General features: G+C 63.2%; 56 protein-coding genes and 3 pseudogenes (2 of these 59 running past the window's edge). 34 read left to right on the top strand and 25 right to left on the bottom strand.

The window, feature by feature from the left end; genetic code table 11:
- On the top strand, window positions 1–360 hold the 3' portion of the coding sequence (locus P6U29_RS25770) for a putative 2OG-Fe(II) oxygenase (RefSeq protein WP_407112896.1). The gene continues 264 nt to the left of window position 1, outside the view; 360 of the gene's 624 nt are visible here — the last part of the coding sequence; the start codon falls outside the window, past its left edge; the stop codon is at window positions 358–360.
- A 36-nt stretch (window positions 361–396) separates the two neighbouring features.
- Here P6U29_RS25770 and P6U29_RS25765 read toward each other — a convergent pair whose 3' ends face one another.
- The 3 genes from P6U29_RS25765 to gspD form a co-directional block, all read right to left on the bottom strand.
- Window positions 397–3060: a spermidine synthase gene (locus tag P6U29_RS25765; RefSeq protein WP_407112895.1), complete on the bottom strand. Its 2664-nt coding sequence runs from the start codon at window positions 3058–3060 to the stop codon at window positions 397–399.
- A gap of 122 nt (window positions 3061–3182) precedes the next feature.
- The gene (locus P6U29_RS25760; protein WP_407112894.1) at window positions 3183–3722 is read right to left on the bottom strand and encodes a tetratricopeptide repeat protein; all 540 of its coding nucleotides are present in this window, start codon (window positions 3720–3722) and stop codon (window positions 3183–3185) included.
- A complete protein-coding gene (gene gspD / locus P6U29_RS25755) occupies window positions 3694–6009 on the bottom strand; it encodes a type II secretion system secretin GspD (RefSeq protein ID WP_407119424.1) in 2316 nt (771 codons plus the stop codon). Before gspD ends, P6U29_RS25760 begins: the two co-directional genes overlap by 29 nt.
- Window positions 6010–6268: 259 nt before the next feature.
- Here gspD and P6U29_RS25750 point away from each other — a divergent pair, with 259 nt between their 5' ends.
- The 9 genes from P6U29_RS25750 to gspM are packed head-to-tail and all read left to right on the top strand — an operon-like array spanning window position 6269 to window position 13803.
- The gene (locus tag P6U29_RS25750) at window positions 6269–7987 is read left to right on the top strand and encodes a GspE/PulE family protein (protein WP_407112893.1); all 1719 of its coding nucleotides are present in this window, start codon (window positions 6269–6271) and stop codon (window positions 7985–7987) included.
- Window positions 7988–7990: 3 nt separating this feature from the next.
- On the top strand, window positions 7991–9199 hold the full coding sequence (locus P6U29_RS25745) for a type II secretion system F family protein (RefSeq protein ID WP_407112892.1): 1209 nt from the start codon (window positions 7991–7993) through the stop codon (window positions 9197–9199).
- A gap of 18 nt (window positions 9200–9217) precedes the next feature.
- Entirely contained in the window at window positions 9218–9706 is a 489-nt protein-coding gene (gene gspG / locus P6U29_RS25740; RefSeq protein WP_407112891.1) for a type II secretion system major pseudopilin GspG, read from the top strand.
- Window positions 9699–10163: a Tfp pilus assembly protein FimT/FimU gene (locus P6U29_RS25735; protein ID WP_407112890.1), complete on the top strand. Its 465-nt coding sequence runs from the start codon at window positions 9699–9701 to the stop codon at window positions 10161–10163. The genes gspG and P6U29_RS25735 overlap by 8 nt, the downstream gene beginning before the upstream one ends.
- Before the next feature lie 31 nt (window positions 10164–10194).
- On the top strand, window positions 10195–10554 hold the full coding sequence (locus tag P6U29_RS25730; RefSeq protein ID WP_407112889.1) for a hypothetical protein: 360 nt from the start codon (window positions 10195–10197) through the stop codon (window positions 10552–10554).
- Window positions 10555–10604: 50 nt separating this feature from the next.
- Window positions 10605–11270 carry a hypothetical protein gene (locus P6U29_RS25725; RefSeq protein ID WP_407112888.1) on the top strand — a complete coding sequence of 222 codons (666 nt, stop codon included), beginning with the start codon at window positions 10605–10607 and terminating at the stop codon, window positions 11268–11270.
- Complete coding sequence (locus P6U29_RS25720; protein WP_407112887.1) at window positions 11267–12184, top strand: general secretion pathway protein GspK; 918 nt, start codon at window positions 11267–11269, stop codon at window positions 12182–12184. The genes P6U29_RS25725 and P6U29_RS25720 overlap by 4 nt, the downstream gene beginning before the upstream one ends.
- 3 nt (window positions 12185–12187) lie before the next feature.
- Window positions 12188–13249 carry a PilN domain-containing protein gene (locus P6U29_RS25715; protein ID WP_407112886.1) on the top strand — a complete coding sequence of 354 codons (1062 nt, stop codon included), beginning with the start codon at window positions 12188–12190 and terminating at the stop codon, window positions 13247–13249.
- Window positions 13246–13803, top strand: a complete 558-nt coding sequence (gspM, locus tag P6U29_RS25710; RefSeq protein WP_407112885.1) for a type II secretion system protein GspM — start codon at window positions 13246–13248, stop codon at window positions 13801–13803. The genes P6U29_RS25715 and gspM overlap by 4 nt, the downstream gene beginning before the upstream one ends.
- A 166-nt stretch (window positions 13804–13969) precedes the next feature.
- Here gspM and P6U29_RS25705 read toward each other — a convergent pair whose 3' ends face one another.
- Both P6U29_RS25705 and P6U29_RS25700 read right to left on the bottom strand, forming a co-directional pair.
- Window positions 13970–14224 (bottom strand): hypothetical protein, encoded by a 255-nt coding sequence (locus tag P6U29_RS25705; RefSeq protein ID WP_407112884.1) that lies wholly within the window; start codon window positions 14222–14224, stop codon window positions 13970–13972.
- 261 nt (window positions 14225–14485) lie between these two features.
- Entirely contained in the window at window positions 14486–14956 is a 471-nt protein-coding gene (locus tag P6U29_RS25700; protein WP_407112883.1) for a prepilin peptidase, read from the bottom strand.
- A 270-nt stretch (window positions 14957–15226) separates the two neighbouring features.
- On the opposite strand from P6U29_RS25700, the gene P6U29_RS25695 reads away from it, so the two are divergent.
- A complete protein-coding gene (locus P6U29_RS25695; RefSeq protein ID WP_407112882.1) occupies window positions 15227–17398 on the top strand; it encodes an alkaline phosphatase family protein in 2172 nt (723 codons plus the stop codon).
- On the opposite strand, the gene P6U29_RS25690 is transcribed toward P6U29_RS25695, so the two are convergent.
- Window positions 17390–18145 (bottom strand): hypothetical protein, encoded by a 756-nt coding sequence (locus P6U29_RS25690; protein WP_407112881.1) that lies wholly within the window; start codon window positions 18143–18145, stop codon window positions 17390–17392. The two genes, P6U29_RS25695 and P6U29_RS25690, sit on opposite strands and share 9 nt — an antisense overlap.
- Window positions 18146–18316: 171 nt before the next feature.
- On the opposite strand from P6U29_RS25690, the gene dusA reads away from it, so the two are divergent.
- Window positions 18317–19276: a tRNA dihydrouridine(20/20a) synthase DusA gene (gene dusA / locus P6U29_RS25685; protein WP_407112880.1), complete on the top strand. Its 960-nt coding sequence runs from the start codon at window positions 18317–18319 to the stop codon at window positions 19274–19276.
- Window positions 19277–19286: 10 nt separating this feature from the next.
- Here the strand turns inward: dusA and P6U29_RS25680 are convergent, their stop codons facing one another.
- The 5 genes from P6U29_RS25680 to P6U29_RS25660 form a co-directional block, all read right to left on the bottom strand.
- On the bottom strand, window positions 19287–19841 hold the full coding sequence (locus tag P6U29_RS25680; RefSeq protein WP_407112879.1) for a TIGR02281 family clan AA aspartic protease: 555 nt from the start codon (window positions 19839–19841) through the stop codon (window positions 19287–19289).
- A 28-nt stretch (window positions 19842–19869) separates the two neighbouring features.
- On the bottom strand, window positions 19870–20073 hold the full coding sequence (locus P6U29_RS25675; RefSeq protein WP_407112878.1) for a DUF1289 domain-containing protein: 204 nt from the start codon (window positions 20071–20073) through the stop codon (window positions 19870–19872).
- Window positions 20074–20117: 44 nt separating this feature from the next.
- Window positions 20118–21713: a sensor histidine kinase gene (locus P6U29_RS25670; protein WP_407112877.1), complete on the bottom strand. Its 1596-nt coding sequence runs from the start codon at window positions 21711–21713 to the stop codon at window positions 20118–20120.
- Between the two features lie 137 nt (window positions 21714–21850).
- A complete protein-coding gene (nhaD, locus tag P6U29_RS25665; RefSeq protein ID WP_407112876.1) occupies window positions 21851–23131 on the bottom strand; it encodes a sodium:proton antiporter NhaD in 1281 nt (426 codons plus the stop codon).
- A 114-nt stretch (window positions 23132–23245) separates the two neighbouring features.
- Entirely contained in the window at window positions 23246–24118 is an 873-nt protein-coding gene (locus P6U29_RS25660; RefSeq protein ID WP_407112875.1) for an NAD(P)-dependent oxidoreductase, read from the bottom strand.
- Between the two features lie 182 nt (window positions 24119–24300).
- Between P6U29_RS25660 and P6U29_RS25655 the strand changes: the two genes are divergently transcribed.
- From P6U29_RS25655 to P6U29_RS25635, 5 genes are all read left to right on the top strand, one after another.
- Complete coding sequence (locus tag P6U29_RS25655) at window positions 24301–24738, top strand: VOC family protein (RefSeq protein WP_407112874.1); 438 nt, start codon at window positions 24301–24303, stop codon at window positions 24736–24738.
- A gap of 53 nt (window positions 24739–24791) precedes the next feature.
- Window positions 24792–25928 carry an Mrp/NBP35 family ATP-binding protein gene (locus tag P6U29_RS25650; protein WP_407112873.1) on the top strand — a complete coding sequence of 379 codons (1137 nt, stop codon included), beginning with the start codon at window positions 24792–24794 and terminating at the stop codon, window positions 25926–25928.
- A 206-nt stretch (window positions 25929–26134) separates the two neighbouring features.
- Entirely contained in the window at window positions 26135–27223 is a 1089-nt protein-coding gene (locus P6U29_RS25645) for a TRAP transporter substrate-binding protein (protein WP_407112872.1), read from the top strand.
- 521 nt (window positions 27224–27744) lie between these two features.
- Entirely contained in the window at window positions 27745–29142 is a 1398-nt protein-coding gene (ltrA, locus tag P6U29_RS25640) for a group II intron reverse transcriptase/maturase (protein WP_407119254.1), read from the top strand.
- 176 nt (window positions 29143–29318) lie between these two features.
- Complete coding sequence (locus P6U29_RS25635) at window positions 29319–30407, top strand: TRAP transporter substrate-binding protein (protein WP_407112871.1); 1089 nt, start codon at window positions 29319–29321, stop codon at window positions 30405–30407.
- Between the two features lie 226 nt (window positions 30408–30633).
- On the opposite strand, the gene P6U29_RS25630 is transcribed toward P6U29_RS25635, so the two are convergent.
- Window positions 30634–32298, bottom strand: a complete 1665-nt coding sequence (locus P6U29_RS25630) for an IS1182 family transposase (protein ID WP_407112870.1) — start codon at window positions 32296–32298, stop codon at window positions 30634–30636.
- Window positions 32299–32427: 129 nt separating this feature from the next.
- Between P6U29_RS25630 and P6U29_RS25625 the strand changes: the two genes are divergently transcribed.
- On the top strand, window positions 32428–32778 hold the full coding sequence (locus tag P6U29_RS25625; RefSeq protein WP_407112869.1) for a hypothetical protein: 351 nt from the start codon (window positions 32428–32430) through the stop codon (window positions 32776–32778).
- A gap of 112 nt (window positions 32779–32890) precedes the next feature.
- On the opposite strand, the gene P6U29_RS25620 is transcribed toward P6U29_RS25625, so the two are convergent.
- On the bottom strand, window positions 32891–33400 hold the full coding sequence (locus tag P6U29_RS25620) for an alpha/beta hydrolase (protein WP_407112868.1): 510 nt from the start codon (window positions 33398–33400) through the stop codon (window positions 32891–32893).
- A gap of 475 nt (window positions 33401–33875) precedes the next feature.
- A complete protein-coding gene (locus P6U29_RS25615) occupies window positions 33876–34574 on the bottom strand; it encodes a hypothetical protein (RefSeq protein ID WP_407112867.1) in 699 nt (232 codons plus the stop codon).
- Window positions 34575–34735: 161 nt separating this feature from the next.
- Here P6U29_RS25615 and P6U29_RS25610 point away from each other — a divergent pair.
- Window positions 34736–34942, top strand: a pseudogene (locus P6U29_RS25610) (transposase); the annotation flags it as partial.
- A 26-nt stretch (window positions 34943–34968) separates the two neighbouring features.
- On the opposite strand, the gene P6U29_RS25605 reads toward P6U29_RS25610, so the two are convergent.
- The 3 genes from P6U29_RS25605 to P6U29_RS25595 form a co-directional block, all read right to left on the bottom strand.
- Entirely contained in the window at window positions 34969–35178 is a 210-nt protein-coding gene (locus P6U29_RS25605; protein WP_407112866.1) for a hypothetical protein, read from the bottom strand.
- A gap of 126 nt (window positions 35179–35304) precedes the next feature.
- Window positions 35305–36909 carry a TRAP transporter large permease subunit gene (locus P6U29_RS25600; protein WP_407112865.1) on the bottom strand — a complete coding sequence of 535 codons (1605 nt, stop codon included), beginning with the start codon at window positions 36907–36909 and terminating at the stop codon, window positions 35305–35307.
- Window positions 36906–37445, bottom strand: coding sequence for a TRAP transporter small permease subunit (locus P6U29_RS25595; protein ID WP_407119423.1), 540 nt, complete (start codon window positions 37443–37445; stop codon window positions 36906–36908). The genes P6U29_RS25600 and P6U29_RS25595 overlap by 4 nt, the downstream gene beginning before the upstream one ends.
- Before the next feature lie 149 nt (window positions 37446–37594).
- Here P6U29_RS25595 and P6U29_RS25590 point away from each other — a divergent pair, with 149 nt between their 5' ends.
- From P6U29_RS25590 to P6U29_RS25580, 3 genes are all read left to right on the top strand, one after another.
- Window positions 37595–37732 (top strand): hypothetical protein, encoded by a 138-nt coding sequence (locus tag P6U29_RS25590; protein WP_407112863.1) that lies wholly within the window; start codon window positions 37595–37597, stop codon window positions 37730–37732.
- A 296-nt stretch (window positions 37733–38028) separates the two neighbouring features.
- Complete coding sequence (locus tag P6U29_RS25585; RefSeq protein ID WP_027571635.1) at window positions 38029–38703, top strand: response regulator transcription factor; 675 nt, start codon at window positions 38029–38031, stop codon at window positions 38701–38703.
- A 1-nt stretch (window position 38704) separates the two neighbouring features.
- Complete coding sequence (locus tag P6U29_RS25580; protein WP_407112862.1) at window positions 38705–40111, top strand: ATP-binding protein; 1407 nt, start codon at window positions 38705–38707, stop codon at window positions 40109–40111.
- A 381-nt stretch (window positions 40112–40492) separates the two neighbouring features.
- Here the strand turns inward: P6U29_RS25580 and P6U29_RS25575 are convergent, their stop codons facing one another.
- The 5 genes and pseudogenes from P6U29_RS25575 to P6U29_RS25555 all read right to left on the bottom strand — a co-directional run bounded on the left by P6U29_RS25575 (window position 40493) and on the right by P6U29_RS25555 (window position 44986).
- Entirely contained in the window at window positions 40493–42148 is a 1656-nt protein-coding gene (locus P6U29_RS25575; RefSeq protein ID WP_407112861.1) for a TRAP transporter large permease subunit, read from the bottom strand.
- Between the two features lie 27 nt (window positions 42149–42175).
- On the bottom strand, window positions 42176–42757 hold the full coding sequence (locus tag P6U29_RS25570; RefSeq protein ID WP_407112860.1) for a TRAP transporter small permease subunit: 582 nt from the start codon (window positions 42755–42757) through the stop codon (window positions 42176–42178).
- Window positions 42758–42926: 169 nt separating this feature from the next.
- Window positions 42927–43961 carry a GTP 3',8-cyclase MoaA gene (gene moaA, locus P6U29_RS25565; RefSeq protein ID WP_407112859.1) on the bottom strand — a complete coding sequence of 345 codons (1035 nt, stop codon included), beginning with the start codon at window positions 43959–43961 and terminating at the stop codon, window positions 42927–42929.
- Window positions 43962–44070: 109 nt separating this feature from the next.
- Window positions 44071–44264, bottom strand: a pseudogene (locus tag P6U29_RS25560) (hypothetical protein); the annotation flags it as partial.
- A gap of 14 nt (window positions 44265–44278) precedes the next feature.
- Window positions 44279–44986, bottom strand: a complete 708-nt coding sequence (locus P6U29_RS25555; protein WP_407112858.1) for an HAD family hydrolase — start codon at window positions 44984–44986, stop codon at window positions 44279–44281.
- A gap of 156 nt (window positions 44987–45142) precedes the next feature.
- Between P6U29_RS25555 and rpiA the strand changes: the two genes are divergently transcribed.
- Genes rpiA through gor form a run of 3 tightly spaced genes read left to right on the top strand, consistent with a single transcriptional unit; the run spans window position 45143 to window position 47833 of the window.
- Complete coding sequence (gene rpiA / locus P6U29_RS25550) at window positions 45143–45856, top strand: ribose-5-phosphate isomerase RpiA (protein ID WP_407112857.1); 714 nt, start codon at window positions 45143–45145, stop codon at window positions 45854–45856.
- Between the two features lie 2 nt (window positions 45857–45858).
- Complete coding sequence (locus P6U29_RS25545) at window positions 45859–46398, top strand: DUF2059 domain-containing protein (RefSeq protein ID WP_407112856.1); 540 nt, start codon at window positions 45859–45861, stop codon at window positions 46396–46398.
- A gap of 46 nt (window positions 46399–46444) precedes the next feature.
- Window positions 46445–47833 (top strand): glutathione-disulfide reductase, encoded by a 1389-nt coding sequence (gene gor, locus P6U29_RS25540; RefSeq protein ID WP_407112855.1) that lies wholly within the window; start codon window positions 46445–46447, stop codon window positions 47831–47833.
- Between the two features lie 5 nt (window positions 47834–47838).
- Here gor and P6U29_RS25535 read toward each other — a convergent pair whose 3' ends face one another.
- Together P6U29_RS25535 and P6U29_RS25530 are read right to left on the bottom strand one after the other, a co-directional pair.
- Window positions 47839–48978, bottom strand: a complete 1140-nt coding sequence (locus P6U29_RS25535; protein WP_407112854.1) for a hypothetical protein — start codon at window positions 48976–48978, stop codon at window positions 47839–47841.
- Window positions 48979–49316: 338 nt separating this feature from the next.
- Window positions 49317–49745 (bottom strand): hypothetical protein, encoded by a 429-nt coding sequence (locus P6U29_RS25530; RefSeq protein WP_407119605.1) that lies wholly within the window; start codon window positions 49743–49745, stop codon window positions 49317–49319.
- Between P6U29_RS25530 and P6U29_RS25525 the strand changes: the two are divergent.
- The 6 genes and pseudogenes from P6U29_RS25525 to P6U29_RS25500 all read left to right on the top strand — a co-directional run bounded on the left by P6U29_RS25525 (window position 49632) and on the right by P6U29_RS25500 (window position 53006).
- Window positions 49632–49992, top strand: a pseudogene (locus P6U29_RS25525) (nuclear transport factor 2 family protein). The gene P6U29_RS25530 and the pseudogene P6U29_RS25525 overlap by 114 nt on opposite strands.
- A 455-nt stretch (window positions 49993–50447) precedes the next feature.
- Window positions 50448–50921, top strand: coding sequence for a TerB family tellurite resistance protein (locus tag P6U29_RS25520; protein ID WP_407112853.1), 474 nt, complete (start codon window positions 50448–50450; stop codon window positions 50919–50921).
- Between the two features lie 2 nt (window positions 50922–50923).
- On the top strand, window positions 50924–51286 hold the full coding sequence (locus P6U29_RS25515; protein WP_407112852.1) for a hypothetical protein: 363 nt from the start codon (window positions 50924–50926) through the stop codon (window positions 51284–51286).
- A complete protein-coding gene (locus P6U29_RS25510) occupies window positions 51283–51921 on the top strand; it encodes a TerC family protein (RefSeq protein ID WP_407112851.1) in 639 nt (212 codons plus the stop codon). Before P6U29_RS25515 ends, P6U29_RS25510 begins: the two co-directional genes overlap by 4 nt.
- 32 nt (window positions 51922–51953) lie before the next feature.
- On the top strand, window positions 51954–52538 hold the full coding sequence (locus tag P6U29_RS25505) for a TIGR00645 family protein (RefSeq protein ID WP_407112850.1): 585 nt from the start codon (window positions 51954–51956) through the stop codon (window positions 52536–52538).
- Between the two features lie 204 nt (window positions 52539–52742).
- Window positions 52743–53006: a hypothetical protein gene (locus P6U29_RS25500; RefSeq protein ID WP_407112849.1), complete on the top strand. Its 264-nt coding sequence runs from the start codon at window positions 52743–52745 to the stop codon at window positions 53004–53006.
- 130 nt (window positions 53007–53136) lie between these two features.
- Here P6U29_RS25500 and P6U29_RS25495 read toward each other — a convergent pair whose 3' ends face one another.
- Window positions 53137–54033, bottom strand: a complete 897-nt coding sequence (locus tag P6U29_RS25495; protein ID WP_407112848.1) for an alpha/beta fold hydrolase — start codon at window positions 54031–54033, stop codon at window positions 53137–53139.
- A 182-nt stretch (window positions 54034–54215) separates the two neighbouring features.
- Between P6U29_RS25495 and P6U29_RS25490 the strand changes: the two genes are divergently transcribed.
- The 3 genes from P6U29_RS25490 to P6U29_RS25480 form a co-directional block, all read left to right on the top strand.
- Entirely contained in the window at window positions 54216–55604 is a 1389-nt protein-coding gene (locus P6U29_RS25490; RefSeq protein ID WP_407112847.1) for a class II 3-deoxy-7-phosphoheptulonate synthase, read from the top strand.
- 4 nt (window positions 55605–55608) lie between these two features.
- Window positions 55609–55962, top strand: a complete 354-nt coding sequence (locus P6U29_RS25485) for a diacylglycerol kinase (RefSeq protein ID WP_407112846.1) — start codon at window positions 55609–55611, stop codon at window positions 55960–55962.
- A 225-nt stretch (window positions 55963–56187) separates the two neighbouring features.
- Window positions 56188–56350, top strand: the 5' end (the start) of a protein-coding gene (locus P6U29_RS25480) for an NAD+ synthase (protein ID WP_407112845.1). It continues 1595 nt past the right edge of the window; only the first 163 of its 1758 coding nucleotides appear in the window; it begins with the start codon at window positions 56188–56190; the stop codon falls past the right edge of the window.

The following is a 56350-nucleotide window of genomic DNA, read 5'->3' as shown; positions in this document are numbered from 1 at the left end:
ATGTGGACAAACATGCTGGAAAACGGCGGCAGTCAGGCACTGCATTCGCATGCCAACAGTTTTGTTTCCGGCATATTGTACCTCACGCCGTCGCACCCGGCCTGCAAGACGGTTTTCGTGCGGCCACCCGGCGGATCTGATTTCTCATTTCGCCACCACACGCGAACCGCCGCCATTGGACCTTTCAATGCCGGAAAATACGTGTTGCCGGAGGCCGAGCTGGGCGATCTCGTCCTATTCCCCAGCTATCTCTATCATGAGGTGCCAAGAAACCAGGGCGAGCAGCGCATCACCATAGCGTTCAACGCCATTCCCGACAGTCTGGATTGCTGGGGCTATCGCATCAACTTTGCACCGTGAGCCGGAGTTCGCTCCGGCGTGACGGCATCGGCATCCTCACTGTTGATGCTGAAGCGCCAGCAGCTCTCGCGCCTCGATACGTGAGGGCGCCGCCTTCTCGATTTCATGCAGCAGGCGTGTCGCCGCCGCCGGATCGGAGGCCATCAGCGATCGCGCCATCGCAATCAGCGGACGGTAGGCGGGCTCGAACTCCGGGCTAAGACGCACCGCGTTCAACAAGCCCGGAGTTGCTGCCGTGATCAGCGCCGCGCCGCGAGGATCTCCCGGCAGCGTTGCGCCGGCCTCAAGGAAGCGGTCGCGCGCGCGCCAATACGCGAGCAGGCGCGGGCCTAGCGCGTCACGACTTGACAAAGGCAAGAGCTCGGCCGGATCGGGCTGCATCGCCTCGATCACTGCAAGCAGCAATTTCCACGGTGGCTCCGTCAAGGCCTTTACGTTGCGGTTTGCGTCGAATGTGACGAAGGGGCGATCGTCGGTGTTCCGAGGTCCTGAGCCAGCGAAGGCAGACAGCGCGCGTGGTCCTCCGAGATATTGGCCAAGCAAATCCATGTCGGTCTCAAATCCGATCTGTCGCGCCATGGGTGCGATGGAGGATTTGGCGAGCCTCTGATCAAGCATACTCAGGTCGGGGCCGATGCCGCCGCGAGGGCCGATCAGGGCGAGCATCGGCGTGCGCACACTGTAGTGGTTGAGCCATGCCGATCCAGCCGGATAGACCTCCAGGAACGAGCGCACGATGGCATGCAAGGAAGGCAAGTCGAGCTGATAGAGCGGAAGCCATTGGCAGAATACGCCCCCGGGGGCCAATCTGTTTCGTATCGCTGCGAAATGTTCAGTCGTGTAGAGCGCGCCGCTCCCGTCCAGCGCCGGATGAAACAGATCCGCCACGATGACGTCGTACTGACGGCTGTCCGCCGCGACATGGCGGCGCGCGTCGGCAACCGTGATGCGAGGCACCGGACCTTTGATCGTCGGATCGGCGAACCAGGGAAGCAGCTCGACGACCTCCTTCGACAGTTCGACGCCGTGCACCGACAGTCCCGGCACCTGCGCTCCGCCGGCCAGGGTGGCTCCCGTGCCGATGCCAAGGAACAACGCGTGATGAGGGGCAGGATGCAGGAGCAGCGGCAACACCGCCTGCCGATAGTCCGACCGTGCTGAACTGGTGCCGCCCATGCGGAAACGGCCGTTCACTTCTAGATATCGCGCGCCGGAAGCATCATCGACAACGCTCGCGGTGACCATCGGACCTTCCCTAACAGCCAGCAGCGCGCCACCCGGCGGCACCCGGGTGAGGGACGGGTGAGGGAGCAGTAGGAGGATCACCGCGAACGTCGCTGGTAGCGCCGACCACATTAGTGCTGCGCGGCGCAGGGGGATCAGCAACAAATAGCCGAGCGCGACCGCAATCAGCGCGGTCCATGCGCCAAGGGCGGGAATCATCAAGATTGCCGCCAGCATAGGCGCTAGCGCCGCTCCAACACTGTTGACGCCAACTGCCCATCCCAGCGACCCGCGCTGCTCGCGCACCCGCTCTGCCAACAGACCGAACAACGCGCCCATTGCGGCCGATGGGGCCAGGAATAGCGCGGCCGCAACCGCGAGTTCTCCGACGATACCCCACGCGAGGAGGCGGTCCGTGACGCGGGCGATCGACGGCATGAACAAGGCGGTCAGCAGGCACGTGAGCGCGGTCCCTGCAAGCAGCAACCCGAGGCTCGCGTCATCGACACGGTTGCCCGTCCGTTGCCAGGCCAGGCTGCCGGCCGCGGTGCCGAGCAGATAAACCGCGAGCAACCCCGCAAAAGTATAGATCGTATCCTGCAGTACCTGCGCCGCGAGCCTGATGACAAGTACCTCGAAGCCAATTCCGAGCACACCGGTTGCAAGCAGGGTGAGGGTTAGGCGCGCCTCCAACCGTAGTCGTTCCGATCGTTGTCCGGCTTGCGAAGGCATCTCAGTGTTCCGCACGCCGAGCATGAGCGCGCCCAAGGCGCATAGCGCATTCACGCCGGCGAGACATGCAAGTGTCGCCGAAAAGCCCAAAGCCGGCAGCAGGGCGAACGTGGAAACCAACGTTCCGGCCACGGCACCGGCGGTGTTTGCTCCATAGACGGCGGCGGTTACCCGGGAGCCGTGGCGAGCCTCTCTCACCATGCGCTCGAGCGCGGTCAACGTCCCGCCCATGGCCGCGGTTGCCGGGAGCAGGATCAGAGTCGGCAGCGCAAAGCTGGCCGCCCACAGCAGCGCTGGCGCCGGTTCTGGGCCGAGAAGCGGCGCCAGGGAGCGGCCAGCCGCAGGTAACAGCCATATGCAGAGCAATCCCCACATTCCGATGATAGCTTCCAGCGCCGCGTAGGCCATTCGCGGCGATCTGGCGCGGCGGATCGGCCGGTCCAGCACGAAGGCGCCAAGCGCCAGCCCGCCGAAGAAGCCGGCGATCGCGCCCAACACCGCCATCATCTCGGTGCCGAGCGCAAGGCTCAGCTGGCGCGTCCACACAATTTCATAGCCAAGGCCCGCGAAGCCGGAGGCGGCGACTATCAACGTCAGAAGCCAGCCTGAATTGATCGATGGATGATCCCGGGCGTCAGCCGCGGGCGGCGTGAAGTCAGGCGAGGAAAGTGTCGCGCCGTTGTCGGGATTGGATTGCATCGTCATTCCGGGCGAGGGGATGTCTGCGACCGCGTTGTTGTCCATTCATCACCTGTCGGACGGATAGGGGACCATGATGGATCAACTGAGATTGTTGGCGGTTCGAGCTTTTCGCGCTCACTAGTGTTTATCGAGCCCTGTCACGTTTCTGCAATGTGACAGCAAGTTCAGGGGCGACCAGTTGCGAAACGCAGCGCCAGATGTTGTCCCTCCGCGATCTGATCCTGCGACATTTTCGAGGCGACCGCGTTGCGTAGCCGCAGGTAGTAGTCGCGATCGCGTTTCGGCGCCCGCGCGGCGGCGAGGTTCAGCCATTGATACGCCAACACGAAATCCTGCGGCACGCCATGGCCCTTGTCATAGAGCAAGCCGAGCATGGCCTGCGCGAACGGATTTCCGCGGAGCGCGGCCTGAAAATACATATCAGCAGCGGCATCATAGGCCTGCGGCACGCCAAAGCCGTTCTCCGACATGAACCCCAGCAAGGCCTGCGCCCTCGAGTTGCCACTCAGCGCAAGCGGGATCAACAGATTGACCGCACGGACATGATCTCCCCGCGCGTAAGCTGCGTTGGCGCGGGCAAGCGCGTCGGCACGCGCCGGAATCGTCCCCGTCGAGCAACAGGCGATAAGGATGAGGCTTGCCGCGAAGCGGCGCGGGCGCGCGAGCCCGAATGGCCTAACGTACCGTCGGGACCCGCAGATCATCGGTGCTCGCTCCCACGCTGCCCCGCAATTTCGACCGCAATTCCTCCGCTACCTGGTGAGCGTCGAGGCTGTCGCGGATGATCTGGGGGCGAATGAAGATGATCAATTCGGTCCGCGTTCCCTTCTTGCCTTGATGCGAGAAGGCGTCGCCGATCCCCGGAATCTGATCCAGCAGCGGAATGCCGTTGCGGTCGCCGTTTTGCTGCTCGCTGATCAGCCCTGCGAGCAACACCGTCTGTCCCGTGGCCACCGAGATCGAACTCTTGACCCGGCGTTGGGATACGGTCGGCGTTAGACTCGCAGCGGTCGCAGGCGAGACGTTGCTGATCTCCTGCTCGACGTCGAGCCTGACATTGCCGTTGACGTTGATGCGCGGGGATACCCGGAGAATGATGCCGGTGTTTCGATAGTCGATCGTATTGACGACTGTATTGTTCGTGGTCAGCACCGTGGCGCTGCCGGTCGAGATCGGCACGACATCGCCGACCTGAAGCGTTGCGGCCTGGTTGTTGATAACGACCAGCGACGGATTGGACAGTACTTTCACGCTGGTAACGGAGTGCAGCGCGTCGAGAATAGCGCTCGGCTGCGCCTCTGAGCCGACCAGGAAGTTGAACCCGGGAAAGGCGCGGTTGATAAAAGCGTTGGTGACAGCGCCCGCGACCGAGCTCGTCGTCGTGCCGGGCGCCTGGGAGGATTGGGTGTTCAGAACGGAGCCCTTGTCCGGCCGCAAGCCGAAATCACGGCTGGTCAGGTACAACTGTACGCCATAGTTCAACTGATTGTTGAGCGTGACTTCCGCGATCGTGGCGTCGATTGCGACCTGCAGAGCGGGACGATCGATCTGCTGCAGGGTGGCTTCGATGATCCTGTAGTTGCCCTGATCGGCATAGATCAGAAGAGTGTTGTTGACGGTGTCAGGCGTGATGCGTACGCCCGGCATCAGCGGCTGCCCTGTGCTGGCGGTGCTTCGGGAATCGAGCGCGCTGCCGTTGGGTGAATTCCCGTTCGCCTGCTGCGGTTGACCGAACCCTTGCGGCGTCGTCCCGCTCATGCCGGTGGACGGGCGCGCGGCGAAGCCGCCGGTTGAAGCGGGGGAGTTCGCGTTCAGCGACAGGCGGTCGGCCGGGCTGGACGTCGTCGTTGACCCCGATCCCGGCGCGAGCTGATTGTCGGCGCTTTCGAGCGAGGCCGATGACCCGCCGACAAACATTTCCGTCAGCACCTGCGCAATCTGGCGGGCCTCGCCATATTTGACGCGGTAAACGTGCACGCTGGTGCGCGCGGTATCGGCTTGGTCGAGCCGTTTGATCCAGGTGGCAGCCGTGCGCAGAAGCGCGGGCTTCCGGCTGACGACCATAATTGCATTGAGCCGGCTGATCGGCTGCAGCTTGACGAGGCTTTGGCTGAGCCCGGCTTCGCCGGAATCCATGATCTTTTCCAATTCGGAGATGATCGGTTCCGGCGCGCTGTTGCTGACCGGGAAGATGCCGACGGATTGGCCGCGCATCCAGTCGACGTCGAAGCTCATGGCGGTTTCGACAGCGGTGCGGCGCTCGCCGCCAGTGCCCTGAATCAGAAGGAGATTTCGCGTTGCATCTGCGCGGACCATGCCAGGTTTGGTGGCAAAGCTGTCCATCAGCTTCAGTATGGTCGGTGCCGACACGTATTGTAGCGGCACGATCGAGACGCCATAGCCCGGCTCGGCGCTGGCGACCTGCGCGTCCACCTGTCCGGACCCGACGGCATCGCCAAGTGGCGTCAGCCGATATCCGGCCGTGTCGCGGACCAGCACGACACCCGAGAGCCGCAACGCATTTTCGAGTACAAAGACGATGTCTGACTTGGCGACGGGGCGAACGGATACCAGTGTCACCGTGCCCTGCACGCGCGGGTCGATCGTGTAGCCGGTATTGAGGATGTCGCCCAGGACAACCTTTGCGACGGTCGCAATCGGTGTGGTCTCGAAATTGAGGTCGTAGCCGTTGCCGGACGCCGGCCGTTGCGCTCGCGCTTCCGCGACATCGGAGATGACGGTCCCCTCATAGACGGCGGCGCGGCTGCGCTCACCGGCATTGGTCTGCACGGCGTTCACGTTCTGGGTCTGCCGGGGCAGAATGTCCAGCGAGCGCACCTTGTCGAGCACGTCGACTTCCGCCGGCGGCGGAGCTCCGACGCTCACGAAATTGCACGATGACAGTATAGCTGCGGCGCAAAGTATCAATGCAGCCACGCAGATGCTGCGCGCAATCATCCGGGATCGGCGCTGATTGCCGATACGCACCATACCTTCGCCGATCCCACTCTTGAACATGCGGGTCTCGGACCGTGCCGAGGCCGATCCGGACCAGTACGCATCCCTTAAGCGGGAAGTATGACAGTAATGTTTAGCAAGCTGATGCGACGACGCTTGGTATGGGTTGTCCACGATGTCCGCGGCTTCGTACAGGTGTCACATTGGGGGTCAATAACTCTATCTCCGGCGATCATTGGCAGCGCTGGCACCTCTTTATCCGCTCACGCCAGGAGTCTGACTGGAAACAGGCATGACCGGTCATTACTCATCGCATTTCGTCGAGCATCTTCGCCGGGCTCGACACCTGAAGATGCCTCAGGCGCAAGAGGCTGAGCAGGAGAGCGGGGGCCACCACCAGGCCGATGGTCGGCAAGCCAGCTTGCCGTCCGGCCCACAGGTCAAGCTTTGGGAGGCTACCGATCTTTCGGCCGGCGAGTTCGCCGACGAGGCGGCTCGCTTTTTTGGTCTCAAACGCGTGATGCTGCAGGACTTGCTGGCATCCACACCACTGACTGCCGCGTTCTCACAGCGGTTTCTTCGGGAAACGCTGGTCTATCCTTATCGGGCGACGGAAGACAGCACTGGGCTCGCCATGGCCGATCCGGGCGATCAGGCGGCAAGGCGCGCCGCCGAAATCGTGCTGGGTCCTAACCTTCAGATTACCGTAGCCTCGTTCGAAGATCTCGGTATCCTCTTGGACCGACAGCTTTCGGACGAGGTTCTGAGCGGCCGAGACGAGGCGGACAGTCTTCGCCAGCTGCGCGAGGATGACATCGAGAGCCTGCGCGATCTCGCGAGCGGCGCCCCCGTCGTGCGCGCGGTCAATGACCTGCTCGAAAAGGCCATCGAGCTCAGGGCGAGCGATATCCACATCGAGCCGTTTCTGGCCGGCCTTGTGGTCCGGCTGAGGATCGACGGTATGCTGCGGCCTATTGCGGCGCCCACTGGCGTGCTTCCACAAGCCGTGATCTCGCGTATCAAGATCATCGCCAGCCTCAACATTGCCGAACGCCGCCTGCCGCAGGACGGCGCCGCGCGCCTGCGCGTCGGCCGCGGTGACATCGATATCCGCGTGGCGATCATGCCTACCCAGCACGGCGAGGCCGCCGTGATCCGCATCCTGCCGAAAGATCGCGGGCTGCTGGTGATCGATAAGCTCGGTTTCACGCCGACCGACGAAGCCAAGCTCAGGCGGCTTTTGAAACTGCCCCATGGCATGGTCGTGATCACCGGACCGACCGGCAGCGGCAAGACCACAACGCTCGCCACTATCTTGTCGGTGCTGAATGAGCCGATCCGCAAAATTCTGACGATCGAGGATCCGGTCGAATATGAAATCCCGGGAGTCAATCAGTCGCAGGTAAAGCCTGCGATCGGGTTGACCTTTGCGAACGCACTGCGCTCTTTCGTGCGCCAGGACCCCGACGTCATCATGGTCGGTGAGGTGCGCGACTCCGAAACCGCGCATGTCGCTGTCCATGCGGCGCTAACGGGGCACCTCGTTCTCACGACGCTGCACACGGAAACGGCAGCTGCGGCAGTGCCGCGCCTGCTCGACCTCGGCGTCGAAGGGTATTTGTTGCGCTCGACATTGAGGGCCGTCATCGCGCAACGCCTTGTTCGCCAGCTCTGCGATCGCTGCAAATCGCCGATCGTCTTGTGCGGGGATGACCTCGCCGAAGATCCGCGGCTTGCCTCGCTTGGCTTCAAGGCAGGCGAGACGATTCATCAGCCGTGCGGGTGCGAACGCTGCGCCGGTCTCGGCTATCGCGGTCGGCTCGGCGTGTTCGAGATCCTCGAGCTCGACAACGAGCTGCGCGAACTGATCGGAGACAACGCCGACGGACTCAAGATCGACCAGGCTGCGATTCGCGCCGGTATGACCACGATGCTCGACGACGGTATCGCCAAGTGCCGCGCTGGAGTGACATCGCCTGCGGAAATCCTGCGCGTTACGACCGTGAGATAGCTCGTGCCAAATTTCCGCTACCGAGCACTGACGCAAACCGGTGAACTGGTGAACGGCACAATTTCGGCGCCGACTGCCGCTGAGGTCGCGGCCCGGATCGAGTATCTTCGTTTGCTGCCGATCGAAACCGTCGAGGAGAAGCGCATCGCCTCATCCGGAGGCTGGGGCCGGTTCAACAAGCCGAGCGCGGCGGAAGTGACGACCTTTACCCGCGATCTTGCGCTGTTGCTGAAAGCGGGGGCGCGCCTCGACGATGCGCTTGAATTGCTCGCGAGCGATGCCGATGTCGGCCGCCTCCGGCCGGTGGTGGGCAAGCTGCGGGGCGCGCTGCTGAGCGGGGAGAGCCTGGCCGATGCGGTGGCGACGCACCCCGCGCTGTTTCCGCGGATGTATGTCGCGCTGGTGCGGGTGGGTGAACTGTCGGGTACGTTGGATCAGGTACTGGAGATGCTCGGTACCGAGCGCGCGCGCGCCGAACAGATGCGCCGCAGGCTTGCCGACGCCATGCAATATCCGCTCTTCGTGCTGATTGCAGCCATCGGCGTCATGCTGTTCTTCATGTTGTTCGTGCTGCCGCAATTTTCCAACGTGCTGCAGGATTTCGGCAGCAGGTCGGACTCTGCGCTCGGCATGTTTATCTCCATTTCGGAGTTCATGCGCGCGAACGGCACGGCGCTGATGCTGGCGGGCGCAGCCCTGGTCGCTGCGGCGTGGATTCTGCTGCGTCAACCAGGGACGAGAACCGGCGTCATCGGCGGCCTGGCGCGGATGCCGGGCATTGCCAGCATTTTCGGCTACTACCGGACGAGCCTCTTCTGCCGCAATCTTGGCGTCCTGCTCGGCAGCGGCGTCAGCCTGACCGCGAGCCTGCGCATCCTGGTCGACATCATGGCGGTGACCGGAGAGGTCAACGCGTGGAGCGAAGCCGCCGACCGCGTGCGGCACGGCGGCAAACTGTCCGAAGCGCTTTCGGCTTCGATGAGCCTGCCGCCGATGGCACTTCGCATGCTGCGGCTCGGCGAGGAAACCGGCCAGCTGCCGACGCTCGCCGGTCGCGTGGCGGAATTTTATGAGGCCAAACTGCAGCGCAGCCTCGACCGCATCGTCGGCATCATCGGGCCGCTGGCAATCGTGACAATCAGCGCCGTTGTCGGCGGGCTGATTGTCTCCGTGATGACAGCCCTTCTGTCGGTCACACAACTCGTCGGATGAATGTGAGGATTGGTCGCCATGTCGAAGCAGCCTTCGGTCAGAATTGCGCAGTGTGCCACTGGGGATGCGCGCCGGCACGGCGAGCAGGGCTTCACGCTGGTCGAGATGCTTGTCGTCATCACCATCATCGGCCTGATCATGGGCCTGATCGGCCCGCGCGTGCTGAATTATCTGAGCGAGTCCAAGGTCAAGGCGGCGAAGATCCAGATGCAGAGCTTTGCCAGCGCGCTCGACCTGTTCAATCTCGACACTGGCCGCTACCCGTCAACCGCGGAAGGGCTGACCGCCCTGGTGCGCCGAACGCCCGGTGTTGCCGCCTGGAACGGTCCGTACCTGAAGGGCAGCGTAGTTCCGAACGATCCGTGGAATCACCCCTACGTCTACCGCGCGCCGGGTGAGCACAGCGCCTTCGACATCATCTCCTACGGTTCCGACGGCCAGGAAGGAGGCAGCGCTGCCGCCGCGGATATCTCGCTGAACAACATGACGAGCGCGAGCAATGAATGATGTGCCGCAACGGGGCTTTACGCTGCTCGAAATGGTGTGTGTCATTGCACTAATCGCGATGCTCGCTTCCGTGCTGCTGCCGTTTGTGCCCCGTCACACCTCGCGCTCTCGCCTGCAGGCCTATGCGCTGGAAACGGCAACCTTGCTCAAAGGCGATCGAAATGCCGCTGTGGCACGCGGCGGCAATGTTGCGACGACTATTGACGCGCCCTCCCGCGCGATCCGCTCCGGCGCATCCGGCAGGATCATCCGGATTCCCGATGACGTTCGCCTCGACGCGCTGCTGCCGCAGACCTGTCGCCAGCGGCCGGCGCTTTCGACCATCAGTTTTTTTGCCGACGGCATGTCCTGTGGTGGCACGATCGCGCTCGCGCGGCTCGATACGGCTTATGAAATTCGCGTCAACTGGCTGACCGGAAGGATCGAAATTGTCTCCCGCTCCAAAATCGCCAATTGACCGGAATGAGGCCGGCTTCACCATCATCGAGGTGCTGATCGCGCTTGCGGTCGTTGCTGCCAGCATCGTGGCGATCGGATCGGTCATGTCGACCAACGCCCGAAGCGTGCGGGCGCTGGAGGATCACTTGGCGTTGATGCAAGCCGCGCAGACCGTATTGGCGACGGCCATTCCGCCGCGCAAGGACATCAGTCCCGGCAGCTTGTCCGGCCAGCTCCGCGACTACCGTTGGCAGGTTGATGTCAGCCCGCTTCGCGGCGGCTGGGAGGCCAACGACGAGCGGGTGGCCTGGATACCCGAACGGATCAGGATTCGCGTCCGCGCAACCAGCGGGGCGACGGTCGACATCGAAACCGTGCGACTGATACCGAGGCCGCAGCATCGAACATGAGCAGGAATACGGAGAGCGGCCAATCGGGATTCTCGCTGATCGAGGCGCTGGTGGCGCTTGCGCTGACCGGGCTCGTACTCTCGGCGCTTGCCAACATCACGGCACAGTGGCTGCCGAACTGGAATCGCGGCATCGAGCGCGTCCAAGAGACCGAGCAGGTCGGCATAGGCATTCAGCGGATCGCTGGCGATCTTGCGGCCGCCGAATTCGTGCCGGCCAGCCGCGAGCTGCCGCGACCGCTGTTCGACGGCTCGGCATTCGCGCTCACCTTCGTGCGCACGGCGCTTGGTCCCAACGCCGGCATCGGGCTCGACGTCGTGCGGATCGGGGAAGCTGAGGATCAGGGCCGGATGGTGACCGTGCGCTCCCGCGCGCCCTTCGGGCCATTGCCGGCCGGCGCGTCGCCGTCTGAGCAGATACATCTGTCCGATCCGGTGGTGCTGCTGCGCTCTCCCTTGCGCCTGTCTTTCTCTTACGCCGGTCCGGATCGCGTTTTCCGGGACAGCTGGAAGGGGCAGGAAAAGTTGCCGGTCACGATCATGCTCACGATACGCGACGCCGCGACCGGGCGGGTGTTGGCAGCTTCCTCGGTGGCGCCGGTCCACATCAATGCAGCGGCGGGCGACGCGGACGATGCGGTCAAGGAAAGCGCGGATGACGCTGCGAAGAACAATGGCGGCGCCAGTAACGCCGGAAGAAAGCAGGACGGATCGTGACGGGATTGGCCGGGCGCAGCGCAGGGCTGCCCTCCCAGCTAGGGTTCGTGCTGGTGGCCGTGCTATGGCTGGTGGCGGCACTTGCCGCGCTTGCGATGATCTTCTCGGCCTACCTGTCGAGCTCGGCGCGCGCGCTTTCGCTCAATGACGCTGCCCTGCAGACGGAGGCGCTGGTATCCGCAAGCGCTGAACTGACGGCCTATCAATTGCAGCTCGGCGGCGAGGAGGCGCGTCCGGTGCAAGGCGCCTTTCGGATGCGGCTCAATGGCGCCGATCTCGCTGTATCTTTTGTTGCGGAGACCTCCCGCGTCGATCTCAACAGAGCACCCAAGGAACTGCTCGAGGGCCTGCTCTCGGCGCTTGGTGCGGCGGTCGAGGATGCCCGCGAGGGTGCTGAGCGCATCGTTGCCTGGCGGAGCCGCGCGACGGCGCAGACCGCCGCAAATGAAGAAGCGCTCTATCGCGCAGCCGGCCGCGCCTACTCGCCGCGTCAGGCGCCTTTCGCGCATATCAATGAGCTCGGCCTGGTACTCGGGCTTGCCCCAGCACTCGTGCAGCGTGCGCTGCCCTTTATCACCGTGTTTAGCGGTGCGGAGGGCATCGACGCAACGATTGCGGCGCCGGAAGTCATAGCGGCCTTGCCCGGCATGACGCCGTTGATCCTCAAACAATTTCTCAGTGAGCGTGTGCAAATCGGAAGCGACCGCAGCGCCATCGCGGCGGCGCTTGGGCCGGCCAGGGCGAGCGCGACCGCAGAAAAGAGCCGGGCCTATCGCATCCTGACCCGAATCCGCTTTCCCAACGGCCGCCACACGGCCTCTGAGGTGGTGATCAGGTTGGGTGGCGACGCGGAGCTCTACCGGGTGCTGTCGTGGCAGGACGATGTGAGCGCGCAAGCGTACAGAAGGCTGTGAACGATGATATCGGAAATCAAGGAGTTGTTTGCGACGTGGACGGCAGCTGTGGCGGCCGCAATCGATGCGGTCGGTGCGAAGCTTGCGCGACGGCGACAGATCGTCTTGATCGAAGGGGAGGGGAACGGCTTCACCGCGCGGGTCACTTCGACGGGAAGGGGCGCGAGCCTGCCTGAGCTGTCGTTCCGGCTGGTGCAGAACCGCCCCGAACCTGCTGTGCCGCCTGAGTGGGTAGCTGCGCTACGTGGCAGCCAACTCGATATCGTGATGAGGCCGGATCACGTGCTGGTCCGTCCGCTCGATTTCCCAAAACAGGCGGTGGATTTTCTTGACGGCATGATCCGGACACAGATCGATCGGTTGACGCCATGGACCGCGAGCGACGCCGTGTTCGGCACCAGTCCGCCAGCGTCGCTCGCGAATGAACGGATCAGACTGATGTTGGCGGCAACGTCAAGACAAAAGATCGAGCCGCTGGTTAAACTGGCCGGCGATCTCCGCGTTTCATCCGTGGCTGGATTGGTCGACCTGCACGAGGCGGAGGGGGCGCGCATCAGGCTGTTCGAGACTCAGCCGAGCGGCTCCGGCCGCACGGTCGATGTGCCCAGGCTATTGCGGCTCGGCTTAAGCCTCGCGGTAGTTGGGGCAGTGGCCTCGCTTATTGTTTCCACCTATGTCGGTGGCATGCTCGATGCGGAGCAGCACGAGCTGCAGCAACACATCACGCAACGTCGCGCCGTCTTGCGGATCAACCAAACGGGCGGATCTGCGGAAGCGTTGCTTGCCAAGCGCAAGCAGACTACCCCGTCGAGCGTGCTGGTGCTCGAGGCGGTATCGCGTGTGTTGCCGGATACCACCTACGTGACCGAGCTGCGGGTCGAAGGCGACAAGATGCAGGTGGTCGGAATGACGCAGGATGCACCGTCATTGATCCGGTTGATCGAACAGTCGCCGCACTTCACCCGCGCCACTTTCTTTGCGCCGACCACGCGAGGCCAAAGCGATCCGGGTGAACGCTTCCACATCGAGGCTCGCATGACGCCTTACTTCGGGGACGGCTCATGAATCAGACCGCGACCTTGCGGAAACTGTTGTCCAGACCGTTTTCCGCAGCAGCACTCTACTTCACGATTGTAGCTCTCTTGGTGTTCGTGATTGTGAGCTCGATAGCCGATCTGCTTGGTCAGCGCGCCGAAGTCGCGGCATCGGCAGCGATGCTCGAACAACTCGAAGGACGACGGCCTTCGTCCGCGCGTGCCTTGAATGCCGCTGCTGCGGCGCGATCCGGCTCGCCATTCCTTGAAGGTACGACCGTGACGATTGCAGGCGCCGCGCTCTTGCAGCGTGTCACTGCTGCGGTGACCAGGCTCGGCGGTAACGTGTTATCTTCCCAGGTCGACCTGAAGGGCACGAAGGCCGATTTCCTATCCATGATCGCAAGCTGCGAGATTGATCAGCCTGGCCTGCAGCAATTGCTGTACGATCTGGAGGCCGGCATGCCGTTCCTCTTTGTCGATCAGCTGGTCGTGCAATCGCCGTCCAGTTTCTCTGGTTCCGGCGAAGGAAAGTTACGGGTGCTGCTCGCTGTCTCTGGCCAGTGGCAAGGTAGTAGTAAATGAAAAAGCACGCCACAACGGGACCACATTCGCTTTGCGCCACCTTGTTGCTGGCGTCTGCGCTCGCCGTCCCAAGCTTGGCTTTGGCGTTGCCGACGGATTTTTCCGACGCTGATGCCCCCGGTCCGGGCCGCACGGGAATAGTCTCCGACCCGTCACCCTGGGAGAATCACGCCACTCCCGGATCTGTGGTCACGCCCATGGTGTCCACCCAGGTCCCCTCAACACCAGAACGCGCGGTGAGCGCTAATCCGCTGTGGGCGGTCCCGCTCACCTCCTTGTCGAACACGCGCGAGCGGCCGATCTTTTCGCCGTCGCGGCGACCACCGCCGCCGGCGGTCGCCGCGGTGCCGGCGACAAGACCGCCACCGCCGCAGCCCAAGCCGCCGCGGATGGAGCGTCCGCCACTATCGTTAGTGGGCACGATCGCCGGTGATGATCAGAGTTTTGCGATTTTTATCGATCAGACCACCAGGGCGGCTATGCGCCTCAGGCTAGGCGAGGAGTATCAGGGCTGGAAGCTGCGCTCAGTGCACGGCCGCGAGGTCACGCTTGTGCGCGACGAGCAGAGCGCAACGCTGAACTTGCCGCAGCCCGGAGCCGGAGCGACCGCACCTGCCCGTGTCCAAGCCGAGAGCACGATTGCGCGGGGAAGCCAAAAGCCGCCGGACGGAGCCGAACAGGACTAATCAATCCAGTCGGCCTGCTGAAGCGCGAGCGCGAACACCAGGCCGAAAACAAGAAAAGGTCCGAATGGAAGCGACGTTTGCCGTGTCATGGTTTTGCCCACAAACTGCATCGCACCAGCCGCCGCGAGTGCGGACAGCGACGCAACCAAGAGCTGCATCGGGACGCCCTCAATGCCGATCCAGATGGCGGAGGCAGCAAGCAGCTTGACGTCGCCGAGACCAAGCCCCTGAACTTGCCGAAGCATGAAATAAAGTCGACGCAGCAGCCATATGACCGCGCCAACGATGACAGCTTGCGCGGCGGCGCTAAATGCAGCGGTCCCGCCATTGAGGATCGCGCTCTTGACAAGCCCGGCCAGCGCAAGCGCAAGATTTAGCCAGTCGGGAATAATGCCGCGCCGCAGGTCGATCCATGCAAGCCCTGCGCCTGCGATGCCAAGGAAGGCGAAGCTGACGGATGTGATCATAGGAAAAAGAGAGGTGCGAGAGGCTTCCCCGACCGGGTGCGGGCATGAGACTTCACGCAGGATTTGACTTGGTCGTCAATGCGTTTTTCCATCCAGCCGCGATTATCTTCGAACAGACGAATTTGTTGCGCACTTTGCCAGCTCGCGGCGGCGTCGCCGCCACTTGCGCACGTCGCCTGAACGTCACATGCGCGTTAGGCGAGCCCGTTAATCATTGCCTCTCGTTCCCGACAAATCCACGCAGTCGCGCAGCGAACATGGGGCGTTCTTATGAATTTGAAGACCTTTGTCTCGATAACGGCGATGTCGCTTGCTCTTTCACTGAACGGCGTTGCGGCACCGGCGCGCGCCAATGATGGCAGCGACCAGCATGGCCATGACCGGAAGCCGCGGCGAGTGGTGCTGATCTCGCTCGACGGTGCCAAGCCCGATTTCATTCAGAAATTCATCAAAGAGGGTGTGCTGCCGCGTGACGGCGGCCTGGCGTGGCTGAGCCATCATGGCGCGATTGCGGAGCAGAACGTGACTGCCTCGCCGTCGCTCACCGCCGTGTCGCACATCGAGATCGCCACCGGCTCGACGGCGGTTCACAACGACATTCCCTCGAATACCTTCCAGGCGATCGTCGCGCCGATCTCATCAAGCATCAGCGGCTTCGGGGCGCCGATCGGCGGCTATCGCCTGAGCCCGCTCGGGCCTACGTCGCAGCCGACAGCCGTGCCGCTGTGGGTACAACTGCGCCAGCAGGGCAAGAAGGTGATCACTGCGACGTGGCCGGGCAGCGACGGGGCCGACGTCTCCATCAACAACACGGTCGTGCAGCCAGCCCAGCCGACCCGCGTCACCGACTATACCGTGCCATTCGGGGCGTTTGGCGGCATCGGGGCGAGGGGCTTTTCGCTGTCTCAGGCCGACTTCGCGCCCGATTCTGCGACCGCCGCGGCGCTCCAGGTGGCCGGCCACTTCTCGTTCAGCCCGGTGCTGGCGACGCCGACGGCGATCGAGACGCTCTCGTGCGCGTCGGCACCGACCGCGACCTGCACCAATGCGGCCACCTTCGACGTCAAGTACGCGATCCGGGTGGCGGCGCTCGATACCACCAATGACAACACGGTGAACTACGATACTCTGGTGTTCTTCGACACGACCGGCGGGATCACGGCAGGACCTTTCCACGCGCCGTCGACCGGACCGGCCTACGCCAAGGTCGGCAGCGCGAATGCGCCGTTCTTCTTCGAGGGCAGCGGGGCCAAGGTCGGTGCGGCGTACTTCGTCTCGGCGCTTGCGCCCGATCTGTCGGTCGTGCGCTTTGCCCGCTACGGCGCCAACTTCATCCCGCGCAACGCGGCGGTGCTGGCCGATGTCGATGACATCAACAACAATATCGGGTTCTGGCGTCCGCAGGCCGACTTCCGCATTCCGGAGCGGCTGAGTCCGGGCTTCACCAACTTCCCCGATACCGAGATCGAGGCGATGTATGAGGACATGGTGAAGACCTTCGTTCGCTACCAGGCGAACATCGCCGAGCACGCGATCCGCAAGCATCCCGACGCCGACCTGGTGATGGTCTACATCGAGCAGCCCGACGGCTCCGAGCACCAATTCCTGCTCACCGATAGCCGCCAGGGCACCAGCTCGACCGACCCCAACTCGATCGGCGACAACCAGGATCCCGCCAAGGTGGCGCGGTACGCCTCCTACATCCGCTTCGCCTATCAGACCGCCGACGCGGCGGTGAAGCAGATCATCGATGCGGCGGGCCGTGACAGCAACATCTTCGTGGTGTCGGATCACGGCTTCGCACCGTTCCACACCTCGGTCAGCATGACCAACGTCCTGCGCAATGCCGGCATCGACACCAGCAAGGTGGCGATCCGTACCTCGGGCCCGGCTGTCAATATCTACGTCAATCTGCAGAACCGCGAGCAGGGTGGCACCGTCGATCCGGCGACCTACAACGCGCTGGTCACGCAGGTCGCCGACGCGGTGAAGAACGCGGTCGATCCCAACCCGCGGTTCAACTTCTCGCTTAGGAAGGGGCGGATCTTCACCGTGGTCGAAACCCGGCCGCTGCACTGCGAGGATGGCACCGGGTTGTGCACCAGCAAGACTATCGGCCAGGATTTTGGCGACGTGTTCGCGCTGATGGCCCCGGGCTACAATTTCGACGGGATCCAGAACCCCGGCGTCGCCCGCCTCGGCGATGCGCCATTCAATGCGGCGACGACCACGCTGTCCATGCCGAACTTCTACGGTGCGCATGGCCACGATCCCGAACTGACGGCGATGAGCGCGACCTTCATCGCCGCCGGCCCGCAGATCCGCCCAAGGACCACGATCTCGCGCATGCGCAACGTCGACGTGGCGCCGACGATCATGCGGCTCCTCGGTGTCAAGCCCCACCAGGTCGACGGCGAGGTGTTGCAGGAAATCCTACGCTGAAAAGCGGAGCCGGCCTCGCGTGAACCGTTGGCTCACTCTGGTCTTTCTTTCAAAGGGTCGCTGGTCGGGCGCAAGATGCGAGGCGACGAACAAGACGTGATGTGTGCTCAGATCCAGCACGATGGCCATCGTCTCGCGGTCGCGTGCCGGTAGCATCGCCACGATGAGAAGTACGTCAGGTGCAGCGTCGACCACGTCGACGGGGCACTCGCCGCTCTTGTCCAGCGCATGGCCGGGCAGGCCCGCCACCGCAGCAGGCCGCCGGTTAGGAACTCGAGCATCGCCTCGCCATCGACTTCGAGCGATATTTCCAATGTGTGGCCCTGCAGACGATCGGTGCTGGCCTGGCGGTTCACCGAGAGGCCGCTGGCGACTGCGTTGGAGGAGGGCGGAGCTGCCGATGACGCGCGGTGGCTGATCTCGGCGTCGGCCGGAAAGCGTTCGCCGACGAGGCGCTCCGACCCCCAAGGCTTCCTTTAGTGCCTCCAATACTGCTGCCTTGGAGCGGCGGGGAGGGCGGCCGACCTCGTGCATGTCCTCGATGTGCAGATCGATGATATCACCGAACGTTTTTGCTTGGACAGCGGCGCGGGGCTTTGGTGATCCACTGCGGTCGATATTGCGCTCCATATCGAGCGCCCAGTCTTCGCCGTCCTTGCGCCGGCGGAAGGTCTCTGACACGTAGCGGTTCTTGCGACGGACCTGGACGCGCCAGTTCCCGGAAGGCAATTGAGTGAAGCTGGCCACGGCCGTGTGCACTCCCTATTTCGTGTGCGCTACGTGTGCACTGAGAGGTCAAAACAGGTACAAACGTGTGCAATTTCGACTAGTTTGGAGTGCACATGTTCCGGGTTCATCCCATTGAGAACATAAGGTAAATCATTGAAATCGCAAGACTATCGATTTTCTGTGGCTCCGATGATGGATTGGACTGACCGGCATTGCCGGGTGTTCCACCGGCAACTGACGCGGCGGGGGTTGCTCTATACGGAGATGCTGACCACCGGCGCAATCATTCATGGCGATCGGGAGCGGCTGCTTGGGTTCGACGCGTGCGAGCATCCGGTGGCGCTTCAGCTTGGCGGGTCGGATCCGCAGGAACTGGCGCAGGCCGCGCGGATTGGCGAGGCGTTTGGCTATGACGAAATCAATCTCAATGTCGGTTGCCCGTCCGATCGCGTGAAGGACGGCCGTTTCGGCGCCTGCCTCATGGCGGAGCCGGAGCTCGTGGCGAGGTGCGTTAATGCCATGAAGCGCGTGGTCGCTGTCTCCGTCACGGTGAAGTGCCGCATCGGCATCGACGACCAGGATCCGGAGACCGCGCTCGATGCGCTCGCGCGTGCGGTGGTGGCGTCCGGCTGCGATGCGCTGATCGTGCACGCGCGCAAGGCCTGGCTCAACGGCCTGTCGCCGAAGGAGAACCGCGATATCCCGCCGCTCGACTATGATCGCGTCTATCGGCTCAAGCGCGCGATGCCTGGTGTGCCCGTCATCATCAATGGCGGCGTTCGGAGCATTGACGAGGCAAAGGCGCATCTTGCCCATGTCGACGGCGTGATGCTCGGCCGCGCCGCCTATCAGGAGCCGTGGCGGCTGCTCAGCGTCGATGCCGACATCTTCGGCGAGGCGGCACCGTACGCCTCCATGCAGGACGCACTCGAGGCGATGATGCCCTACATCGAAGAGCAGCTGTCGCGCGGCACCCGGCTGCACGCCATCACGCGGCATTTCGTCGGCGCATTCCACGCCGTGCCTGGCGCACGGGCGTTCCGACGCCATCTTGCCGAGCAAGGGGTGAAGCCGGGTGCCGGTCTCGACGTGCTGCGCGATGCGATCGCGCGCGTCGGAGCAAGCGCGCCGGCCGAGGAGGCGGCGTAGCCATCCCCTGCTAGTCTACCGCCGTGCGCGAGCGGCGAGGACTGCTCTGAAGCTCCGGATACCCGGTCAGCATCAGCGTGTCCGCGCGCACGCCCCAGCTTTGCAGGCGGTCGAGGAAGCTCATGCCGAGCAGATTGGTCTTCATCTGGCCGCGTTGCACGACGAGGGCCGGCACCGACTTCTCGACCAGCTTGCCGACGGCGAGACGGTCGAGCGTGAGCCGGGCCGCCTTGGTGTGGCCGCCCGCGGTCTCGAGGTCGACATCGTATTCGAGCATCTCGAGCGGCAGCCCGATCGCCTTTGCGGTTTCCCAGGTCAGCACCACCGACGTCGCGCCGGTATCGATCACCATCGGTGCGGTGATGCCATTGATCTTCGCGCGCAGCGTGAATTCGCCGCCCTGGCCGCGGGGGATCTGGACGGCCGGCGCCGGGGAGGCGGCCTGTGCGCGAAAAATGTGAGAGACCTTGTGGCTGGCTCGCGCGATCTGGTCGGGATCGCCATAGGCGACGACGGCACCTGCCGTGCCGGCGAGCATGATCAGAACGAGCAGGAGGCGGATCATCGCGCGCCTCCGAACGTACGCAGGCGGATCAGATGCGTTTCGACGCCGCCGCAATCGGCGCAAGTCCAGCCTCCGCCATGCGCGCCGGCAAGAGGGCCATGATCGCGAGCCGGTCCGCGCTCTCCATTGCGTGCCAGCGCGCGATCTCGGGCAAGGTCCGCCCGCAGCCGAAGCACAGTTTGGTCTTGGGATCGATCATGCAGACGGCGACGCACGGCGTTTCTTTGCTCATACGGACATAGTGAGGGATGGTCGGGCATGTCTGCAAGCATCTGGTTAGGAGCCTGTGCCAGCGCTCATGATCGGCTTGTGGCGCGGCCGGCGTTTCTCGTCCGGCAGGACGGAACTCTCCGGCTGGAGCGGCGGAGAATCATCCGACAGCGGCGCCAGCGCGCTCATCACGCGCTCCGGCGGGAAGGTGACGATCACCTCGGTGCCGATGCGTAGCTTCGATTTCAGCGTGAACGTGCCGCCATGCAGGTCGATCAGATTCTTAGCGATCGGCAGGCCGAGGCCGGCGCCCTGTTCGGCCGACTTGATCGAATTGGAGCCTTGGCCGAACGAGGCGAGCACGACCGGAATCTCGTCCTCGGGGATGCCGGAGCCGGTATCCTTCACCGAGAGATATTGTCCGCCCGAGGCGGTCCATCCCGCCTTGAGCCAGATCTCGCCGCCTTGCGGGGTGAACTTGATCGCGTTGGAGAGCAGATTGAGCACGACCTGGCGGATCGCGCGCTCGTCGGCCCAAAGCCGCGGCATCGCCTGCTCGAACACTTCGTGGATGGTGATCCCGCGGCTCGAGGCACGCAGCTTCATCAAATGATGGCAGTCGGCGACGATGCCGACCAGCGACACCGCTTCCTCATTGAGTTCGTAGCGGCCGGCCTCGATCCGCGACAGATCGAGGATCTCGTTGATGAGGTTGAGCAGGTGCACGCCAGAATTATGGATGTCCGCCGAGTACTCCTTGTAGACCGGCACCGCGTGCACGCCGAAGATTTCGCTCTTCATCACCTCGGAGAAGCCGAGGATGGCGTTCAGCGGCGTGCGCAGCTCGTGGCTCATCTGCGCGAGGAAGCGCGACTTGGCGACGTTGGCGGCTTCGGCGCGGTGGCGCGCTTCGTCCGAGATTGCCTTGGCCTGTTCCAGCTCGCCGATCAGCGCATCCTTCTCTGCGCGGGCTTCCAGCGTGGCAAAGGTTGAGGAGTGCAGGCGGTGCGCCAGCAGGACGAAATAGCCTTCGGCGGCGAGCGCCAACGCGGCCAAGATGTAATTGTCCAGCGAGCCGGTCATCACGAAGCTCAGGGCCATCGCGACCGCGACCGGCGCCGTGGCGGCAAGGGCTGCGATCGGCAGATTGGCAGCGAGCATGCTCGATACTGCGATGACCAGCAGCATCAGGAACATCATCAGCGTTTCCGTGACCATGTCGAGCACGGGATGGATCAGGATCGCCATCCAGCACAGGCCATAGAGCAGGTCGAGCACGACGAAGCGCGTGCGCCATGCGCGCGTCGCGGCAGGCGAGGCGGGCTCGGTGAGGAAGCGCCGGCAACTACGGATCATGGCGCTGTGGATGCAGAGCATGCCGGCGGTCCAGGCCGCGGCCGGGATCGGCGGCATCCACAGCCCGAACAGCACGCCGGTAGCCACCACCAGCAGCATCACGACATAGGAGGCAGACAATCGCGTCTGGGCGTATTGCCGCAGCATCTCGGCGTCGAAAGCCGGCCGGGTTCCACTGGTCGACGTTAACTTGTCGCGCGCCTCGCGCACCCGCTGCGCCGCGGCCCTTCGGCTGCTCGCCGATGGCGCGCTCACCGGTTCGGCCGGAAGCTGCACAACCTCGGGCTTTTCAGCGGGGTTACTCATCAAGCAACACGATTCCTGCCCACGCCGGACGCGGGCCTTCTGCATTGTCTATCTGTGGCAAGAAATCCTTAAGAGCTGACTTAAGGAGCTAAAGAATTACGTTAACCCGGCGTTAATTCGAATCTCGCTTGCACCGTTCAATGCAGCGCCGCGTGCTGCGCGATGTACACCACGGCTCCGGTCAAATATCCCACCAGCGCCGGCCCCGCGATGCGGCGCGCGTACCAGAAGAACTCGATCTTCTCGAGGCCCATGGCGGCAACGCCGGCGGCCGAACCGATGATCAGGATCGAGCCGCCGGTGCCGGCGCAATAGGCGATGAACTCCCAGATGAAGGTGTCGGGCGGGTATTGCGCCAGATTGTACATCCCCATCGTCGCAGCAACGAGCGGCACGTTGTCGATGATGGCGCTCAACAGGCCGAGCAGGATGACGATGATGTCGAGACGACCGACCGTCGAATCGAGCCATTTTGCCAACAGTTCCAGTACGCGGGCGTGCTCCAGGCAGGCGACGGCCATGAGGATGCCGACAAAGAACACGATCGAGCTCATGTCGATGCGCGTCAGCGCATGGACGAGGGTGAGGGGCCGCCGCGCATCCTCGTCCTTGTGGCGGTGAACGATCTCGCCGACCAGCCAGAGGACGCCCAGCCCGAACAGGACGCCCATGAAAGGGGCAAGGTGCGTCACGGCCTTGAAAACCGGAACGGCGACCAAGGTGCCGAGGCCGAGATAGAACATCAAATTGCGCTCGAACAGCTCGACTTTAAGCGCCTGCGCTTGCCCTTGCAGTGGAGGGGCGATCTCCTTTCCCTTGAGCGAATAGCCGATGATGAGCAGCGGTATCAGCAGGTTGAGCAGTGACGGCAGGAACACCGATTTCATGATGTTGATGGGAGAGATCTGTCCGCCGATCCAGAGCATCGTCGTCGTGACGTCGCCGATCACGGTCCAGGCACCGCCGGCGTTGGCGGCAATCACGATAATGGACGCAAACAGCAGGCGATCGTTCTTGTCGCCGATCAGCTTCTGGATCAGCGAGATCATCACGATGGTGGTCGTCAGATTGTCGAGGATCGCGCTCAGGAAGAACGTCACGAAGCCGATGATCCACATCAACGTGATCTGCTTGGTGGTGCGGATGACCGAGGTGATGACCTCGAAGCCGTTATGGGCGTCGATGACCTCGACGATCGTCATGGCACCAATCAGGAAGAAAACGATCTGCGCGGTCGAGGCGACGGATTCGTCGAGTTGGTGGTTGACGAGCGAGGCGTCACCGACGGCGAGCGCATAAATGCTCCAAAGCAGGCCCGCTCCCAGCAGAGCCGAAGCGCTTTTGTTGACGCCGAGCGGGTGTTCGAGCGCGATGGCAGCATACGCTACAATGAAAACGGCGGCGATCACGCTCAGCAACTTAGTCCCCCAATTCGTTCTTCTCGATGCGCCTGTCAGGCCTCATCGCGGCGCTGGTGCCGCGGCGGGTCGTTGACGGTCGCGGATGCCCGGCAGCGACCGTCAACTCGCGCCTCAGCGTTGCAGGCGCGCAAGCAGGCTCGACGTATCCCAGCGCTTGCCACCCATCTTCTCGACCTCGGAGTAGAACTGGTCGACCAGCGCGGTCACCGGCAGATTGGCGCCGTTGCGGCGGGCTTCGGCGAGCGAGATAGAGAGGTCCTTGCGCATCCATTCGACCGCGAAGCCGAAATCGTACTTGCCCTCGTTCATGGTCTTGTAGCGGTTCTCCATCTGCCAGGACTGTGCGGCCCCTTTCGAGATGGTCTCGATCACCGCGGCGACGTCGAGGCCACTCTTCTTGGCGAAGTGGATGCCCTCGGAGAGACCCTGCACCAGACCGGCGATGCAGATCTGGTTGACCATCTTCGTCAGCTGGCCGGAGCCGGCGGGCCCGAGCAGTTTGCACATCCGCGCATAGGCGCCCGTGATGATCGGCTCGGCACTGGAATAGGCGTCCTGCGCGCCGCCGCACATCACGGTCAGCACACCGTTCTCGGCGCCGGCCTGGCCACCGGAGACCGGGGCGTCGACGAATTTGAAGCCGGCCTTGGTGGCGGCCGCGTCCAGCTCACGTGCGATCTCGGCGGAGGCGGTGGTATGGTCGACGAAGGTCGCACCCTTCTTCATGCCGGCGAACGCGCCGTCGGGGCCGATCGTGACCGCGCGCAGATCATTGTCGTTGCCGACGCAGCACATCACGAAATCCTGGCCCTCGGCGGCCGCCTTCGGCGTCGGTGCGGTCTTGCCGCCGAATTTGTCCGCCCATTCTTTCGCCTTGGCCGCGGTGCGGTTGTAGACGGTGACCTCATGGCCCCCTTTTTTCACGAGGTGTCCGGCCATGGGGAAGCCCATCACGCCGAGACCGAGGAAAGCGACTTTAGCCATTGTGGTACCTTGTCCGTAGTTTGGGTTTACGGTTCTTGCCAGGCGGGGGACGCCTGGTTCCGCGGTGAGGGCGGATCGGAGGCGCACCATAAACCCTTGAGGGCAGAGGGCAACGGCTTCGTTTGGCGGCCTCCTGTGCTAGGATGGCCGACCTAAGGACTTCAAAACAAGGGAGCGAGAGCATGGGCGGCGTGAGCGTTGGCGTCCTCGATCATTTCAACATCCGGACGCGGAATCTGGCCGAGACCGTCCGCTTCTACGAGGATGTGCTGGGCCTGGAAAAAGGGCCACGGCCGAATTTCGCCTTCCCGGGCGCCTGGATGTACAGCGAGGGTAAGCCGGTGGTGCACCTCGTCGACATTTCTCAGACCGCCGAGCCACAAAAGCCGGATTCCGGCGTTGTCCACCACGTCGCCTTCGTCAGTCGCGGCTTTGACGGCATGAAACAGCGGCTGGCGTCAAAGGGGATGAAGTTCGAGTCCCGCCAGGTGCCCGGCGGCGACCTCTGGCAGATCTTCGTCCACGACCCCAACGGGGTGATGATCGAGCTGAACTACGAGGCCGCCAGCGAGCAGGGGGCGGCGCCTGCCGAAAAGGCTGACGATATCGGCAGGCAGTAGCCTTTTGGGCGTTTCCGCTCTAATGGGGCATCCTCAACTCTAGGAGATGCGCTTTGAGCGTGACGCAGCAACAGGTCCTCGACAGCCTCGCCAGGGTCAAATCACCCCGCGGGGTCGCGCTTACCCATGCCAATGTGCTGAGCGCGATCAGCGCGTCGGACGGCAAGGTGTTCTTCTCGATCAATGTCGATGCCGCCGAGGCAAGGGCCTGGGAATCGGTCCGGGCCGAAGCGGAGGCCGTCGTGCGCACCATTCCCGGCGTCACCACGGTCATGGTGGCGCTGACCGCCGAGCGCAAGCCGGGTGCCGCGCCGCCGCCACCCCCGCAGCCGAGCCGCGGCTCGCCCGGCGTGCAGCCGGTCCATGCCCACAAGCCGCCGCAGGGCGGTGGGTCGCCGATGGCGCGGCAGTCCGAGATCCCCGGCATCGCCGCGGTGATTGCGGTGGCGTCCGGCAAGGGCGGCGTCGGCAAGTCGACCACGGCGCTCAATCTGGCGCTCGGCCTCCGCGACCTCGGCCTCAAGGTCGGGTTGCTCGATGCAGACATCTACGGCCCCTCGGTGCCGCGCCTGACGGGCCTGCGCGACAAGCCGGAGCTGAACGACGAGCGCAAGATGATTCCGCTTCGGCGTTTCGGCCTCGCAATCATGTCGATCGGCTTTCTGGTCGAGGAGGAGACCGCGATGATCTGGCGCGGTCCCATGGTGATGTCGGCGGTGACGCAGATGCTGCGCGACGTCGAATGGGGCAAGCTCGATGTGCTGGTCGTCGACATGCCGCCGGGCACCGGCGATGCCCAGCTCACGCTGGCGCAGAACGTGCCGCTCAAGGGCGCCGTGATCGTCTCGACGCCGCAGGACCTGTCCCTGATCGACGCGCGGCGGGGCCTTGCCATGTTCAAGAAGGTCAACGTGCCCGTGCTCGGCATCGTCGAGAACATGAGCTACTTCCAGTGCCCGCATTGCGGCACGCGGTCGGACATTTTCGGCCATGGTGGGGCGCGGCACGAGGCCGAGAAGCTCGGGGTATCCTTCCTGGGCGAGATCCCCCTGCACATGGCGATTCGCGCCAGCTCGGACGCCGGCAATCCCGTGGTCGACAGCGAGCCGGATGGCCCTCATGCGGCGATCTACCGCGCCATCGCCGGCCAGGTCCGGGACCAGCTCAAGGGTGTCATCGCGGCGGCCTGAACCGGCCTCCACGGCAAACTCCGGGGACATGCGACTTTCGTAGAGCCCCGTCATGCCATTGTCGCGTTCCGCAAGCGGGGCTTCCGTGTTAAAGGCCCACGGCAGTCAAGCCCCTTCGGTTCGACGCGATCCCAAAGCGTTGCCGGAATGCGCGGCGGCAAGAAGAGAAGCCAAGGGGAAACGCCCCAGCAAGGAGAGACCTGAAGATGAAGCGTCGTGATTTTCTCAAAGTGTCGGCAGCAGGCGCGGCGGCGACCGCGGTGGCCTCGCCGGCGATCGCGCAGTCCTCGCCCGAGGTGAAGTGGCGCCTGACTTCGAGCTTTCCGAAGTCGCTCGACACTATCTATGGTGGCGCCGAGCAGGTGGCGAAATACGTCGCCGAGATGACTGACAACAAGTTCCAGATCCAAGTGTTCGCGGCCGGTGAAATCGTTCCCGGCCTGCAGGCCCTCGATGCGACCTCGAGCGGCACGGTCGAGATGTGCCACACCGTGTCGTACTACTACGTCGGCAAGGACCCGACCTTCGCGATCTTCGCTTCGGTGCCGTTCGGCCTCAACGCGCGCCAGCAGAATTCGTGGCTCTATCAGGGCGGCGGCAACGAGCTTGCCAACGAGTTCTTCAAGAAGTCGAACGTGGTCGGCTTCCCTTGCGGCAACACCGGCACCCAGATGGGCGGCTGGTTCCGCAAGGAGATCAAGACCGTCGCCGACCTCTCCGGTCTCAAGATGCGCATCGGCGGCATCGCCGGCCAGGTGCTTCAGAAGGTCGGCGTGGTGCCGCAGCAGCTCGCCGGCGGCGACATTTATCCCGCGCTGGAAAAGGGCACCATCGACGCCGCCGAGTGGGTCGGCCCCTACGATGACGAGAAGCTCGGCTTCGCCAAGGTCGCCAAGTACTACTATTATCCGGGCTTCTGGGAAGGCGGTCCGACCGTCCATGCCTTCGCCAACCTGGAAAAGTGGAATGCGCTGCCGAAGAACTACCAGGCGATCCTCACCAATGCGACGGCCAATGCCAACAGCTGGATGGCCGCGCGCTACGACATGCAGAACCCGGCGGCGCTGAAGCGTCTGGTCGCCGGCGGCACCCAGCTTCGCCCGTTCACCAACGAGGTGCTGGAAGCCTGCCTCAAGGCGACCAACGAATTGTGGGCGGAGATCTCGGCCAAGAACGCCGACTTCAAGAAGTCGATCGATGCCATGCAGGCCTACCGCTCCGACGAATATCTGTGGTGGCAGGTTGCCGAATACACCTATGACAGCTTCATGATCCGCTCGCGTACGCGCGGCTGATCTTCGGCTTAAGTCGTAAGACCGGATAGCCCGGCCTCGCAGGAGGCCGGGCTTTTTCTTGTGCGCCAGGCATGGCGCGGAGCGCCGTGACTGGCGCGATTTGATTGGAGTGGTGTCCGATCGATGACTTGGAGGTGAGAGTCCTCTACGGACCCTGGTGATGGGAACCGTTAGCCGAACAGCAAGGGCGTCGTCGCGAGGCGGGGTCTGAAGGAAGCTGTAAGCAAAGTGCCGGCCTGACGAACAGGAAGCGCATAGGAGGCGTCCGCATCCGGGCGAGGGAGCAAGAATTCCCGAAGCCCAATATCACCCGGAGGATGCGGCCGTAGATGCGACAGGTACATGGCACGAAGGTCACGCGACTAACCCTGGGAGATCTGTCGTCCTGCCCCCGGCAACGGGTGTGCTACCGGCGCCGCAAGGCGTCGGGATGGGGCGGCAGAAGTCAGCAGAGGCCGTAGTAGCCGGCAGACCAAGCCGGTGAAGGGCCGAACGTCGAGTACCGGAGGAGGCCGGTCTTGGTGGAAGCAGATGCAGACGATGGCGCTGAGATGCGTCATGCCCGCTCCGAGGGCAGCGGCCGGAAGCCGCCAGAGCAGGAGGCGGGTGCATCAAACATCGCGGCAAGATCGCAACCTTCCCCTCCGGAGGTGGAAGTGCGGCTGATAGAGAAGATCGTCAGCCGAGCGAACATGATGGCGGCTTACCATCGGGTGGTGGCGAACAAGGGCGCCGCGGGCATCGATCGGATGACTGTGGAGCAGTTGCAGCCGTATCTGAAGGAGCATTGGCTGCGCATCAAGGAAGAACTGCTGGAAGGCCGCTATCGGCCGCAGCCGGTGCGCGGGGTGGAAATCCCCAAGCCCGGTGGAGGGATGCGCCAATTGGGCATCCCGACGGTGGTGGATCGGTTGATCCAGCAGGCGATGCATCAGGTGCTGATGCCGCTGTTCGATCCAGGCTTCTCCAAGGCTTCGTACGGCTTCCGTCCGGGGCGCAGCGCGCACGATGCGGTGCGTGCCGCGCGAACGCACGTGGCCGAGGGCCGACGCTTCGTCGTCGACCTTGATCTGGAGAAGTTCTTCGACCGGGTGAACCATGATGTGCTGATGGCACGAGTGGCCCGCCGGGTCGCGGACAGGCGGGTGCTGCGGGTGATCCGCCGCTACCTGCAGGCTGGATTGATGACGGGTGGGATCACGACGGCACGGAGCGAAGGCACGCCGCAAGGCGGTCCTCTGTCACCGCTGCTGTCGAACATCCTGCTCGATGACCTGGACAAGGAGCTCGAGCGACGAGGCCACGCCTTCTGCCGTTACGCCGACGACTGCAACATCTATGTGCGGACGCGGCGGGCCGGCGAGCGGGTGATGGCGTCGATCACGCGCTTCCTGACCGAGCAGCTGCGGCTCAAGGTCAACGCAGCAAAGAGTGCTGTTGACCATCCCTGGGCGCGTACCTTCCTCGGTTACACCATGACCGCTCACAAGCAACCGCGCCTGCGGGTCGCGGCCAAGAGTGTGCAGCGGTTGCGGAGCAAGCTGAGGACGACGTTGCGCCAAGGGCGCGGACGAACCCTGGCATCGACTGTCAGAGCCCTAACCCCCATCCTGCGCGGCTGGCTGCAATACTTCCGGCTGGCGGAGGCCAAAGGGGTGTTCGAGGAGCTCGACGGCTGGATGCGGCGCAAATTGCGCTGCGTCCTCTGGCGCCAGTGGAAGCGACCGCGGACACGCCGCAAGCGCTTGATGCAACGCGGGCTCGATCCGGAGCGGGCATGGCGGTCGGCCTCCAACGGCCGAGGCCCCTGGTGGAACGCCGGGGCCAGCCACATGAACGATGCCTATCGCGCCGCCTTCTTCACGCAACTCGGCTTGCCGTCTCTCATCGAACTGCACCGCCATCTCAATCGTGCTTGACGAACCGCCGTATACGGAACCGTACGTACGGTGGTGTGGGAGGGGGAAGCCGCGAGGCTTCCTCCTACCCGATTGCCGCAGTGCGATCGGGATGGCTTTCGGCCCGGCGATGTTCCATGCTGTCGGAAAGCCTCGGCAAGAAGGCTCCACAAGCAGATCCATCAGGGTAGGAAATCATGAAGAGAAGAGACTTCATCAAGGTCACTGGACTTGGTGCGGCCGGCGCCGCCACGCTCGCGGCTCCCGCGATCGCGCAGTCGATGCCGGAAATCAAATGGCGCATGCCGACGAGCTGGCCGAAATCGCTCGACACACTGTTTGGCGGCGCCGAGATGATGTGCAAGATGGTTGCGGAGGCGACCGACAACAAATTCCAGATCCAGATCTTCGCGGCCGGCGAGATCGTGCCGGGCCTGCAGGTGCTCGACGCCGTGCAGAACGGCACCTGCGAGATCGGCCACACCGCGTCCTACTATTATTTCGGCAAGGACCCGACCTTCACCTTCGGCTCGGCCGTGCCGTTCGGTCCCAACATGCGCATCAACCAGGCCTGGTACATGTTGGGCGGCGGCCGCGACGTTCTCAACGAGTTCTACAAGGGCTACAACGTCGTCTCGCTGCTCGCGGGCAACACCGGCTGCCAGATGGGCGGCTGGTTCAGGAAAGAGGTCAACACGCCCGAGGATCTCAAGGGCATGAAATTCCGCATCGGCGGGTTCACCGGCCGCGTGCTGCAGAAGCTCGGCGTGGTGCCGCAGCAGCTCGCCGGCGGCGATATCTATCCGGCGCTGGAGAAGGGCACCATCGACGCCGCCGAATGGGTCGGCCCTTATGACGACGAGAAGCTCGGCTTCTACAAGATCGCGCCGCACTACTACTATCCCGGTTGGTGGGAAGGCGGGCCGATGCTGATGGCCTTCGTCAATCTCGACAAGTGGAACGCGCTGCCGAAATATTACCAGAGCGTGCTGGAGCAGGCCGGCCACTATGCCAACAACTACATGATGGCGCGCTACGACAACGCCAATCCGCTGGCGCTGAGGAAGCTGCTGGCGGGCGGCACCAAGCTGCACGCCTTCTCGCCCGCGATCATGGATGCCTGCTACAAGGCCGCCAAGGAGCTGCACGCCGAAGTCGCTGCGACCAACCCGAACTTCAAGAAGGTGCACGACTCGCTCGCCAAGTTCACGAGCGACGGCTACTCCTGGTTCCAGGTCGCCGAGGTTGGCTACGACATCTTCATGGCACGGCGCTCGCAGAGCTGATCACCCCTCTTCGTCGCATGCGACGCCCCGGAGCAAAGGCTCCGGGGCGTTGCTGTTAGGGGCGGAATTCAAAACGAGAAAAACAACCCCATGCACAGTAGCCAACGGCTTGATAAGTCGTGAGAAAAAATCGGCGGTACACGCAGCCTTCGGAGGACGCGGTCCGGTGCTGCGGTATGCGGGGGAAGTGGGCTCCGGACGGGCCGATGGATGGATCGTTTCGCTCCTACGAAGCAGGTGGCAGTTTGACCTGTCGAGACTGAGCAAGAATACTCGTTTTGGCGGAGTCAGGCCGGTGTGGGCGACCGATTGCGATCGGAGGCGGGTGATTGATCCAGAAGGCCTCTGGAGCAAGCTGGATGCCCTGCAGGAGGGCTGCGAGGGTGCCTCGGCCAGGAGCGAGCGTCTTTGCGAGGGCGGCCAGAAACACGTCTAAGCCAAGAATGTTGAGCACGCGGGTAAAGTTGTAGCAGAGCGCCATCAGGTTCCACTCACCGCGGACCTTATCGAAGCCGCGGACCAGGAAATGACGATAGCCGGCGCGGCATTTGAGCGTGCCAAACGGATGCTCGACGATGGCAAAACGACGGCGCATCAGCTCGCCTGCACCCTGCATCCGCGCGCGATGACGTTCAAGAACGCCTTCATGCTCCCAGCGACCGATCGTCCGGTAGGCCGCGTTCGACGAGAGACACTGGACCTTGAGCGGGCAGGTCCTGCAGATCGCTCCGCGCGCCGCATAGCGGATCTCGATGCGGCCGCTGGTGTTCTTTTGCCTGCTCTTCATCGGATGTAGCGGTTGGCCGGCAGGACAACGGTAGGTGTCGGTTGCGCCATCATAGTTGAAGTCCTTGAGGGCAAAGCGGCCTTGCTTCTCGAGCCGGGCGTTGCCCTCCGGCACCGGCACATAGGGCGTGATGCCATCGTCTTCACAGGCCTTCAGTTCGCGACTGCTGTAATAGCCCTCATCTGCCAGCGCCTGCAGGGCCCCGACCTCGAGAGCCTCTTTTGCCGCCATGGCCATCGCATGTAGCTGGCCGACATCGCTGCTGTCGTTCACCACCTCGCTGGCGACAATGAGCTTGTGCTTGTCATCGACGGCGGTCTGCACATTGTAGCCTGCGACGCCCTGGCCGCTCTTGACCAGAAGCCGGGCATCCGGATCAGTCAGGGATAGCTGCGTCTCGCCATTCTCTTCCAGCCGAGCAAGGTCGCCTTGTGCGCGCAAGCGCTTCGCCAGCAGCGCCGCGATCTTCGCACCGATGTCGCCGCCACCTCCGCCGCCGCCATCGGGGCCATCCTTGCCCGGCTTCTTGGCTTCCGCGGCATCATTGTCCTCAAGGCACTTGCCGTAAGCCTCGATCTCTTGGTCCAGCTTGATGATCTGATCGGCAAGCCGTTTGCGCGTAAAGATGCTGGCCTTGCTGGCGTCGCCATGGAAGAACGAGCCGTCAATTGCAACAACGCTGCCGCCGACAAGACCAAGCTCGCGCATCAGCAGCACGAAGCTGCGGTTGGCTGCCTTCAGCGCCGCCCAGTTCTCTTTGCGGAAATTGCCGATCGTCCGATAACCCGGCTTCAGATTCCTCAGCAGCCAGATCAGTTCCAGATTGCGGCCGGCCTCCCGCTCCAACCGACGCGACGACCTGATTTGGTTGATGTAGCCGTAAAGGTAGAGCTTCAGCAGATCGGCTGGATCGTATGGCGGCTGGCCGACCTCTTCAGCCTTGCGATCCGCATGGCGAAAGCCGAGCTTGGCAAGGTCGAGGACACGAACGAAGCTCTCAATCGCCCGGACGGGGTTGTCCGGTCCGACATAGTCCTCAATCCGAGCAGGAAGCAGGCTGGCCTGGTCGCGGCTCTCGCCGGTCTTGAATGTGCGATTCGTCATGAACAGAATCGTACATCAACTCACCAAAATGCCGAGTTCTTGCTCAGTCTCGTCGGGCAAAACAGGAGTAAAAGGTAACAATCGAATAATCCGAAATTGAGTTTCGTCGGTGCGGGCCTGGAGACGACGATGAGCTTCGATCCCGACGACGTCCAAAGCGCGCTGCGCAAGGCATGGTCGTCGTCGACGGCAAGCCAATGGACGGCGACCAATCCCGCGGCCGGGCAATGCAACGTCACTGCGCTGCTTATTCGCGAACTCTTCGGCGGTGACTTGCTGAAGACGCCTCTGCCGGCAGGCGACCATTTCTACAATCGGATCGAAGGCCGGAGATACGACTTCACGGCGAGCCAGTTCGATCAGCCGATCGCTTACATGGACCTGCCTGCAAGTCGGACCGACGCAGAGCTGGGAGCAACAAGAAATCAACTGGCTGAACTGAGAACGGCCTTCCTGGAGCACTGTAGCAAGCCAGACTAGTAGGCTGTGTACTCATTAAGCGGCTGGCCGCCTCGCGTCTACTCAAGCCCTAACAGCGGCGGGAAAGCGGACGTCTCCCGAGGTTGCCGATAAGCCAGAAGTGGAAGATGGCTCAAACCCTGTCAAATTGAGCCTTAAAGAAATGTGCAATGCGCGAAACAGCATCGGTGGTCGCAGGATCGTTATCGGCAAAGTCGAAGCCATGACCTTTGCCGTAATATGTGACCTGGTCTGCGGGAGCGCCGACGGACCTGGCCAACGTTACGAGAGCCTCGCCGGTCGCCGGCGGCACATTGCTGTCTGCATCACCATGCAGCTCGACCGTGGGCGGCATGTGCTTTACTTCGGGCGCAATCTTGTCAGGCATGCCTCCGTAGAGGACGCCCAAGGCCGTGACGCGACTGTCGCGCGAAGCCGTAGCAGCTGCAACAAAGCCGCCCAATGAGAAGCCAAGCAGACCAAGCTGCCGAGAACTATAGTCACCTTCCAGAATCGTGGTGATGGCCGATGACACCCGCTTTGTCCACGCATCGTATCGTTGCATATCGTACGCTTCGCGATCTGCTTTGCTGTTGAATCCTTTCAGCGCTTGGCCGTCGATCTCCGTATAAAACTCGACCAAATAGGCGTCTATCCCTTGGCGATCAGTGCGTTCGCATGTCGTTCATATGCGGACAACTTAAGTTGGAATCCGCGCGTCCCATGCAACAGGATTACGCTCGGGCGGCGACCGTCTCGCTGTGCGGCATAGCGGCTGAACGGGACATGATCCTCCGAACTGGCCTTGCTCGCATCATTGGCAAGAGCAGAAACGGCGGTCTGCGGAAGCGCGGCGAGAGCAATGCCGCTAATGACAGTTCTGCGATCCACCGCGTACCCCAATAATCTACTCAGAAGAAGGAACAGCCTGGATACCATACAGGAAATCTGAGAAACGCTTAGTCTGCTTCGACTCAGCAACGGGATCCCGGCGCCGTCTGATCCTGGTCCGCTCAGTGTCATAAACCCGACATCATGGCGTCTGATGTGGTGAACGGCTAAGGGCCACTTCCAGACATTGTTCCCGTGGGCCGGCTACGCTTCCGGGACAGCAGGCACTACGAACGACTGGAGGGGATAATCGATTCTGCTACCCACTTGGTGAGCGCATCCGTCCGCTGTTCGTAGCTCTCTGGCCGAGCGGCTAGCTTCAAGATTGGGTACCGCCACAAATCTACCAGATGATCCACCAAGCTCGCATACTCGACGAGCATCTGATCGACGCCTTCGAGACCGGAAAGAGCTCGCGACTGCATCCATGGTGATCGCTGGGTCAACTCGATCAGATAGCTCTTCCAAGTTGGGTCTCTCTTTCGAGCGATTTCGCTTATAGCTTCTAGAGGGTTGTTCTCCTGGAAGTAGATCAGTCCAGCTTGCACGTATTCCAGCCGCTCCTGGAAATGTAACCAAAAATGCGAAATTGTCATTCGCGGCGCGCCCAACTGAAATAGCACTCGGACGGTGCTCTGTATCGGATGGCTTTCAAAGACGTACAGCGTATCATCCCCGGTAGTCTCCAAGAAGTATTCCAGCTTCCTGAGCGCGGCAGCCGCGAACGAGTCAGCCGAATGCGTCTCGTGAATGTCTACGAAGCCTGCACCTACAGGGTCGGGCGTACCTACCAGCAGAGGATGGTTCGAAGCGATCTCCGTGAACACTCGGCTATTGTGGATGTGGCCGCCGACTGCCTTGGCGGCCATGCTCTTGCCGGACCCCGGCAGGCCATCAATAAACAAAATGTGCGGGCGCGGGATCATGCGTTTGCGAGTAGTGATAAGCTCTCTGTGCTATCATAGATTTTCGCAAAATGGCACCCCAAGACGGCCAACCCATGACGTACCTTGGACATGCCGCTTTCGAGCCGGATGTAAGTCTGTCTCTTAGAGCGGGAATGAACGTGACGTTGCGATCGACGCGTATTCCGCCGAAAAGCAATCGCAGCGGTCCGATCTGCTTCAGCCCGTATCTTTACCGCGCTCGCAACCAAGTGGAGCGGTTCTTCAACAGGATCAAACAATGTCGTCGGGTGGCGACGCGCTACGATAGACTCGCCGCCAACTACCTTGCCTTCGTTCAACTCGCGTCTATCCGATTGTGGTTGCGGCTTAATGAGTCCGCGTCCTAGCAGCAGCCGAGGTTGATCTAAGGCCGTTAGCGAACAACACCAGCCGCGTCATCCGCGCTTGGAATGAGCCAATCGATCCACAACAGACCAACTTCGAGGATAACGAAGGCGACAATGCCGCCGAGCCAGCCGAAGAAGACGACGGAAAAGATCCCGAGCAAGATCGCGCAAAAGACGTCGGCGAGAACCTTGCAGATGCGGGAGTCCCGGTGTTGTCCGGGTGTAAAATACGACATCGGGTTCCTCCAGTCGCAGCTCCGGCCTCGAATTTAGCCACAGCGCCGGACGACCGTCTACTCCATCAGAATGGCGGCCCGATGCGAGGGCGCGACGCGGGGGCCAGTACATCCCAGTTCCGTAGATCAGTTCTTCGGCTGCCCGAAATCGAGTGGCGGTGGCAGTTCGATATCGGGAATCTCGATCTTGATCTTGTCCAAGTCCACCTTCGTGGGTGCGTCCAGCAACCCAGTCACCGTTATTGGGAATGCGATGACGACTGCAACCATGATCGCCTGCAGGCCGATCCAAGGCATTGCGCCCCAGTAGATGTCTGAACTCTTGACCTCCTTCGGCGCCACACCGCGCAAGTAGAACAAGGCGAAGCCGAAGGGAGGATGCAGGAAAGAGGTCTGCATGTTGACGCAGAGCATGACACCGAACCAGATCAAGGCGGCATCCGCGCCGACCACGGGGGCAAGCAGCTTCTGCGCGATCGGCGCAATCATCGGGATGATGATGAAGGCGATCTCGAAGAAGTCGAGGAAGAAGGCGATGAAGAAGATGAACAGATTGATGAAGATCAGGAAGCCCCAGACGCCGCCCGGCAGCGATGTCAGCATGTGCTCCAGCCAGACGCCACCGTTGCAGCCCAGGAAGACGATCGAGAAGCAAGTCGATCCGATCAGGATGAAGGTTACCATGCAGGTGATGCGCATGGTGGTCTCATAGCCCTGCTTGACCAAAATGCGCAGGTCCGGAATCCTGATCGCCTCGATGCAGACCCAGGCCACTGCGAGATACGCAATTGCAAAGGTGATCTTGAACGGCAGATTTGGCGTGAAATAGATGCCGATGATGGTGCCGACACCAGCAGCGGCGACGCCGACGAGCAACACCTTGTGACCAGCCGAGCTGAAATCCTTGTGATGGATGACGGCGAGGACGATTGCACCGACGGCGCCCATCGCGCCCGCTTCGGTCGGGGTGGCGAGGCCAAGCATCATCGTGCCGAGCACCACGAAGATCAGAACGGCAGACGGAATGATGCCCAGGAGGCATTTGCGCCAGAGCGCCCAGCCCTTGAGCGTCCTCGCTTCCTTGGGCACTGCCGGGACGTGGCCCGGCTTGATCAGGCTCAGTGCAAACGTGTAGCCCGCGAACAGGGCGATCTGGAGGATCGATGGACCCCAAGCGCCCAGATACATGTCGCCGACCGACTTCCCAAGCTGGTCCGCGAGCACGATCAGAACCAGCGAGGGCGGCACCAGTTGTGTGATGGTGCCGGAGGCTGCAAGCACGCCGGTGATGTAGCGCATGTTGTAGCCGTAGCGGATCATGACCGGCATCGAGATCAGCGCCATCGCGATCACCTGTGCGGCTACGGTGCCGGTGATGGCACCGAGAATGAAGCCGACGATGATCACGGAATAGCCGAGACCGCCGCGAATGGGGCCGAACAACTGCCCCATGGAGTCCAGCATGTCCTCTGCGAGGCCGCATCGTTCGAGGATCGCGCCCATGAACGTGAAGAATGGGATCGCAAGCAGCAGCTCGTTGGCCAGGACGCTGCCGTAGATGCGCTCCGGGATGGCCTGAAGGAAGCTGAATCCGAAAAATCCCTCGTGGATCGCGAGAAATCCGAACGAAAGGCCGAGAGCGGCCAACGTGAAGGCGACGGGGAAGCCGATCAGCATCGCCAGGACCAGCCCGCCGAACATCAGCGGCGGCATCATCTCGATCGTGATCATTGGGTCGGCCGCTCGTATTTAGCATCGATGGTGACTTCACCGCGCAAAGCCGCCGCTCGCTTGATGACTTCCGAGACTCCTTGCAACGCCACCATGAAGAATCCAGCCGGCAGGACAAACTTGATCGGCCACCGCAGGAGGCCGCCGGCATTGTTGGACATTTCACCGATGATGAAAGAGCTGTAGAACATCGCCCATGACAGGTAGCTGAGGAGCAGGCAGGCCGGGACGAGGAAAACCAATGTCCCGATCAGGTCCAGCCACAGCTGCCCGCGTTCGGAAAGCATGAGGTAGAGGATTTCGACGCGCACATGCTCGTTGCGTTTGAACGTGTAGGACGCGCCAAACATCACAACGACGGCGAACATGTACCACTGGGTCTCGAGCCAGCTATTGGAGCTGTAGCTGAAGGCGTAGCGGATCATCGCATTTGCAGCGCTGACCAAGCAGGCCGCGAGCACCAGAACATTGCAGACGTTGCCGACCTTTTCGTTCAGCCAGTCGATAGCTGTGCTTATCGCCAACAATGGGCGCATCGACGTCGTTTCCCCGCTCGCTGAGTGCTGACCCCAAACGAGCAGGACCATGGTGCTGCATCAGCAGCCTTCCATGTCTGCGCCGGAGCTAGTCCACCCGTCTGATGCTCCAGCTCGTTCTTCTTGTCGGTTTTCGCCGGGACATGTGGATGTCCTGGCCGCGCGTGAAGCAAGGCACCTTTATCTTCGACAATTTTCTGGTCAACAGAAAAATGGACAATTTGACGCAGTGCTGCAAAAATAAAATCCGCGGCTGGTCTGACGATGGCGACCGGACGGTGTTCTGAAATCCCCATGCGCGCAGTTCGAAACGTCGAGATCCGTCTAACTTCGACGTCATTCTGTCGGGGCGTCGAAAACTAACAAACAACCTCTCGCGAATGAAAACGCCGCGTGGGTAGGGATGAATCTGTCGGCTCGGCGCGGTCGACGCCGAAACTGTCAGTGATGATCGGCTTACACGAAGCTGACAGGGCGGACGGCCGTCGGACACTTTTTCGCTGGCCGCCGCGGCCGGAATGGTGGAAGAGAGCGAAGATACCGCGCGGACCGTGCGGCGACCTGGTTACCCGTCGGGACTACGATGCGCCTTCTGATCGTCGAGGACAATGCCGAGCTGTCGCGGCTCGTTGCAGGCGGGCTGGCGGCAGCCGGCTATGAGAGCGACATCGTCGGCAGCGCAGCGGAGGCGCGCGAGGCGGTGAGCAGCGTCAGCTACGCCGCGATGATCCTTGATCTCGGCCTACCCGACGGCGACGGCCTGTCGGTACTGCGCGAGCTGCGCCTCAAGATGGAACCGCTGCCGGTACTGGTGCTGACCGCGCGCGGCGGCGTGCAGGACCGCGTCAGCGGCCTGCGCAGCGGTGCCGACGACTATCTCGCAAAACCGTTTGCGATGGAGGAGCTGGTGGCGCGGCTGGAGGCCATCCTGCGCCGACCCGGCCAGTTGCTCGGCCGCTCGCTCAGTCTCGCCAATCTCGTCTACGATACCGAGAGCCGCCAGATCTTCGTCGACGACCAGCCGCGGATCATCTCCGCGCGCGAGACGTCGGTGCTGGAGATCCTGCTGCGCCGGCAGGGACGGGTCGTGCCGAAGAAGAACGTCGAGGACCACATCTTTGGGCTCGAAGGCGAAGTCGCTTCCAACGCGGTCGAGGTCTATGTCTCGCGGCTGCGCAAGCAGCTGGCGGAACATGGCGCCAAGGTGGTGATCCACACCATCCGCGGCGTCGGCTATCTCATGACCGAGGAGAAATAGCGTGGCCCAGCTCGGATCCAGTGCCGGGTCCTATGGCAGGTCGCCGACGTTCAAATCGCTGATCTGGCGCATCGTGTTCCTCCACATCCTTGCGGTCGCGGTGGTCGCAGTCTTCCTGCCGCTGGTGCTGTTCTGGCTGCTCAATTCCGAGATCGGCCAGCTGCATCGCGATGCCATGCGCGCGCAGGCCGAAGTGCTGGCGGCGCGCATCGTCGCGCAGCCGGACGGCACGTTGACGCTCAATCTGCCCGATAGCCTCAAGGGCCTCTACTCAGACGCTTATGGCCGCTACCAGTACGACATTCGCGACGCCGAGGGCCGGTTGCTGTTCTCCTCTCACCGGCGTTCTCCAGCGGTGGCAGCGCCGCGCTTGCCTGAAACCATTTCCGGCGCCGGCGTCACCCGTGACATCGATGGCAAGACGGTGCGCATCCAGGTTGCCGAGGACCTCGCGCACCGCGACGTCATCATCGACGACATCGTCTCGAACTTCTTCCGGCGGGTAGGGTGGATCACCATCCCGATCCTCCTGGTCCTGCTTGCCACCGACATCATTATCTTCCGCCGCGCGATTGCGCCGCTGTGGAAGGCCTCGGAGGAAGCCAGCAATATCGGCCCGGCGCGGACCGACATCCGCTTGCCTACGGCACAGATCCCACGCGAGATCCTGCCGCTGGTCACCGCCGTGAACCAGGCGCTCGATCGCCTCGAGGGCGGCTTTCGCGTGCAGCGGCAGTTCACGGCGGACGCCGCGCATCAGTTGCGCACGCCGCTCGCGATCCTGCGCACGCGGATCGAGACGCTCGACGACCGTGCGGCACGGCAGGCGCTGCATGCCGACATCGAAACCATGAGCCGCCTCGTCGCCCAGCTGCTGGAGATCGCCGAGCTCGACACATTGGTGCTCGATCCCGGCGAGACCGCGGATTTGCGCGCCGTCTGCGCCGAGGTGGTCGGTTCGATCGCCCCGTTCGCGATTGCGCAGCATAAAGACATCGAGCTGAAGGGCACGGACGCGCCGGTCGAGATCCACGGCAATTCCGAGATGCTCCAGCGCGCGATCTTCAACCTTGCTGAAAACGCCATCAAGTTCACGGCAAAGGACACCTCCGTCGATGTCGAGGTGCGCGAGGACGGTTCGGTGCGCGTGCGTGACCACGGCCCGGGCATCCCGGAAGCCGAGAGCGAGCTGATCTTCCAGCGCTTCTGGCGCGCCGACCGCCGGCGCAGCGACGGTGCGGGGCTAGGACTCTCGATCGTGCGCGCAGTGACGGACGATCACGCAGCCACGGTTACGGTGGCAAATCTCCCCGGAGGCGGCGCGGAGTTCACGCTGCGGTTCAGGTTGGCAGAGGGAGCCGATCGTTCACCCTCCCCTGGAGGGGCAGGGCTATCGCATATGGTGTGAATGATGCTTCGGCGTCGGGACTGGACTCCCTCTCCCGCTTGCGGGGGAGGGCTGGGTGAGGGTGTCGCCGCGGCGGGATTGTCGGGAAATGCGGAGGCTGTCCCAGGAGGACAAGAGCCCTCACCCGCCGCGCTCTGCGAGCGCGTCGGCCTCTCCCGCAAGCGGGAGAGGCGAAGCAAGCCCACGGACAATCCTCCTGAAATTCCATATGCGATTGCTCTGCCTGGAGGGGGAGGCGCGTAGCGCCGGGGTGGGGTGATCTATCCACTCGGGCACTATTTACGAGGAGAGACCGTCACCCCACGCCGATGCGCATTTCGCTACATGCGCATCGACCCTTCCCCTCCAGGGCAGGGTAAGAGGGCGGTCGCGCCACCGCCGCTATTTCTGCGGCGGGCCGAGATCCAGCGGCGGCAGCTCGATCTGCGGCACCTCGATCTTGATCGTAGAGGGGTCGATGTTCGTTTGGACGCCCTTGTAGTGCATCACCATCGCCGGGAACGCGATTACCAGACCGACCATGATGATCTGGATGACGACGAATGGCACCGCGCCCCAATAGATCTGGCCCGTGGTCACAGGGTCCATCCTCTTGCCGGTGACGCGATCGGTGTATCGCTCCTTCGGCGCGACCGATCGGAGATAGAACAGGGCGAAGCCGAACGGCGGATGCATGAACGATGTCTGCATGTTGACGCCGAGGATGACGCCGAACCAGATCAGGTCGATGCCGAGATGCTCGGCGGCAGGTCCGAGCAGCGGGATCACGATGAAGGCCAGCTCGAAGAAATCGAGGAAGAAGGCCAGCACGAAGACGAACGCGTTGACGAAGATCAGGAAGCCGACCTGGCCGCCGGGCAGGGAGGTGAGCAGATGCTCGACCCAGACGTGCCCGTTGACGCCGTAGAAGGTCAGCGAGAACACGCGGGCTCCGACCAGGATGAACACGACGAAAGCCGACAGCTTGGCGGTCGATTCCGTGGCTTGCCGGATCAGGTCCCAGCTCAGCCGGCGCTTCGCGGCGCCGAGGATCAGGGCGCCGGCGGCACCCATCGCGCCGCCTTCGGTCGGCGTGGCGATGCCGATGAAGATCGTGCCGAGCACCAGGAAGATCAGGAACAGCGGCGGCACCATGACGAAGGTGGTCTGCTGGGCCATCTTCGACAGGAAGCGAAAGCCGGTGAGCTTGTCGATGACCCAGTTCACCACGGCAACGACGAAGGCGAAGATGATGCCGTAGAACATGCTGAGCACGACGTAATCGGCGCCATGCACGTCCGAATTCCGCATCATGAACCAGCCGAACACGCAGCTCGCCAGGAACAGCATGCCGAGCGAGACGAGGCCGCGGCTGCCACTCTCCTCGCGGAAGCCGATGGCCTCCTTCGGCAGGCCCGGCGTGGCCTTCGGGAAGACCATGCTGACGAGGAAAGCGTAGCCGGCGTAGAGGCCGGCGAGCACGAGACCCGGAATGAAGGCGCCCTCGTACATGTCGCCGACGGACTTGCCGAGCTGGTCGGCCATCACGATCAGGACGAGCGAGGGCGGAATGATCTGCGCGAGCGTGCCGGATGCTGCGATGACGCCGGATGCCACGCGGCGGTCATAGCCATAGCGCAGCATGATCGGCAGCGAGATCAGACCCATCGAGATCACGGAGGCGGCGACGACGCCCGTCGTCGCGGCGAGCAGCGCGCCGACGAAAATCACGGCATAGGCGAGACCGCCGCGGATGGTGCCGAACAATTGGCCGATGGTGTCGAGCAGATCCTCGGCCATGCCCGACCGCTCCAGCACCAGTCCCATGAAGGTGAAGAACGGAATGGCGAGCAGCGTGTCGTTGTTCATCACGCCGTAGACCCGCTCCGGAAGGGCTTGGAGGAAGTCAGGGCGGAACTCGCCGAGTTCGACGCCGACAATGGCGTAAAACAGGCCGACGGCGCCGAGCGAGAATGCTGCGGGATAGCCGAGCAGCAGCATGACGACCAGCGACGCGAACATGATGGGCGCCAGATTGGCGATGATGAATGCGGTCATGATTCCCCTCTAAACCGTCGCCAACGGCTACTTCTTCTCGATCGCTTCGACGAGGTGCTCGACCTCCGCCTCCAGCGCCGACACTTGCGAGTCATGGGGATCCGGCATCAATCCGCGCATCACCGCGATTCGCTTGATCAGCTCGGAGATGCCTTGCAGGAGCAGGAAAGCGAACCCGATCATGATCAGGGATTTGGCCGGCCATTGCGGCAGACCGCCGGCATTGCCGGATTGCTCGTTGATCTGGAACGAGCGCTGGAAGAACGGCACGCCGGTGATGATCATGACGACGCACAGCGGAATGAGGAAGAACAAGTGACCGATCACGTCGATCACGTTGCGGGCCTTCTTCGGCAGTGCGTTGTTCACGATGTCGATGCGGATGTGCTCGTTGTCGAGCAGCGTCCAGGGCGAGCAGAGCAGGAACACGATGCTGAACAGCACCCATTGCAGCTCGAGCCACGAATTGGACGAGGTATCGAAGGTCTTGCGGACGATCGCATTGACCGCCGAGATGATGACGGCGACGACGATCAGCCATGCCAGGCGTTTGCCCGTCCAGCGCGTGAACGCGTCAATCCTGCTGCTCAACGTTAGGAGCGCTTGCAACGATAGGTCCTCCCCCGATTGTGCCCCGGCCGTCTTGACTGCGCCGAGCTGGCGCGTGGCTTGTCTCGCCGCGCAGGCATGAGGCAGGCGCACCAAACCAGCGGGCGTGCCGCCAGTCAATCGGAAGTTTGTTGATAGGTAAGGGGAATAAGCCCGTAATCCGCCGGTGTTAGCCGCCGGTGACGCTCATGTGCCTGGAGACGCTGGGACGGTCATGGCGGCGGTCGATGATGAAATCGTGGCCCTTGGGCTTTAGTCCAATGGCGCGGTCGATCGCATCTGCAAGCAGCAGATCGTCGCTCGATGCACGCAGAGGTTTGCGCAAGTCCGAGGCATCCTCGTGGCCCAGGCAGGTGTGCAGCGTCCCCGTGCAGGTGATGCGCACCCGGTTGCAGGATTCGCAGAAATTATGGGTCATCGGCGTGATGAAGCCGAGCTTGCCGCCGGTTTCGGCGACGCTGACATAGCGGGCCGGACCGCCGGTGCTCTCGGCGAGATCCGTCAGCGTGAATTGCTGAGCGAGGCGGGCACGCACCAGCGACAGCGGCAGATACTGGTCGATCCGGCCCGAGCCGATCTCGCCCATCGGCATCACTTCGATCAGCGTCAGGCCCATGCCCTTGCCATGGGCCCAGCGCATCAACTCGGGCAATTCGTCCTCGTTGAGATTCTTCAGGGCGACGGCGTTGATCTTCACGGCAAGCCCTGCGGCGCGTGCGGCCTCGATGCCTTCCAGCACCTTGTCGATCTCGCCCCAGCGGGTGATCTCGCGAAACTTCTTGGGATCGAGCGTGTCGAGCGAGACGTTGATGCGGCGGACGCCGCAATCGGCGAGCTCCCGCGCGTGCTTCGCAAGCTGGGTGCCGTTGGTGGTCAGCGTCAGCTCGTTCAGGGCGCCGCTCGAAAGATGCCGCGACAGCGAGCGCACCAGCGTCATCACGTTGCGGCGGACCAAGGGCTCGCCGCCGGTGAGCCGCAACTTCTTCACGCCCTTGGCGATGAAGGCCGTGCAGAGGCGGTCGAGTTCCTCCAGCGTCAGCAGGTCGGCCTTGGGCAGGAACGTCATGTCTTCCGACATGCAGTAGAAGCAGCGCAGGTCGCAGCGGTCGGTGACTGAAACGCGCAAGTAGGTGATGGTCCGTCCGAACGGATCTGTCATCGCGCTCGACAGCGCGGCGCGGGGGCTCACGGAAGGTCCGTTCATACCAACTTGCCTTGTCACTTGCGGCGACGGGCGCACCTTTGCTTCAGCGGTGCCGTCGACGCAATCTAAGCATCGGACGCGGCTAGGACAATCGGGTGGTATACGTAAGTCAGCGCTTGCCTGCATTCGGATCGGGGAAGGGCGAGCTAGCTGCGGGTGCAGCATCGGCCGGCGCTGCCGGGGGCGCGGCTGGCTTTGGCTTCTTTGGCCGATGCGGTTTGCGGACGAGTTTCGGCGGCACCGCCGGCTGGAGTTCCGCAAACAGGGTGCATGGAATAAGGTGGCTAGCGCGGGTTCCGCGAAATAACCTAGCCGTATCAGTTGGTTGTGAGGGATGAGGCCGTCATCAGGCTGCTGGCGGCCGCCGGCAGGTCGCGCATGTGATGGATCAGCCGGTCCGGCTTCAACTCGGCAATCGGCACGTCCGTGTAGCCAAAGCTGACCCCGATCACGGGAACCCCGGCCCGCCGGGCGACACCGACGTCGGTTCCGGCATCGCCGACCATGATGCTGGCCTTCACATCCCCGCCGGCCCGAGCCACCGTCTCGCGAAAGATGGTCGGATCGGGCTTCTGGACGCCAAAGGTGTCGGCGCCGCAGATCGCGGCGAAGCGGCGGCTGAGGCCGAGCTGGTCCAGCAGGCGCTTGGACAGCCATTCCAGCTTGTTGGTGCAGACCGCAAGGCGATGGCCCTGCGCCGCGAAATGGTCGAGCGCGGCCTCGAGCCCCTCGAAGGGGCGGGATTCGACCGCGATATGGTCAGCATAATAGGCGATGAAATCCGCGGTCATCCGGTCCATGTCGGCGGGGGTGACGGTGCGGCCCTCGGCCTCCAGCCCTCGCTCGATCAGCTTGCGGGCGCCTGCGCCGATCATGTTGCGGGCCGAGGCCATCGGCACGGGCGGCAGGCCCTCGCGGTCGAGCACGTAGTTCAGGGCGGTGATCAGGTCAGGCGCCGTATCCACAAGCGTGCCGTCGAGATCGAAGACGATGGTGTGCGGGCGCGTCTTTTTGAAGGAGGTCATGATCCAAGCGCTACCGGCCCGGTCGTATCCGCGCAAGGGGTGGGCCCATAAGATCGCTTTATAGGCCTGTTCCCGCGAGAAAAACGAGGCTACATAGGCCGCCGAAAGCGGCCGCGATCGGCGGCGCATCCTCCGGATTCAGAAGCGGGCGCACACGTGAATATGGACCAGTTGAAGCGGCAGGCTGCTGCGCGCGCCCTCGAGGAGGTTCGCGACGGCATGCAGCTCGGGCTCGGCACCGGCTCGACGGCCAAACATTTCGTCGAGCTGCTCGGCGAGCGCGTCGCCGCCGGGCTCAAGGTGGTCGGCGTGCCGACCTCCGAGGCGACGCGGGCCGATGCGGAGCGTTGCGGCGTGCCGTTGACGACGCTGGACGAGATCGACCATCTCGACATCACTGTGGATGGCGCGGACGAGATCGATCCCGAGCTCAATCTGATCAAGGGCGGCGGCGGCGCACTCTTGCGCGAGAAGATCGTGGCGGCCGCCTCGGATCGCATGATCGTGATTGCCGACGACACCAAATGGGTGCCGACGCTCGGCAAGTTTCCGCTGCCGGTGGAAGTCATCCCATTTGGGCTTGGTGCGACGCGCCGCGCGATCGAAAAGGCATTTGCCGAATGCGGCGTTTCCGGGCAAATGGCGGTCCGCAAGGCCAAGGACGGCCACGTTTTCGTCACCGATGGCGGCCACTGGATCGTCGATGCCCAGCTCGGACGTATTGTGGATCCCCCCGGTCTCGCCAAGGCGCTGAGCGCCATCCCCGGGGTGGTCGAGCACGGCTTGTTCATCGGCTTGGCCAGCTCGGCGGTTCTGGCGGGCGGCGAAGGAATCCGCGTGATCGAACGGCGCAAGCCGAAAGGAGACTAGGAATGAAGAGCGTGTTGAAATTTTTGCCGGCCGCGACCATTGCTCTGGGATTGGCCCTCTCGGCCGGTCCGGCCATGGCGCAGCAGGCAGCGCCCAAGGCCGCCGCTCCGGCCCAGCCGAAAGCCTCGCCGGCGGCGATCGCGGCGGCCAGGGAAATTCTGCAACTCAAGAACGCGACCGGGATGTACCAAGGCGCCGTGCCGGGCCTCGTCGAGAAGACCAAGATCGCGCTGATCCAGCAGAACCTGAACTATCAGAAGGACCTCAACGAGGTTGCCCCGGTCGTGGCCCAGCAGCTCGCCGGCCGCCAGAACGAGATCGGCGAGGGCATGGCGCAGATCTATGCCAGCGAGTTCACAGAGCAGGAGCTGAAAGACCTCGTCACCTTCTACAAGTCGCCGCTGGGCAAGAAGCTGATCGAAGCCGAGCCGCGCGCCATCGGACTCAGCATGGCCTTCATGAACTCCTGGGCCCAGAACTTCTCCGAGACCGTGATGGGAGCCTTCCGCGCCGAGATGCGCAAGCGTGGCAAGGAGATCTGACAGTACCTATCTGATCGGAAATCCTTGAAAGGGGTCGGAGTGGACAATGGCTGAATTCGACGTCGACCTCTTCGTTATCGGCGGCGGCTCGGGCGGCGTGCGTGCCGCCCGCATCGCGGCCGGCCACGGCGCCCGCGTGACGGTCGCGGAAGAGTACCGCATGGGCGGCACCTGCGTGATCCGCGGCTGCGTGCCGAAGAAGCTGTTCGTGCTCGGCTCGCATTTCCGTCAGGAGCTCGAGGATGCCGCCGGGTTCGGCTGGACCGTTCCGTCCGCCAGCTTCGACTGGCCGACGCTGATCGCCAACAAGGACAAGGAGATCGCGCGGCTGGAGGCGGCCTACACCGCCAATGTCGAGAAGTCGGGCGCGCAGATCGTCAAGAGCCGCGCGGTGATCGAGGACAAGCACACTGTCCGCCTGCTCGAGAATGACAGGAAGATCACCGCAAAATACATTCTCATCGCTACTGGCGGCGCGCCGAACCATGGCGCAGCGATTCCCGGCATCGAGCACGTCATCTCCTCCAACGAGGCGTTTCATCTGAAGAAGCTGCCGAAGCGGATCGTGATCCAGGGCGGCGGCTACATCGCGCTGGAATTCGCCGGCATCTTCGCCGGCTTCGGCTCCGACGTCACCGTGATCTATCGCGGCGACAACATTCTGCGCGGTTTCGACGAGGACGTGCGCGCACATGTGCGCAGCGAGATGGAGAAGCAGGGCATCACGATTCTCACCGGCTGCACGGTGGCAAAGGTCGACCGCCACGGCGAGGGCTTCACCGCCCATCTTTCGAACGGCTCGAGCATTGGCTCGGATCAGGTGATGTTCGCCATCGGCCGTCATCCCAACGTCGCCAACCTCGGCCTGGAGAAGGCCGGCGTCGCTATTAACCCGAAGAATGGCGGCATCGCCGTCGACCATTTCTCCAGGAGCTCGGTCGACAGCATCTATGCCATCGGCGACGTCACCCATCGCTTCAACCTGACGCCGGTCGCGATCCGCGAGGGCCATGCCTTCGCCGACACCGTGTTCGGCAAGCGCGAAGTGAGTGTCGATCACGCCAACATTCCGACCGCGGTGTTCTCGCAGCCCGAGGTCGGCACGGTTGGCCTCACCGAGACCGAAGCTCGCGCGCAATTCAGCCATGTCGATATCTACAAGACGACGTTCCGGCCCATCAAGGCGACGATGTCGGGCCGCGACACGCGCGTGCTGATGAAGCTCGTGGTCGACGGCGCGACTGATCGCGTGCTCGGCTGTCACGTCGTCGGCGACGCCGCTGCCGAGATCACGCAAGCTGTCGCGATTGCGGTCAAGATGAAGGCGACCAAGGCCGATTTCGACGCGACCATCGCGCTGCATCCGACCGCCGCCGAAGAGCTCGTCACGATGCGCACGCCGACCGCACGCCACGTGCGTCAGGCGGCGGAATAGGTCGGTCAGCGGTACAGATATCCGACCGGCTTGCCTTCGGTGCGCAGGGGGCGGACGTCCTTCTGCGTGATGATCTGACCGGCGAGGCCGTCGATCTCGTCACGCTGCGTCGCTGTCCAGCTGCGCAGCTCGTTCATGCCCTTGAGCAGGCCGAGCCGCAGGACCTGGGTATTTTCGCCGATCCCCGTGAGGCTGACGGAATCCCTGCCCGCCGTCACCACGTCGCCGGCCGAGAGCTCAAAGCTCTCGCCGGCCTTCTTCTGAAATTCGGCCGTGCCGCGAATGACGCGGTAGATCACGACCTCGCCCTTGGCGAAACAGCTCGCGTCCACGGCAGTCGACGTGCTCTTCGGCAGCAGCGACTGACCGCGCGGATCGGTCGCGATGATGTGGCCGGTGACGAGATGACCGCTGGGTATCTCGATGCCGATATCGCGCACGTAAACCAGCATCGCCGATTTGACCGCGCCGCCGGCGAGCGGCTTGAACAGCGCGTCCAGCGCCAGGGGATCCTGCAGCCAGAAGCCGGCACCGGCCGGTCGGTTGTGCAGCGGATGGCTCCAGGCCACACGTGGTGTCTCGGCTTCGTTGATCTGGTCCGGACCGACGATGGTCGGGTTGGGAAAGGTGGTGGGATCGGTGATGAAGGCTTCGAGGAATTTGCCCGAATAGCCCATTGAGATCGGATCGGGCACCACGGTCTGCGGCGTTTTCAAATTCTCTTCGGTCGACAGGCCCGACCAGGTGTAGAACAGCTGGCGGTGCACGATCGCGCTTTGCAGCATCACCGCGCCAGGGCCGACATTGTAGAAGCGCCCGTCATAGTCGAAGGTGAACGCGCCCGAGGTGACCAGCACGAGCTGAAAGCCGCCCGGCGGCAGATGCAGATGGAAATCAGTGGGGCCGGTGTCGGCCCGGTAGATCGGCAGATTGGTCGCGACCTCGTGCAGAAGGAAGGTCTCGTTGTTGACGTGAAAGCCTTCATTGGCCCGGTTGTAGAGCGCCTGGGGCCGGTAAGTCGCCTCGAACTTCGCATCCCGGTCGCGATCGATCGCCACGAAATCCTGATCGTTGAGGCGTAGCCGCGCGCCTTTCGGATGGGTGAGACCGGTGAATTTGAGATCTCCAGCAGCATGCACGTTCATGGCATTCTCCGATCTGGGGCCATTCATCCCTCAGCTGGGCGCGCGTAACTTGCCGCTCCTCATCGTGGCGGGGCAGGGAATTGGCCAGATGCTGTCTTGCGAATTTTAGGCCAGTCGGAGCGCTGCGGGCTCGCCGGCTGCACGCGGTGCGAAAATAATCGAGATTGCACCTGAGGTTAGGCAACAGGGAGCGCCAATATGCCTGGCCTGTCCGTGCCAGCCGCATGTCGGGTGGAGCGACTTATCTTGTCTAATTTGTCGGCATCTCCTGCAAAGGGCATGCAGCCGTGCCGGTTGCGGCGACAGGCAAGTGCCGACAGCTCAGCATCTGACGCGGTTCATTCGAACGATCGACGGACGGTCCGCTCGGGCTTGCCGAACGGGCTATCGGTCCACTTCGCCATGTCCAACGCGCGCGCGTCGAACACTTCGCACCAGAGGCAGCTCAGCTCCGCGCGGCTTTTGGCCGTCAGCATCGGGACAAGTGCGTGGCCGCAGCCGCTGCAGGATGTGATGCGATTCATGCGCTTCTCCGCGATCGTCGAATTCAGGAACGGCATTTTCGTTGCCGAAGCTTGCGCGGACGCTATGAGGGCGCGGGAGCGCTCCGGGCGCCGATTTGAAGAGCTGAGGCGGGAGACAGGAGAGGCGCGATGGATGATCAAGCGACGCTGGCTGCGCTCAGGCGCCATTGGGATGCTTCGGACGCAAATGATTTCGAGGCCGAGCACGACATCTATTATCCGCAATCGAGCGAGCGCATTCATGGCCGCAGGGACATTCAGGGGGAGTCGTTTCGTGCAGCCGAACAGGAAGCGTTTCACGGTTCGGCGGATCATCGGTGGCGGCGATCTCTGGGTGAGCGAGTTCGTCCTGAGCTATGACGGGGTGCCGTCCTACGTCGTCAGCATCATGGAGTTCCGCGACGGATTGGTCGCGCACGAAACACAATATTTCGGCGACCGGTTCGATCCGTCACCGTCCCGTGCGCATCTTGTCGAGCGGGTGAATTGAAGGAGTGACGCTTGTCACACACACACACACACACGCCGCCCTGGCGATGCGAAGCATCGTCCAGTAGCGGTGCAGTGCAGAGCCGAGGCGATGTTGCCGCCAAATGCGTGGCGTTCTGGGTCCCGGTTCCGCGCAGCAGCGTTGCACGCTGCAGCGCGTCCGGGACACGGAGGGGCGCGCGCAACTGGTTAAATATGGCAACACGGAACCGATGCGGCGGCTGGTCGCAGTCGTATCGCCTTGATTCCGACAGACCCGCCTTTATCTCTGACACGAACAAGAATCCGGGCCCCTCTGGCGAGGACACCGACGATGTCGGTCAACCTCGTGATGTCGGATGACCTGTCCCGCGCGAATGCGATGGATCGGCCGATCGTCGGGCCTTCTTCGGTTCTCTCCGACCAGTCGTTCCATCGCAGCTCCGTGCGGTCATTTCGCAAAATCGAGGAGCAACGATGTCTGACGCCAAGCATTCAAATCCGAATGAGATCGAGATCGCAGATCCGTCCAGCCTGAATGAGCAGGCTGCGGCGGCGCTGGTCATTGCCGGCGCGCTGGTTGCCGTGGCCGACCGGCGCGTTTCGCCGGTCGAGCGCGACGAAGTGATCCGCTTCATCCGGGATCGCGGATTGGCGCCTCATATCGACGACGAAAGGCTGCTAGCAATGTTCGACACACTCGCCGAACGACTCGAGGAGCCGGACTTTGCCAACGTCGTGATCGACACGCTGCGGCCGGTCTCGAACATGCCGCTGTCGTCGCATCTGATGGAGCTGTCAGAGCGCGTCGCGGCCGCCGACGAGGACGTCCATCCCCATGAGGTGCAGGCGATCAAGCTGTTGCGCCTGCTGACGCTGGCTCTGCCGCGCGCAAAGCAGGTCGCACCGGCCCCGTCCCCCGCCGCAAACCACGCAGCCGGCGAGGAATGAGCATGACCACTGCCTCGGACGAGCGTACGACGGGAGCCGAGGGTGCCGCCAGCCAGATGGCCGGCGGCGACCCGCGCCTCGACAAGCTCGTCCATCGCCTGCCGCCGCGCATGGGCGACGCCGTCACCTATCTGCTCAAGCCCTCCAGCCGCTGGGTCAGGATTCCCTCGGGCTTGCTGCTCATCGCTGGTGGCGTGCTCTCTTTCCTGCCGGTGCTCGGCGTCTGGATGCTGCCCCTGGGCCTTGCATTGCTCGCCGAAGACGTGCCGGTGCTGCGCTCGTCGCGCGCCAAGGTCCTGGATTGGGTTGAACGGAAGAAGCCGCACTGGCTCGATCCGTCCGCATCGAAACATGATCGATCATGACTGAACTCATCACCACCGAAGCACTCACCGCGCTGTTTCAGGTTATCCTGATCGACCTGGTGCTCGCCGGCGATAACGCCGTCGTCATCGGCCTTGCCGCCGCAGGACTGCCGGCCGAACAGCGCCGGCGCGCCATCATCGTCGGCATTGCCGCCGCTACCGCGTTGCGCATCGGCTTCGCCGGCATTGCGACTCAGCTCCTGCAGGTGATCGGCCTCTTGCTTGCCGGCGGCGTATTGCTGCTCTGGGTCTGCTGGAAGATGTGGCGCGAGCTGCGCGAGCGGGCCGCGCATTCGCATCAGCTTGCGTTCAGCCATGGCGGCGGCCCGAGCGACGCACCTGCGCCGCATAAGACTTTTGGGCAGGCGGCCTTGCAAATCGTCGCCGCCGACGTCTCGATGTCGCTCGACAACGTGCTCGCGGTCGCGGGCGCTGCGCGCGAGCATCCCTACATCCTCGTCTTCGGCCTGTTGCTGTCGGTTGCGATGATGGGCGTCGCCGCCGATCTGCTCGGCCGCGTGCTCCAGAAGCATCGTTGGGTCGCCTATGTTGGCCTCGCCATCATCATTTACGTCGCCTTCGAGATGATCTATCGGGGCTCGCTCGAGCTCGCGCCCGTTATCGCGAGTCTCTGAGAGGCATGCCTGTTTGCAATCCGGAGTGATCAATGACGTCTGAAACCAAAGCACTTTCGGCGCCGGCCGCGCCGCAGCCGCCGGTCGGCCTGTTTCCGAAACTGATCTTCGGTTCGCGCTGGCTGCAGTTGCCGCTCTATATCGGCCTCATCGTCGCGCAGGCGGTCTATGTGCTGTTGTTCTTGAAGGAGCTCTGGCACCTGGTCGCGCACTCGTTCGACGCCAGCGAGCAGCAGATCATGCTGGTTGTGCTCGGGCTGATCGACGTCGTCATGATCTCGAATCTGCTGGTGATGGTGATCGTCGGCGGCTACGAAACGTTCGTCTCCCGCCTGAACCTGAGTGGGCATCCGGACGAGCCGGAATGGCTCAGCCACGTCAATGCCAGTGTGCTCAAGATCAAGCTTGCGATGGCGATCATCGGCATTTCCTCGATCTCGCTGCTCAGGACCTTCATCGAGGCCGGCAATCTCGGCACCACGCGGAGCAATTTCACCGAGAGCGGCGTGATGTGGCAGGTGCTGATCCACACGACCTTCATCATCTCGGCGATCGGCATCGCCTGGGTCGACCGTCTCAGCGAGAGCGGCCATCGCAAGGGGGCCGGCCACGGCTGATGAACGGCCGCCTGAGTACCTCCCGAGCGGCCAATCCTGGAGCCCGCCTGATCGTCCGGTCGGGCGGGCTCTCCCTTCGAGATCGATAAAATTGTCTGCAATCCGTTCAGCGGCGGCAAACGCTGCGAACAAGAAGTACGGCGCTTTAAACCAGAGCTTTGGAACCGATCTGCATCCTGCCCCGCAAAAGGGCAGGGCATCACCATGTCAATTCTCAAGGAGATCGTCGCAGCGGTCGCGGGAGTCTACGCGCTCCTGTTCGTCTGCGACGCATTGTTCGGAGCCGGCGAGGCGCGCTTCGACGACGCCTATTACAGCGCCAGCTTCTATGCGCCGCGGCCGAAGGAATTTCGTTTTGCGAGCGACACGCCGCCGGCAGTCCGCGTCAGCGCCGCCTTCGCGCAGTTTGCGCCGGGCGACGCCAAGTCGAACAGGCGTTACTCGTCACTGACGACGATTATTCGTTAGTGATGATGAGCTTCGGCTCGGTCGGCTTGTCCGGGTGAGGGGCCGCAGCATTCGGTGAGACTGTAACCCCTCACCCGGATCGCATCTTCGATGCGATCCGGCCTCTCCCTACGGGAGAGGTGAACAACCTTCATTCCCCCTGAATCCATTCCGCGACGCCGCGCCACAGCGTATCGCGGTGCTCGGGGCGGAAGAAGCCGAAATGGCCTATTCCCTTGGCCCCGACATCGGACGGTTTTACCGTCAGCACCTCCGGCTTGATCGCGGTGAATCCGCTCGCGAGCAGCTCGACCGCGGGGCGCGTGGCCCAGGGATCGTCGGAGAAGCATAGCGCGCGCAGCTTGCCCTTGAACTTGGTGAAGTTCTCGAGCGCCGGCAGTTTTGAATCGAAGAGATAGCGCGGGCTCGAGACCCACTCGGCCCACTGCAGGAACACGCCCTTGGGCAAATCCTCGCCAACGCCAGCCCAGCCCGGCGCATAACCGAGCGCGTGGGCCAGCGGCACGCCAACAAAATTCATGAAGGCGTAGACGCGGTATTTCTCCGGCGAGGTCATCAGCCGCCAAGTTGCCGCTTGCGAGGCCACGAACGCGGCGCGCGAGATGTCGCTGTTGTTCGCGATCAGCCCGAGCGCCTGACCGCCGAAGGAATGGCCGACATAGGCAAGCGGCAGGGCGTTATAGCGCTCGCGCATCCAGCTGACCGCGGCAGTGACGTCGAGCGCGGCCCAGTCGGACATCGAGGCGTTGAAGCCGACCAGCGATTTTGGCCTGTTGTAGCCGACCATCGCCGGCAGCCGGGAGTCGCCGATGCCGCGATAGTCGTAGGTCAGCACCGCGCAGCCGCGATGGGCGAGGTAGGAGGCAAAGCCCCGATAAATCTTGCGCGGCACGGCGGTCGCTGAATTGATCAGGACGGCATGGCGCTTGGCGCCGCGCGGCAGGAACAGGGTGCCGGCCAGCGCATAGCCGTCGGTCGCCGGAAAGCTGATTTCGTCGATGAAAACGTCGTCCAGTGCCGCGCCCATGGGCGGTCGGTGTCCTGTCGGTTTCTTTGCCTGTCCCAAGCAAATGCGAATTCGGCTTTGCCCGCAAGGGTTTGCGGTGCGAAATGGATTTACAACTGGCGGCCGGGAGCCAGCCTGTGTATAAGGCGGCCCTCGCAACCCCTAGATCAGGTTGTGCTTTTTTGCTTCACGGAGAGATTGCGATGTCCGAGCGGTGGACGCCCGAGTCCTGGCGCAGCAAGCCGGTGCTACAGGTGCCCGAATATCCCGACGCCAAGGCCTTGGCCGACGTCGAGGCGCAGCTTGCGACCTTTCCGCCGCTGGTCTTCGCGGGCGAGGCGCGCAATCTGAAGAAGGCGCTTGCGCGGGTTGCGGCCGGCGAGGCCTTCCTCCTCCAGGGCGGCGACTGCGCCGAGAGCTTCGCCGAGCACGGCGCCAACAACATCCGCGACTTCTTCCGCGTGCTGCTGCAGATGGCGGTGGTGCTGACCTATGCCGGCGCCGTGCCGGTGGTGAAGGTCGGGCGCATCGCCGGCCAGTTCGCCAAGCCGCGTTCCTCGCCGACGGAGAAGGTGGGTGGCGTCGAGCTGCCGAGCTATCGCGGCGACATCGTCAACGATATCGCCTTCACCGAGGAAGCGCGCGTGCCGGATCCGCAGCGCCAGCTGATGGCCTATCGCCAGTCGGCGGCGACGCTGAACCTGCTCCGCGCCTTCGCCACCGGCGGCTTCGCCAATCTCGGCAGCGTGCATCAATGGATGCTCGGGTTCCTGAAGGATAGTCCGCAGTCCCGCCGCTACAAGGAATTGGCCGACCGCATCTCGGACGCGCTGAACTTCATGCGCGCCTGCGGCCTCGATCTCGAGAGCCATCCGGAGCTGCGCGCCACCGATTTCTACACCAGCCACGAGGCGCTGCTGCTCGGCTACGAGCAGGCCATGACCCGTGTCGATTCCACGACCGGCGACTGGTACGCGACCTCGGGCCACATGATCTGGATCGGCGACCGTACCCGTCAGCTCGATCACGGCCATGTCGAATATTTCCGCGGCATCAAGAACCCGATCGGGCTCAAATGCGGCCCGTCTCTCAAGCCGGACGAGCTCTTGAAGCTGATCGACGTGCTCAACCCCGACAACGAGCCGGGCCGGCTGACGCTGATCGGCCGTTTCGGCTCCGACAAGATCGGCGAGCATCTGCCGAACATGGTCCGCGCCGTGAAGCGCGAGGGCCGGGTGGTGGTCTGGTCGTGCGATCCCATGCACGGCAACACGATCACCTCGACGTCCGGCTACAAGACGCGGCCGTTCGACCGCATCCTGTCCGAGGTGAAGTCGTTCTTCGCGATCCACGCCGCCGAAGGCACCCATGCCGGCGGCGTGCATCTGGAGATGACCGGCAAGGACGTCACCGAATGTCTCGGCGGCGCCCGCGCGATCACGGACGAGGATCTCAACGATCGCTACCACACGGTCTGCGATCCCCGCCTCAACGCCGAGCAATCCATCGACATGGCTTTCCTGGTCGCCGAGCTCCTCAAACAGGAGCGCGCCGGCAAGGCCCAGCCGATTCCGGCCGCAGCTGGGCTCTAAGACCTTGCTGCGGATTTGGAAGGCCACGATCAATTCCCGCAACGGTCTGGCCTTTGCGTTCCAATCGGAGCAGGCCGTCCGCGAGGAGATCTTTGCGCTGCTGCTGTCGGTGCCGCTCGCCTGGTTCATCGGCGCGACCGCGATGCGCGCGGTCGAGCTGGTCTGTGCCGTCGCCTTCGTGCTGGTGGTCGAGCTGCTCAACACGGCGATCGAAAAACTCGCCGACCGGTTGACGATGGATCACGACAAGCAGATCGGGCGGGTCAAGGACATGGGCTCGGCGGCCGTCGGTGTCGCGCTGTTGATGGCCGGCGCGTTCTGGATCTTTGCCGTCGTCGAGCGGTTGGGTTTCGTCTAGCTCGCGGAGATTATCGATTGAACGTCGGTGCTCGAGGCTCCTTCACCTCTCCCCAACGGCGAGAGGTCGATTTGCGTCTCGCGATGCGAAGCATCGTCGAGCGCAAATCGGGTGAGGGGGCTCAGGTCCCACGAGAGACCGTAACCCCTCACCCGGATTGCTCTGGACGATGCTTCGCATCGCAATCCGACCTCTCCCTTCGGGAGAGGTGAAAGCGAGCGCTCGATGACCGAACGTCTCAACACATTCGCGGTCACGCTCGCCCAGCTCAATCCGACGGTGGGCGACGTGGAGGGCAATGCCGCCAAGGCGCGGGCGGCGCGCGCGCGAGCCGCTGCCGACGGCGCCGATCTCGTGCTGTTTCCGGAATTGTTCATCGCCGGCTATC

The sequence above is a fragment of the Bradyrhizobium sp. LMG 9283 genome, assembly GCF_045571415.1.
GTDB lineage: Bacteria > Pseudomonadota > Alphaproteobacteria > Rhizobiales > Xanthobacteraceae > Bradyrhizobium.
Note: the sequence above shows the minus strand (reverse complement) of the source record. Positions and strands in the feature narration are given on the sequence as shown.

Bases quoted from the DNA above. Each gene is read 5' to 3' on its own strand.
- P6U29_RS25555 (WP_407112858.1), bottom strand. From the start codon at position 44,986: ATGACCTCCTTCAAAAAGACGCGCCCGCACACCATCGTCTTCGATCTC.
- P6U29_RS25510 (WP_407112851.1), top strand. From the start codon at position 51,283: ATGACTGAACTCATCACCACCGAAGCACTCACCGCGCTGTTTCAGGTT.
- P6U29_RS25670 (WP_407112877.1), bottom strand. From the start codon at position 21,713: ATGAGTAACCCCGCTGAAAAGCCCGAGGTTGTGCAGCTTCCGGCCGAA.
- P6U29_RS25655 (WP_407112874.1), top strand. From the start codon at position 24,301: ATGGGCGGCGTGAGCGTTGGCGTCCTCGATCATTTCAACATCCGGACG.
- gor (WP_407112855.1), top strand. From the start codon at position 46,445: ATGGCTGAATTCGACGTCGACCTCTTCGTTATCGGCGGCGGCTCGGGC.
- P6U29_RS25495 (WP_407112848.1), bottom strand. From the start codon at position 54,033: ATGGGCGCGGCACTGGACGACGTTTTCATCGACGAAATCAGCTTTCCG.
- P6U29_RS25575 (WP_407112861.1), bottom strand. From the start codon at position 42,148: ATGACCGCATTCATCATCGCCAATCTGGCGCCCATCATGTTCGCGTCG.
- gspG (WP_407112891.1), top strand. From the start codon at position 9,218: ATGTCGAAGCAGCCTTCGGTCAGAATTGCGCAGTGTGCCACTGGGGAT.
- P6U29_RS25635 (WP_407112871.1), top strand. From the start codon at position 29,319: ATGAAGAGAAGAGACTTCATCAAGGTCACTGGACTTGGTGCGGCCGGC.
- P6U29_RS25515 (WP_407112852.1), top strand. From the start codon at position 50,924: ATGACCACTGCCTCGGACGAGCGTACGACGGGAGCCGAGGGTGCCGCC.
- P6U29_RS25680 (WP_407112879.1), bottom strand. From the start codon at position 19,841: ATGATCCGCCTCCTGCTCGTTCTGATCATGCTCGCCGGCACGGCAGGT.
- P6U29_RS25500 (WP_407112849.1), top strand. From the start codon at position 52,743: ATGTCAATTCTCAAGGAGATCGTCGCAGCGGTCGCGGGAGTCTACGCG.
- P6U29_RS25545 (WP_407112856.1), top strand. From the start codon at position 45,859: ATGAAGAGCGTGTTGAAATTTTTGCCGGCCGCGACCATTGCTCTGGGA.
- gspM (WP_407112885.1), top strand. From the start codon at position 13,246: ATGAATCAGACCGCGACCTTGCGGAAACTGTTGTCCAGACCGTTTTCC.
- P6U29_RS25630 (WP_407112870.1), bottom strand. From the start codon at position 32,298: ATGACGAATCGCACATTCAAGACCGGCGAGAGCCGCGACCAGGCCAGC.
- P6U29_RS25625 (WP_407112869.1), top strand. From the start codon at position 32,428: ATGAGCTTCGATCCCGACGACGTCCAAAGCGCGCTGCGCAAGGCATGG.
- P6U29_RS25760 (WP_407112894.1), bottom strand. From the start codon at position 3,722: ATGATCTGCGGGTCCCGACGGTACGTTAGGCCATTCGGGCTCGCGCGC.
- P6U29_RS25660 (WP_407112875.1), bottom strand. From the start codon at position 24,118: ATGGCTAAAGTCGCTTTCCTCGGTCTCGGCGTGATGGGCTTCCCCATG.
- P6U29_RS25715 (WP_407112886.1), top strand. From the start codon at position 12,188: ATGATATCGGAAATCAAGGAGTTGTTTGCGACGTGGACGGCAGCTGTG.
- P6U29_RS25600 (WP_407112865.1), bottom strand. From the start codon at position 36,909: ATGATCACGATCGAGATGATGCCGCCGCTGATGTTCGGCGGGCTGGTC.
- P6U29_RS25520 (WP_407112853.1), top strand. From the start codon at position 50,448: ATGTCTGACGCCAAGCATTCAAATCCGAATGAGATCGAGATCGCAGAT.
- P6U29_RS25490 (WP_407112847.1), top strand. From the start codon at position 54,216: ATGTCCGAGCGGTGGACGCCCGAGTCCTGGCGCAGCAAGCCGGTGCTA.
- P6U29_RS25605 (WP_407112866.1), bottom strand. From the start codon at position 35,178: ATGTCGTATTTTACACCCGGACAACACCGGGACTCCCGCATCTGCAAG.
- P6U29_RS25675 (WP_407112878.1), bottom strand. From the start codon at position 20,073: ATGAGCAAAGAAACGCCGTGCGTCGCCGTCTGCATGATCGATCCCAAG.
- P6U29_RS25765 (WP_407112895.1), bottom strand. From the start codon at position 3,060: ATGGACAACAACGCGGTCGCAGACATCCCCTCGCCCGGAATGACGATG.
- P6U29_RS25695 (WP_407112882.1), top strand. From the start codon at position 15,227: ATGAATTTGAAGACCTTTGTCTCGATAACGGCGATGTCGCTTGCTCTT.
- gspD (WP_407119424.1), bottom strand. From the start codon at position 6,009: ATGGTGCGTATCGGCAATCAGCGCCGATCCCGGATGATTGCGCGCAGC.
- P6U29_RS25615 (WP_407112867.1), bottom strand. From the start codon at position 34,574: ATGATCCCGCGCCCGCACATTTTGTTTATTGATGGCCTGCCGGGGTCC.
- dusA (WP_407112880.1), top strand. From the start codon at position 18,317: ATGATGGATTGGACTGACCGGCATTGCCGGGTGTTCCACCGGCAACTG.
- P6U29_RS25535 (WP_407112854.1), bottom strand. From the start codon at position 48,978: ATGAACGTGCATGCTGCTGGAGATCTCAAATTCACCGGTCTCACCCAT.
- moaA (WP_407112859.1), bottom strand. From the start codon at position 43,961: ATGAACGGACCTTCCGTGAGCCCCCGCGCCGCGCTGTCGAGCGCGATG.
- P6U29_RS25530 (WP_407119605.1), bottom strand. From the start codon at position 49,745: ATGAATGCGCTCGCTCGATTGCGGATAATAGATGTCGTGCTCGGCCTC.
- P6U29_RS25645 (WP_407112872.1), top strand. From the start codon at position 26,135: ATGAAGCGTCGTGATTTTCTCAAAGTGTCGGCAGCAGGCGCGGCGGCG.
- P6U29_RS25735 (WP_407112890.1), top strand. From the start codon at position 9,699: ATGAATGATGTGCCGCAACGGGGCTTTACGCTGCTCGAAATGGTGTGT.
- P6U29_RS25505 (WP_407112850.1), top strand. From the start codon at position 51,954: ATGACGTCTGAAACCAAAGCACTTTCGGCGCCGGCCGCGCCGCAGCCG.
- P6U29_RS25595 (WP_407119423.1), bottom strand. From the start codon at position 37,445: ATGCGCCCATTGTTGGCGATAAGCACAGCTATCGACTGGCTGAACGAA.
- P6U29_RS25585 (WP_027571635.1), top strand. From the start codon at position 38,029: ATGCGCCTTCTGATCGTCGAGGACAATGCCGAGCTGTCGCGGCTCGTT.
- P6U29_RS25700 (WP_407112883.1), bottom strand. From the start codon at position 14,956: ATGATCACATCCGTCAGCTTCGCCTTCCTTGGCATCGCAGGCGCAGGG.
- P6U29_RS25590 (WP_407112863.1), top strand. From the start codon at position 37,595: ATGTCCTGGCCGCGCGTGAAGCAAGGCACCTTTATCTTCGACAATTTT.
- P6U29_RS25750 (WP_407112893.1), top strand. From the start codon at position 6,269: ATGACCGGTCATTACTCATCGCATTTCGTCGAGCATCTTCGCCGGGCT.